Here is a 52,194-nt window from a genome sequence, read left to right as displayed (position 1 = left end):
GTCCGGGTGGTCCGGGCTGGGGGGCAGGTGGTGGTCACGGTGGTCCCGGTGGTCCGGGCCGGGGACCCGGTGGCGGCCATGGTGGCCCCGGTAGACCCGGAGGTCCGGGCTGGAGGCCAGGTGGTGGTCCGGGAGGGCGGCCGGGAGGTCCGGGCTGGGGCGGTGGCCCATATCGCGGCCCGCATGGCCGCATGTGGCGGCGGGGTGACCGGTATGACGGCGGCGGTATTTTTGTGGATAATTGGCGCGGTTATCGTGGCCTGTATGCGCCGCCACCGGGTTATCGCTGGATCAGCTATGGCGGCAGCTTTTTGCTGGCGGCAGTGGCAACGGGTATAATTTCCAATGTCATCGCGGGGAGTGCTTACCCGGTGGCAACACCTTACCCGGTATATCCGGTAGCACCCGCTCCCGTACCTTACCCACCCCCGCCGGGCTACTAGGTGGCCTGCGTGGGCCAGTAAAAAAGGGGAGCCAGACAGGCTCCCCTTTTTTGTGTCCTTTGTCCCTGCGGGCCAGATGCCGCAGGGAAGGGCGTGCCGGTGTTTACTCCGCACGGGGGGGGGTAAAATCGGCATCATCGGTTAATTCAGCCGAAGGTATGGTCTGGGGCACAACGTTAAGGGGCGTGTGGCTTGCGGCCTTCCAGCCCACAAACAGCAGGGCGGCAAGGGCGGGAATGGCCATAATGGAATAGGTGCCTGTTGGGTAGTCAAACAGCATCAGCCCCAGAATGCTGATAAAAAAGGCAATGGTCAGCCACGCGGTAACGGGTGCGCCGGGCATGGCAAAGCCCGTGGGGGCAATACGGCCTGCCCGAATGGCCTGTCGCAGTTTGATCTGGCAGAGCACGATAAAGCACCATGTGCCGACAATGCCGATAGAGGCCATGTTGAGAACAATCTCAAAAATCTGGGAAGGCAGAAGGTAGTTTAACCCCACCCCAACCAGATAAATGGCAACAGTTGTTAAAATGGCGGCGGCTGGCACGGCCTGTTTGTTCATATGGGCAAGGTAGCGCGGAGCCGTCCCGTTTACGGCCAGTGCGCGCAGAACCCGCCCGGTGGAATACAGGCCCGAGTTCAGGCTGGACAGGGCGGCGGTCAGCACCACTATGTTCATGAGCGAATCCACCCCCGGTACCCCAAGGTGGGAAAAGAAGGTGACAAACGGGCTAACCCCGGCCTGATAGGCCGACCAGGGCAGCAGCATAACCAGCAAGGTAACCGTGCCAACATAAAAGATTATGATCCGCCAGATCACGTTGTTAATGGCCGAGGGCAGCACTTCGCGGGCGTTTTTGCATTCCCCTGCGGCGGTGCCGATCATCTCTATGCCGAAATAGGCGAACACAACGCCCTGAATGAGTACAAGGGCAGGAAGCATGCCGTGCGGGAAAAGCCCGCCATGCTCGGTAATGAGCTGTATGCCCGTGATATGCCCGTCCACGGGCACGCGCAGGCCCAGAATGACGGTGCCCACAACCAGAAAGGCCAGAAGGGCGGCAACCTTGATGATGGAGAACCAGAACTCCATTTCCCCAAACCATTTGACGCCAATCAGGTTCATGCAGGTGATGACAATCAGGGCCATCAGCGCCATGACCCATTGGGGAACAATGGCAAAAACACCCCAGAAATGCATGTAAAGTGCTACGGCGGTAATATCGACAATGCCGGTCATGGCCCAGCTGAAGAACGAGAGCGCACCTGCAACGTAGGAAGCCGGACTCCCCAGAAATTCCTGCGCGTAGGAGACAAAGCTGCCACTGGTGGGGCGGTACATGACCAACTCCCCCAAGGCGCGCAGCATGAGGAAGGAAAACACGCCGCAAACCAGATAAACAATGGCAAGGGACGGCCCCACAGCCTGCAACCGGCTGCCCGCGCCCAGAAAAAGGCCGGTGCCGATGGCTCCGCCGACGGAAATCATCTGGATCTGCCGTTTACCCAGACCCTGCCGGTAACCTTCCGTCGTCAGGCCTGACGGGGCATCGGATGGCGGCGGTGCATGCGTGCTCAAAGTGGTCTGTCTCCGTGCTGGTGGCGGGAACGGGGTCGGTAGATTGTTCCGGTACAGAAACCTGATGAAGTGGCGGGTCTGCAACCGTTTCTTTTGTGCAACAAACCGGGGTGATGTGTAAGTCCTTTTGCAACTTATATAAAATTAAACAAAATCCGTCCTGTGCGGCAAATAATTTTATTGTTTTCTCATGGACAGCCCAGAATGGGAGGCCCCATTTTTGCTCTTGTGCACCCGGATGTGATTATGAAATGGTGAGGAGCAGGGTCAGACAGTTTTAATTCAGAAAGTAGAACTGCAGTGACGGAAAATTTCGCTTTTAATAAAAAACAGATAACAAAATTTCATATATTTAGGTAATTGGAGGGCCGGAGCCATGGAAAATTGTCTGGACAAGACGGACCGGCAGATTCTGCGCCTGTTGCAAAATAACGGACGCATCCACAATACCGATCTGGCGGACAAGGTGCAGGTCAGCCCCGCCACCTGCCACCGCCGGGTGCAGCGGCTGTTTGACGAAGGGTATATTTCCGCCGTGCAGGCCAGAGTGAACGCCAGCAGGGTCGGGCTGGGCATGGTGGTGCTGGTCGGGGTTGTGCTGGAGCGTGCGGCAGACAGTTTTCCCATGTTCGAGGCCGCCATGGCTGCCCAGCCCGCAGTGCTGGACTGCTACCTTGTGGCGGGAGATTTTGACTATTTTTTAAAAATCCGTGTTGGGGATATGGAAGGTTTTGACCGCTTCCATGCCGAGGTGCTGAGCGTTCTGCCCCATGTGCGCCAGACCCGCACGTTTTTTGTGCTCAGGGCCGTGGCCGACGCAAGGGGATACGCGTTTTAGGCCCCGGTGGCCCGGTCATTTTGGCCCTGTCTGATCTTCCAGATCAAAAAAGTCCTGCTCTGGCTGGCGGTTTGTCCATTTGCGGCAGGCCGTGCGCAGCACACCGGCAAAGCGGGTGACCAGCGGCATGTTCTGGCCCGCACGTATGGCCACGGCTAGTGTGGCGCGTGGGGCGGGCTCGCTAATGGTATGGAAGGTGACCCCCCCGGCATGAATCTGGCTGAGTGAGCGCGGCACAACCGAAACCCCAAGCCCTGCGGCCACCAGCGGAATGGTGCCTGCAATCTGCGGTGCCTGCTGCCCCATAACGGGTGTCACTCCGGCCACCTGATAGGCTGAGAGAATGGCATCATGAAAACCCGGCCCCAACTCCCGCGGAAAGATAATCAGCGGGTCCTGCGCCACCATGTCCAGACTGATCACGGGGGTATCGGCCAGCTTGTGCCCACGCGGCAGGGCAATAACCGTGGGTTCGTCCAGCAGATGAAAAACCGAAAGCCGCACAGGGTCGGGCACAGGGGGGCGCACAATGGCAATGTCCACGCTATGTTCATGCAACGCGGTGCACAGCGAGGGCGTGTTGCTCTCCTCCAGAAAAATGGTGACATCGGGTGCCATTTCCCGGAACCGGCGGATAGTGAACGGGATAACCGGCAAAAGCGAGACCGCCCCTGCAAGACCCAGACGGATATGCCCCATTTCCCCCCGTGCCAGACCTTGCGCGGTGGAAAGAAACTGGGCCTGCAGGTCCAGAATGGTTCTGGCGCGCGGGAGGAGCACAGCCCCGATGTCGGTTAGTTTGACGCCGCGCGTCAGGCGCTCGAACAGCACCACGCCAAGGTTTTTTTCAAGCTGGCGGATCTGCTGGCTCAGGGGGGGCTGTTCCATGCCCAGCGCTTCGGCCGCACGGGTAATGGAGCCATGTTCGGCCACGGTTACAAAATAGCGCAGGTGTCGGATATCCATAACCCATATATAACTGATATGGATAACACCGCCAAGATATATTGGAAGACTACTTCAAGCCGTTATAACATCTGCGTCAGATGCGTATGGGCCGTTAAGTGTTTGAAGGAGTGTTGAGCATGGTAAAGCAGCCGGTAGCGGATATCGATCTGCGGTCCGCGGCGTTGGGGAGCGGGGTTGTGGGCAAACCACCAGTGAACCGCCTTTACCAGACCTCCACCATGGCTGCCCTGCTGGATGCGGTGTACGACGGGGAAACCACGCTGGATGAGCTGCTCCAGCACGGTAACTTTGGTCTGGGCACCTTTAACTCCCTTGATGGGGAAATGATTGTAACGGACGGTGTTGTGCGCCAGTTCCGTGCGGAAGGGCTGGCAGCGGAGGTGCCCGGCTCGCTCAAAACTCCCTTTGCCTGCGTGACGTATTTCGAACCCGAAAAAAACGTGATGATCGACACGCCCAAGGACAAGGAAAGCTTTGAGGAACTGGTGGACCACCTGCTTGGCAACCCCAACCTGTTTGGTGCGGTGCGTTTTACCGGCCTGTTCGAGCGGGTGGATACGCGCACGGTGTTCTGCCAGTGCAAGCCGTACCCGCATATGCTCGAAGTGGTTAAAAAGCAGCCGACCTTTACCTTGGAATCGGTTACCGGAACCATGATCGGCTTCCGCAGCCCGGTTTACATGCAGGGCGTGAATGTTGCTGGCTACCACCTGCACTTTCTGTCCGAGGACCATAAGCGCGGCGGGCATGTGACCGAATACAGAATTGTTAAGGGTCTGCTTGAGGTCGCCACGATTTCCGACCTTCAGGTGCAGTTGCCGCGCACAAAGCAGTTTGCGCAGGCCAACCTGAACCCCGAAAGCCTGAGTGAAGCCATTCGCATTGCCGAAGGTGGCTGACACCTTACCGGCCTGATCTGTTTGTTTTTTTGAACTGTACGGGGTTGTCGCGCGACTTTTTCTCCCGCAACCCCGCCTGACCTGAGGGTTTTTACAACAATGACCAAAATGGCAGAGACCACTGCACAATGCGGTGCGGAGCTTATTGTCAAAAATCTGGAAGCGCATGGCATTACCCATGTGTTTGGTATTCCCGGTGCCAAGGTGGACCGGCTGTTTGACGCGCTGGTTGATTCCCCGATCGAAACCGTTGTGACCCGGCATGAGCAGAATGCCGCCTTTATTGCCGGTGGCCTTGGCCGCATGACTGGCAAGGCCGGGGTGTGCATTGCAACATCCGGCCCCGGTGCCTCCAATTTTATTACCGGGCTGGCCACCGCCAATTCGGAAGGGGACCCCATTCTGGCCATTGGTGGCGCGGTCAAGCTGGCAGACCGGCTTAAGCTGACACACCAGACCATGGATACGGTCAGCCTGTTCCGCCCCGTAACCAAATACAGCGTGGAACTGACCACCCCCACCGCCATTTCGGAAGTTATGGCCAACGCCTTCCGCTTTGCAGAAAGTGGGCGGCCGGGTGCGGCATTTGTCAGCACGCCCATGGATGTGCTGTCCATGCCTGCCCATGCGCCGGTTCTGGCCGACCGTCTGGCTCCGCGCATGGGGGGCGCTCCGGCGGATGTAGTGGCCGAGGCCGCAATGCTGCTTAAAAAAGCCAGGCGTCCCGTCATGCTTTTGGGCATGCTGGCCAGCCGCCCGGATGTGGCAGATGCCGTGCGCGCTTTTGTCAAACAGACAGGCGTGCCGGTTGTGGGTACGTATCAGGCTGCTGGTGCCGTATCGGAGGAGCTGGTGGACCGCTTTGGCGGGCGGATCGGCCTGTTCCGCAACCAGCATGGGGACCAACTCCTGCACGAGGCCGATGTGGTGGTGGCCGTGGGCTACAACCCGGTGGAATATGACCCGTGGCTGTGGAACGTGAATGACGCCCGCCAGATCATCAATGTTGATATTGTGGCCGCTGAACTCGACAACGCCTTTGTGCCCGCCATTGAACTGATCGGTGACATTGCCCTGACCCTTGCGGGGCTGGGCGGCAAAGCCGGTGGCCTTGCCCGCGCGCCGGAGCTGGAAGCAGTGCTGGAGGGGTACAAAAAAGCCCGCAGCACCGCGTTGCTTACGGCACGCAGCAGCAGCAACTCCGCCGTGCACCCGCTCCAGATCGTGCGTGAGCTGGAGCAGTTTGTAACCCCGGACATGACCCTGTGCCTGGATATGGGGACATTCCATATCTGGCTGGCCCGTTATCTGCTCTCCTTCCGTGCGCGTCAGGTGCTTATCAGCAACGGCCAGCAGACCATGGGTGTGGGCCTGCCGTGGGGGATTGCGGCCAGCCTTGTTAACCCATCGCAAAAAGTTGTTTCAATTTCGGGCGATGGTGGATTCATGATGTCGAGCATGGAACTGGAAACAGCCGTGCGCCTGAAGTGCAACCTGATCCATATGGTCTGGATTGATCAGGCTTACAACATGGTCGAAATTCAGGAGCAGAAGAAGTACGGCCGTGGCTCCGGCGTGCATTTTGGCCCGATTGATTTTGCAAAATATGCAGAAGCCTGCGGGGCAAAAGGTATGACCGCCACAACGGAAGATGGCGTGCGGCAGGCCCTGCGCGTGGCCATGGATGTGGAAGGTCCGGTGGTTATTGCCGTGCCGGTTGACTACTCGCACAACCACCTGCTCATGCAGCCTCTGGCGCAGCTGGGGGAAACCACGGCAGCAGCCTGAACAAAGCGCTGCGCTTGACGCAGAACAGGTTCTATTGCTGTCATCCGCTCTGTCCATTTCATTGGTGCGATAATGTTGTTATAACACCGCGCACGGCGCCACTGACGGACGGAGCAAAGGAGGCAGGCAGACTGCCTTTTTTCTTCCATGACGCGGCAACGCAGTATGAAAGAGAACAAGAATGCAGATGCCCGAACCCAACCAGACCATTATAAGCCAGCGTGACGCCCTGGCGCAGGGTCTACGCCAGATTGTAGGAAAAGACTGGGTTATTTCCGACGATGCGCAGCGCAGGCCTTACCAGTGCGATGGCATTACCGCCTACATGGCCATGCCGCTGCTGGTCGTGCTGCCGGGGTCTGCGCAGGAGGTGCAGGCTGTTCTGCGTTTCTGCAACGAAAAAGGCGTCAAGATTGTCCCCCGTGGTTCCGGCACGTCGCTCTCGGGTGGCGCCCTGCCGCTGGAAGATGGCGTGCTGCTGGTGACGTCCCGCCTGTGCAACGTGCTGGCGGTGGACGAGCGCAACCGCGTAGCCCGCGTGCAGCCGGGTGTGCCCAATATTAAAATTACCGAGGCCGTCAGCCATCTTGGTCTGTGCTATATGCCCGACCCGTCCAGCCAGTTGATTTCCACCATCGGCGGCAACGTGGCGGAAAATGCCGGGGGCGTGCACTGCCTTAAATACGGCGTGACCGCCAACCATATTCTGGGCATGCAGGCCGTGCTGATGACCGGCGAAATGCTGGAACTGGGCGGTGCCTATCTTGGTGCGGCCGAGGGTGATCTGGACCTTATGGGGGTGCTGACCGGCTCTGAAGGGCTGTTGGCGGTGGTGACCGAAATTGCCGTGCGGCTGGAGCCCATACCCGAGGTCGCGCGCGTTATTTCCATGAGCTTCGCATCCGTGGAGGAAGCGTGCGAATGTGTGGGCGCCATTATTGGCGTGGGCGTTATTCCTGCGGGTCTGGAGTTCATGGACCGCAAGGTGCTTGATGCGGTTTCGGTTCTGATCAAGGAAAAGTTTGATGACCGCACGGCCGCACTCCTGCTGTGCGAGCTTGATGGCACGGCGGTTGAGGTGGACGCACTGGTTGGCGTGGTCAGCGATGTGGCGCGTGAGCAGGGGGCTATTGAGCTCAAGGTCAGCAGCACGGAGGAAGAACGCCAGCGCATATGGAGCAGCCGCAAGCTGGCGTTTTCCGCCATTGGCAAGCTCTGCCCGGATTATTACTGCACGGACGGCACCATCCCGCGCAACAAGCTGCCCGAGGTGCTGAACAAGATGGCGGACATGTCCAGAAAATACGGGCTGGATTACGCCAACTGTTTCCATGCGGGGGATGGCAACCTGCACCCCATTATCATGTATGATGCGGCCAAGCCGGGTGATCTGGAAAAAGCCGAGGCGTTCGGAGCCGATGTGCTGATCGCCTGCGTGGATGCGGGCGGGGTGCTCAGTGGCGAACACGGTATTGGCGTTGAAAAACGTGACCTGATGACCCATCAGTTCACCGATGTGGATTTGCAGCAGCAGCAGATGGTCAAATGTGCGTTTGACCCCAAGGATCTGCTGAACCCGGGCAAGATGTTCCCCACCCTGTGCCGCTGTGCGGAGTTCGGGCGCATGCATGTGAACAACGGCAACCTGCGTTTTGCGGATATTCCGCGTTTCTGATTCCGGTAGGGCATAACAAGCATGACAGACACACAAACCACTGCATCCATGCGTCCTGCCACAACACAGGACGTTGCGGATATTCTTATGGACGCGGCCAGCCGGGGCGAGCCTCTGGTGGTGCGGGGCAATGGCACCCGTGCCGGGCTGGGTAACCCGGTTGCCGCTACCCGCGTGCTGGAACTGGGTGCGCTGGACCAGATTGATTTTTATGACCCCGATGATCTGGTGATTCGCGCAGGTGTTGGCGCTACGCTGGATGAGGTCGAACAGGTTCTGGCGCAAAAAGGGCAATACCTGCCGTTTGAACCCCCACGCTATGCGGGGCTGTACGGTACCAGTGGCGCACGCAGCACGCTGGGCGGGGCGGTTTCCACCGCCCTGTCTGGTCCGCGCCGGATTCTGACCGGGGCTGCAAGGGACTTCGTTCTGGGTGTGGAAGGCGTGAACGGTCAGGGCGACGTGTTCAAGGCAGGTGGCCGGACCATGAAGAACGTAACCGGCTACGACATCAGCAAACTGGTGACAGGGGCCAACGGCACGCTGGCGGCGCTGACAACCGTTACACTCAAGGTTCTGCCTGCCCCACGGGCGGAGGTAACGCTGGTGCTGCCCGCCGCCACACTGGAGGAGGACGTCGCCCTGTTTGCCAGAATGCGCGCCCTTCCGCTGGGGCTTGGCGGGCTGGCCCGCCGGGTCAATGCCGCAGGGGTGTGCGAACTGCTGGTGCGCGTGGAAGGCACAGTCCCCGGCGTTGCGGGCAACCAGCAGGTGCTCAATGGCATGCTGGCCACCCGTGGTAACATGGCGGTGCTGGAGCAGGAGCAGAGCCGCACCCTGTGGGCCGGTGTGCGCGAACTGGACTGCCTGAACGCCAAACCGGAGGAACTGGTCTGGCGTGTGAACCTGCCCGCTACAACCATGCCCACTTTTGTGGAGCAGGCGCGCAGCGCAGGTTGCATCAACCGCTTTTTTGTGGACTGGGCAGGGGGTGTGGTGTTCTCCACTATGCGCGGCGTGCAGCCCGAGGTGGATATCCTGCGTTACCGTAAAATGGCGGAAAAGGCCGGCGCGCGTGCAACCCTGCTGCGTGCGCCCGATGCGGTGCGTGCCCAGTTTGGCGCGTTCCCGCCCGTCAGTGCGGGGGTTGCGGCTCTGGCCGCGCGCACCCGCACAGCCTTTGACCCGGCAGGTATTCTCAACCCCGGCCGCATGACCGTTCAGGCATAGGAGACGCCCCAATGCTCAGCCATATCCCTCAGGCCGCGCTGGATGCGGACCCGAACGTGCAGTTGGCCAAGGACATTATTGGTAACTGTGTCCATTGTGGCGTGTGCCTTTCGCGCTGCCCCACATACGCTGTCAGGCATGAGGAAAACGATAGCCCACGCGGTCGTATTTTCCTGATGAAGGACATGTACGAAAAAGGTGGCGTGCCCGATGCCAGAACGGTCGAACATCTGGACCGCTGTCTGACCTGCCTTGCGTGTGAGGCCATTTGCCCGTCAGGCGTGGAATACTCCAAACTGATCGCCCATGGCCGCGAATATGTGGAGGAGCATTACAAACGCCCGCTCTTCCAGCGTGCCGTGCGCGAACTGCTGATCCGGCTTATCCCTAATGCCCGCCTGTTCCGCCTTGCCATTTTTGGCGGGCGTCTGGGCAGGCCCTTCCGGGGTCTGTTCTCTGGCACCCTGCGGGCCATGCTGGATATGGTGCCAACCAGACCGTTGCCTGCTCCCAGCCCTGTGGACCGGCCGCAAACGTTTTTGCCCGCACCGCAGGCGGGTAAGGCGGTCAAACCGCGCAAGCGTGTGGCGCTGCTTAACGGCTGCGTGCAGACCGTGCTGGACACCGCCATTAACGAGGCCACAATCCGCCTGCTACAGCGCCACGGGGTAGAGGTGGTGGTCGCCGCAGGCTCAGGCTGCTGTGGTGCCCCCGCCGAACATATGGGGGACGAGGCGCAGGCCCTGCCACTGGTCAAGGCCAATATTGACGCCTGGTTGCGTGAGGCCGATGGCCCGGACGGGCTGGATGCCATTGTCATCAACACATCCGGCTGCGGCACATCCATCAAGGCCTATGGCCACACACTGAGGCTGGACCCGGAATGGGCGGACAAGGCCGCGCGCGTATCCGCCATGGCGCGGGACATTACCGAGTTTATGGTCGAGATCGGGCTGGAAAAACCCACCACCCCCACGGGGCTGCGGGTGGTGTACCATTCCGCGTGTTCCATGCAGCACGGCCAGCGGATTGTGAACCAGCCCAAGGACCTGCTGCGTGAGGCCGGGTTTACCGTGCTGGATGTGCCCGAAGGCTACCTGTGCTGCGGGTCGGCAGGTACCTATAACCTGCTCCAGCCAGACATCGCCAATGAGCTGAAGGCGCGCAAGCTGCGCAACATCCGCTCCGTGCATGCCCAGATTGCCGCCAGCGGCAACATCGGGTGCATGACCCAGCTTGCAGGGGAGGTCGGGCTGCCCTTCGTACATACGGTGGAACTGCTGGACTGGGCCACTGGTGGGCCGGAACCTGCTGCCCTTAAAGGGCAGAAACTGGCTGCGGAATAGCCAGCACAGGGCCATGCCGCAGGCTGCGTGCGTGGTCCTGTGCCGGTGGGTGCGGCGGATACAGGTGCAAGGCGCGCAACAGCGCAGGGGAGCATAAGGCATGTCAGGCATAACAGGGGTGGATACAGCCGGGGGGCAGTTGCGCCGTGGGGCTGCCGTATTGCTGGAGGTGTTACGGAGCGAGAGGGTTGATTACATTTTTGGCAACCCCGGCACCACCGAACTCCCGCTGATAGACGCGCTGCTGGAAATACCCGACGTGCATTACGTACTGGGCCTGCAGGAGGCCAGTGTTGTGGCCATGGCCGATGGCTATGCGCAGGCTGCCCGCAAGCCGGGTTTTTTAAACCTGCATACGGCGGGCGGGCTGGGGCATGGGCTGGGGAACCTGCTGAACGCCAGTGTCTCGCAAACACCGCTGGTGGTGACTGCGGGGCAGCAGGATTCGCGCCATACCATTTCCGACCCGCTGCTGTTCGGGGATCTGGTGCAGATTGCCCGCCCCGCCGTTAAATGGGCGCAGGAAGTCGCCCACGCGGACCAGTTGCCCGTGCTGCTGCGCCGCGCCTTCCATGATTCCACGGCAGCCCCCGCCGGGCCTGTGTTCCTCTCGCTTCCCATGGATGTCATGGAGGAGCTGAGTGCGGTGGATATTGGTGCGCCATCGCAGATCAACCGGCAGGCTGTGGCCGGTGGCCTGCCCGAGCTGGCCCGTGCGCTGGCGGGTATAGCGCCGGGGCGGCTGGCCATTATTGCGGGGGACGAGGTGTATGGCTCCGATGCCGCGGCCGAGGTCGCCGCCGTGGCCCAATGCCTGGGTGCCCCGGTTTATGGTTCTTCCTGGCCGTCGCGCATTCCCTTTGCCACGGCACATCCGTTGTGGTGCGGCAACCTGCCCACACAGGCAACCGCCATTGCGCAGACACTGGGCGCGTATGACGCCATTTTTGCCCTTGGTGGCAAATCGCTCATTACCATTCTCTACACCGAAGGCCCGGCCCTGCCGCCAAGCTGTGCGGTGTATCAGATGTCGTCCGATGTGCGGGACCTTGGGCGCACGTTCTGGACCCCGCTCTCGGTCGTGGGGGATGTGCGGGCATCACTTCAGGCCCTGCTGTCGGAGTTGCAGGTGCTCACACAGGGCAGAGCCGCTGCCTATCATGCGGCAGGCGAGCATGTGGCCGCCCAGCGCATGCAGCATAAGGCGCAGGCCAGACTGGCCATGCAGGCCCACCGCAGCGATGCGGTCATCCACCCCAGCGTTGCCGCGTGGGAAGTGGTGCGGGCCGTGGGGCCGGATATTGCCATTGTGGATGAGGCCATAGCCACATCCTCCGATGTACGTCTGTTTCTGGAAAGTGCGTGGTCCGCGCAGTATTCGTTCCTGCGTGGTGGTGCGCTGGGCTGGGGCATGCCCGCAGCGGTTGGGGCCTCACTCGGCCTTGGGCGCGAGCGTGTGGTCTCCCTTGTGGGGGATGGGGCGGCCCTGTATTCGCCACAGGCACTGTGGACCGCGGCCCATGAAAAGCTGCCCGTTACTTTTGTGGTCATGAATAATCAGGAGTACAACGTGCTCAAGAACTTCATGCGGCAGCAGAAAGATTATATTTCCGCGCGGGAGGGCACATATCCGGCCATGGATATTGTTAACCCGAGCATAGACTATCAGGCGCTCGCCCGTTCCATGGGGGTACCCTCCACCAAAGTCACGCGGGCGGCAGATATTGCCCCCGCACTGGAGGCCGCCTTGGCGACTGATGGCCCATCGTTAGTGGAAATTGTGATTGCAGCGAGCTGAGGAGGCTCGCTTCTTTACCGGGGGTGCGTATGAAAATCGGGTTGTTTATTCCCTGTTATATAGACGCGTTTTATCCAAACGCGGGGATTGCCACACTGGAACTGCTGGAAAAGCTGGGGCAGGACGTGGAATACCCAATGAACCAGACCTGCTGTGGCCAGCCCATGGCCAATTCGGGCTGCAACAAGGATGCGGCCGCGGCAGAGGCCCTGTTTGTTAAAAACTTTGCCCAGTATGACGCCATTGTCATGCCGTCTGGCAGTTGCACACACCATGTGCGCGATAATTTTGACGCCATCGAGCAGACCGATGACGTACGCCATGTGCGTGAAAACACGTTTGAACTGGTCGAGTTTTTGCACGACGTGCTCAAGGTGCAGGACTTCCCCTGGGCGGAGTTCCCGCACAAGGTGGGGCTGCACAACAGTTGCGGCACCCTGCGCGCCCTGCGCACGGCCAGCATGTCCGAACTGGGCGAGCCGTTCTTTTCCAAACCCATGGATCTGCTGGGCAAGGTCAGGGGCATTTCCTTTGCTACACCCAAACGGCCTGATGAATGCTGCGGTTTTGGTGGCACCTTCTCGGTTACGGAGGAGGCTGTTTCGGCCAAAATGGGCACGGACAAGGTGCGGGACCACCATCAGGCCGGGGCCGAGTATATTGTCTCGGCCGATACGTCCTGCATGATGCACCAGCAAGGGTGTGCGGAGCGGGCCGGTGTTCCCATCCGCTTCATTCATATTGCTGAAATTCTGAATGGAGCGCGGGAATGAAAGTCAAACCTGTCAACCACGCCAAGGCGGCGGAAGCGTTTATCGAAGATACCGCCCACATGGATTTCCATGACGAGCGGCTGTGGGACCTGCGGCAAAAGCGTGACGGACAGATGCATAGTCTGCCCGAATGGCAGGAACTGCGCGCACGTGCATCCGCCATCAAGGAGCACACGCTGGCCAACCTGCCAGAATACCTCGAACAGTTTGAGGCCAACGCCAAAAAGAACGGTATTCATGTGCACTGGGCAGCCGATGGCGCGGAACATAACCGCATTGTTGGCGAAATTCTGGAAAAGCACGGCGCCAAATCGCTCATCAAGAGCAAATCCATGGTGACCGAAGAATGCTGCATGCGCGAGTATCTGGAACCACGCGGCGTTGTGGTTACGGAAACCGACCTTGGCGAGCGTATCCAGCAACTGGATAACCAGATGCCCAGCCATATTGTGGTGCCAGCCGTTCACAAGCTGATCCCTGATGTGGCCAGAATTTTTGCCGAGCATTACCACACGGACCCCAACGACAACAGCGCGCAGTCCCTTGCGTGGCAGCAGCGGCTGGCCGCCCGCCCGGTTATTCTGTCTGCCGATGCGGGCATGACCGGCGGCAATTTTGTGGTGGCCGAAACAGGCTCCTTTGTCGTCTGCACCAACGAAGGCAATGCCGACCTGAGTGCGACTGTACCCGGCCTGCACATTGCCACGATCGGGATTGAACGGCTGGTGCCGCGTATGGCGGATATGGGTGTGTTTATCCGCCTGCTTTCACGCTCGGCCCTTGGTTCGCCCATTACGCAATACACAACGCATTTCCGTGGCCCGCAAAAAGGGAGCGAGATGCATGTGGTGCTGGTGGATAACGGGCGTTCGCACCGTCTGGGTATGGAGGACTTCTGGACCTCGCTCAAATGTATCCGCTGTGGTGCATGTATGAATACCTGCCCGGTTTATCGCCGTTCGGGTGGTCTGTCCTATGGTGCGGTGTATTCCGGCCCCATTGGCGCGATTATTGACCCCACCTTTAACGAACGCAAATACAGCACGCTGCCTTTTGCCTCGACCATGAACGGGAGTTGCACCAATGTGTGCCCGGTCAAGATCAACATTCACGAACAGCTCTACAAATGGCGGCGGGTGCTGGCCGAACATCATGAACTGCCGTTTGTAAAGCGTGAGGTCATGCACATGGCGGGCAAGCTCATGGGCCAGCCCACCCTGTACCGTGCCGCCATTAACGGGACCGAGGTCGCGCTCAGCACCATGCCGCGCTTTGTGCTGTATAACTGGCTTAATCCGTGGGGCAAGCACCGCGAACTGCCACACCCGGTCAAGCAGACCTTCCATAGCTGGTACAAGCAGAACCGCCTGAAAACCAAAAAGAAGGAAGGGGAAAGCGCATGAGCACCTCGCGCGATGCCATTCTGACCCGCCTGCGGGATAACAGGCCAGACCCCAAGGCCCACCCGCTTCCCCCCGTTGCACGTCTGGGGGACATGGATAACGGGCAGGCCCGGTTTGAAAACAGCCTCCAGATTCTGGGTGGGCAGGTGCTGGAACGGCAGGAGGGGGACACACTGGCCACCGCCATTGCCCGCCGCTTCCCCGATTCCAAGGTTATCTGCTCCGCCGTGCCGGATTTTGAAGGCACGATCCGCATAGAAGAGCTGGGCACCCCCCAGAAGGCGGCCTCGGTGGATGTGCTGGTTGTGCGCTCCCCCTTTGGCATTGCGGAAATGGGGTCGATCTACCTGAGCGAAGCCCAGTTGCAGGACCTGAACTCCGCCGCCCATCTGACCCAGCATATTGTGGTGATCCTGTCGGCCAAAAACCTGACCGCCAACATGCACACAGCCTATATGGACCGTCCGGAGTTCCACACCGCCAAGTACGGTGTGCTCATGAGCGGGCCGTCCGCCACGGCGGATATTCAGGGTGTGCTGATCCGCGGTGCGCAGGGTGTGCGTACTCTGAGCGTATGGTGGGAAGACTGAGTATTGTCCTCCCATTCTGCCTGAAGGTGGAAAACGCATGAAAAAAGCCGGAGCAGTTTACGCTGCTCCGGCTTTTTGGCACTCGGGTCGGGAGGTAACGGGTGCTCAGTCTCGCACGCGCTCGATCAGTGCGCCACACCTGGCCAGCTTGTGTTCCACCGCCTCATACCCCCGGTCCAGATGGTAAATGCGGCTCAGAATGGTCTCACCATGAGCGGCAAGCCCTGCGAGAATGAGGGAGAATGAGGCCCGCAGGTCGGTCGCCATGACCGGTGCGCCAGACAGGCTGTGCACACCACGGATAATGGCGGACGACCCGTGTACGTTAATGCGCGCCCCCATGCGATTGAGTTCGGGCACGTGCATGAACCGGTTTTCAAAAATGGTTTCGGTAATCATGGAAGCCCCCTCTGCGACCGAGAGCAGCGCCATGAACTGGGCCTGCATATCGGTCGGGAAACCGGGGTAAGGCTCGGTCATGATGTCGATCCCGCGCAGGGCTCCAGTGCGGCGCACCCGCATGGTATTCCCATCCTGCGTAATCTCGGCTCCGCATTCTTCCAGTGCGCGCACAACAGCGCCCAGATGGTCCATCTGCCCGCCAACCAGCCGCAGGTCGCCACCCGTAATGGCAGCGGCACAGGCATAGGTGCCGCATTCTATCCGGTCGGGCATAATGCGGTGCTCGGCCCCGTGCAGGGCTTTTACACCATCAATCAGAATGGCGGAACTGCCTGCTCCCGTAATGCGCGCGCCCATGGCGTTCAGGCAGTTGGCCAGATCGACCATTTCCGGCTCACGCGCGGCGTTGATGATTTCGGTTTTGCCCTGCGCAAGCGTTGCCGCCATCATCAGGTTCTCGGTCGCGCCGACCGAGGCGAAGGGCAGAATAATGCGGTCGCCTACAAGCCCTTTGGGAGCGCGGGCGTTAATATAGCCGTTTTCCAGCGTAATTTCCGCGCCCAGTGTTTCCAGCCCTTTAAGGTGGAGGTCCACCGGGCGGGTGCCAATGGCGCACCCACCGGGCAGAGACACGCGCGCCTCCCGGCAGCGGGCCAGCAGAGGACCAAGCACCAGAATGGATGCCCGCATTTTGGAAACAATGTCATACGGGGCTTCGGTATTGGTAATATCCCCCCCGACCGACAGGGTGGAGCCATCGCCCGTAACATCATGCACTTCCAGCCCGTGCTGTTCCAGCAGGGCGCGCATGGTGGCAATATCGGCAATATTGGGGACGTTGGACAGCACCAGCCGTTCGGAGGTCAGCAGCCCCGCTACCAGCAGCTTGAGGCCCGCGTTCTTGGCCCCGCCAATGGTAATTTCCCCATGCAGGGGGCGGCCGCCGTGGATAACAAAATGATCCATGGTCTTTACATCCGGGGCGTGGCAACGCCACGCTGGCCCATATATTTGCCCGCGCGGTCAGCGTAACTGGTCTCGCACGGGGAATCGCCCTTGAAGAACAGGAACTGGCAGATCCCCTCATTGGCGTAAATGCGCGCGGGCAGGGGGGTGGTGTTGCTGATCTCGATCGTGACCTGCCCTTCCCATTCCGGTTCAAGCGGGGTCACGTTTACAATAATGCCGCACCGCGCATAGGTGGACTTGCCAAGGCAGACCACCAGCACATCCCGCGGGATACGGAAGTATTCAATGGTATGGGCCAGCACAAAGCTGTTGGGCGGAATAATGCATTCATCCGCCTTGCGGGACACAAAACCTTCAGGGCTGAAGTTCTTGGGGTCCACAATGGCGTTGTTCACATCCGTAAAAATACGGAAATCATCAGCCACGCGGGCATCATACCCGTAGGAGGAAAGACCGTAGGAAATAACGCCTTCGCGTTTCTGGTTTTCCACAAACGGTTCGATCATGCCGTGATCGTGCGCCATCTGGCGGATCCATGTATCGGGCATCACGGGCATGTCTTGCTCTCTCCATTACCGGGGGGCTGTGTGGTGGCGGGGGAGGGCTCCTCCGCCGTGCTATGGTCCTGTCTGGTCCGGGCCTGATCCTTGCGGCGGCGCAGGTTGGCGCGCAGTGCCGCTGCCTGACGGGCAAGCCGCTCGGCGCGGGCCGCTTCCGCTCTGGCGGAAAGGGTCTGTCCGGAGGATTGGGTTTTGTCGGGCGTGTCAGTCATGCCAGATGCAGCAAGGCCAGTCGCGTACGGGTTGAACGTTCGCCTTGCTGACTAGCAGACGTACCGCGCCATGCCTAGAGCCCGCCACAGGGGCGGGTGGCCTTTGTGCTGTTTTATGCGTGTCTGCCGGTGCGATGGGCGCACCGGCAGGAGGTGGTTTTTACAGGTTGGCAATAACCTTGAGGCCAATCAGGGCCGCATTGGGAATGTGGTGTGTTTCGCCCGGGTGGATCAGATACTGGAACTCAGGCTGGACCAGCACGCCATGTGTGGCGTCTATGCCGTAATACGCTTCCACCAGTTCGGAATCATTCTGGATTCCACGAATGGTCGATCCCAGTGAATACCCGCCATCCACGGCCAGAATTTCGCTATCGCGGCGGCGGCGGCTGACCTTGTACCACGAATACAGCACGCCAAACCGGTCGGTCAGGCGGGTGGGGATCAGCCCCACAAACGACAGGCCGCCATAAGCCTGATCCGATATGTTGACCACATGCGGGGTGGCATGCACGTAACCAGCCATCAGGTAGCCACCGGCCATCTGGTTACGCCCGCCAAGGCGGTAGATCATCTGGTCGGCCTCCAGCCACATGGCGTCGGAGGGGGCGGAGCGTGTGCCGGGCAGGGTGTCGGCAATGTGCTTGGGCAGGACCGAGCCAATCTTGTCCGCATACCGGGTGGTGTCGTGTTCATACCCCAGCACGTAGTGGCCGGGCAGGCGGTTGCGGGTCAGGAACGGTGCCCAGGTGAACTCGACCGGCAGGGACAGGCCCGTTGCGTTCTCGGACCCCCATGACCAGCCCGAAGGGTTCTCGCTCAGGGTGCTCACGGAGTAAGCGCCAACCTGTATGGCCGTATCCCGCGTGGGGCGGAAGCGCGCGCGCGCACCCCATGTGGCTTTTGGGTACACGCTCATGCCCGGTAGCTGCTTGATGGCCACAGGGGCCGAGCAGGTGACCATGAAGGAGCACAGCAGCGGAGATGTGGCGAACACATGGGTAAGCGACATACGGCCGAAAATGATGTCCAGCTTGTTGTTGAGCATCTTTTTCTCGGCGTACATGTCCACCAGATGCGCCGCCACGTTGCCCGAGAGCGTGTACACTTCCTGCAAGGCCACATAGTATTCGCCAGCGCGCACGTTCTGCGCCGCACGGCCCGCACGTTCCATGACCAGCCCATGCACCGACCAGCCGTTGAGTGCCGGGTTCATGCGACCCAGATCAAACGTGGTCTGCAGGGTCAGTTCATGCACGTAGCTGATGCCTTTCTGGCCGGGTAACCCGCCAGATGCCAGCCCCATGGCCTCCCCCTTGTAGGAGAAGGAGAACGAAAATCCCTTGTCCCTCAGCCGGTCGCGGAAGGGCATCAACTGCGGAATAAGGTGCCCCGCGCCTGCCGTGGGCACGTAGTAGGGGTCTGGCAGATCGTAATCGCGCTGTGCGTCCCAGCTTGCGGGTAGCAGGGCGGAAGGGCCTTCCCCATTTATCAGGGAGTCCAGTTCGATCTGGTGCAGCGAGTGGGGTGTTTCCGACGGCATGATCGGCATCACGCTCAGAGGTGCCAGACCGGGGGACGGCAGAATGGGCACCCCGCTCGGCGGAATGGGCGTGTTGGGCGGGCGTCGGATGGCGCTCAGATCCGGGCCAATGGTTTCCGCATCCAGCGGGCGCAGGGATTGCGCAGGCAGGGCATGGACCTTGCTGCCGGGGTTGATGATGGTGTCGGAAATGGGAGACACGCTCGGCTGGGCCGTAAGGGCGGAGGCATGGGTGGTCTGGGCCTGTGCCATGCCTGAGCCAAAAGGTGCATGCCATACTGAGGCCAGTGCAATGGCGCATGCAGCGGTTGCGCGGGTGTGCTTTGGCCCGTGTTCGGAGGTACCGGGGCGCTGGGGGCGGTGTATTTTTGCCATTGTTATTCCGCTTCCTCTCGCTCTTGCTGGAGGGAGTTGTCTTATGCGTGCAGGGGTTCGGTTTTAGGGAGCGTGCTGCTGGGCCTGCTGTTCAGACCGTGCGTACAACCGCACGTACCGGCAGGGCATGGGCGTAGCGCCAGAATGTACAGGACTGGGTGGCATAAGAACGGAGGCGGATATTCCACCGGGTAGGATGTGCGACCATGTGACAGACCGTTATTGTTTTTGTGTTGTCGGTTCGTCATCAGGAGCATGAAGGGAAATGCCCGGTCAAGAGTGGTTTTGAAATATTATTACCCAAAACCAAACAAAATAGGCATTTTAGGAAAAACGGAGTGCAAATTTTTGTTATAACGATAAATTTGCAACATACGCACGGCAGCTATGCACCGTAAGCGATGTCCTGCCAGCCGCAAAGCTGCGCCCCTGCCTGTTCCAGCCCCTTGCGAAAGCCCGGTGCGCAGAGCGCCTGAAACTCTGCCTCATGCTCATAAGTGGGCATCAGTTCTTCGAGCATGGTGTTTTTGTGGGTGGCGGGGTGGAAATAGATCTCGGACACACCATCAGGCAGATGGGCTGCCAGAGCGGCCATGCGTTCGGTGGTCATGTGCCCGCTCCAGGCCAGCCCAAAGCACCAGTCATTCGTAGCCATGCCCGCGGCATGGGCCTGATGGCGCAGCAGGGCGGTCCAGCGGCGCAGGGCGGCATCGCCCAGCGTGTCGGTATAGGTGCCTGCGGCATACAGGGGACGGGGTGGTTCCAGAGGCACGCGTACGGCATTCAGCCCATAGCCTTTGCCTATGCCAATCATCATTTTACCCACGGTAGGGTGCAGGTGCATGTGCTTGTGGGCGTTGGCGTGGTCCAGCGGCAGGCCCGTGCGGCTGAAGGCTTCAAACTGGGCGGTGATTTCCGCCTCCAGTTCCCGCCGTCCTTCGGGGCGGAAAAAGTAGTCCACTCCAAGCCCGAACTGGGAGGAAGAAAACCAGCCATTCCCGCGCGTAATCAGCGGCAGGCGGCTGTGGGGCAGAACCGATGGTCCTTCAATAACCACCAGATGCAGGCCGACATGAAGGGAGGGCAGACGTCTGGCCCGTTCCACCGCATCCTGTGCGGCAGGGCCGGAAACCATGAGACTGGCAGTGGAGAGAACGCCGTTGATGTGGGCCTGTTCGATGGCCTCGTTCACTTCAACCGACATGCCGAAATCATCGGCGGAAATAATGGCGCGTTTCATGGTTCTGGCAGCCCTTTGTAGCCTTTGCCTGTGTCTAGCACTGGCGGGCGGGGGCTGTCATGGCTGTTCTGGGTGGGGGACTTATGCGCCATCCCCCACCCAGCGCCATCAGTTATGCCAGATCAGGCAGCCTTGCGGCCTTTAAGGAACTGGAAGAATTCCACACCTTCGCGCAGGCGGCGCTTCATCATCTGGGGCGAACGCACCATTTCACCCACGATGGAGGCAATCTTGGGAGCGCGGAAGTAGAACTTCCTGTAGAATTCTTCCACGCTGTTGAAGATTTCGGTGTGCGACAGGTGCGGGTAGTGCAGCGGTGCAATCTGCACGCCGTTTTCGTCCAGCAGTTCGGCGTTGCTTTCGTCCAGCCAGCCGTTTTCCGTGGCTTCCTTGAACAGGGCCGTGCCGGGGTAAGGTGCTGCGAGGGAAACCTGCAACGTGTGCGGGTTGATTTCCTGTGCGAAGCGAATGGTTTCCTGAATGGTTTCCTTCGTTTCGCCCGGCAGACCCAGAATGAAGGTGCCGTGGATCTTGATCCCCAGTTCGTGGCAGTTCTTGGTGAACTCACGCGCCACTTCAACACGCATGCCTTTTTTGATGTTGTGCAGGATCTGCTGGTTGCCACTTTCGTAGCCGACCAGAAGCAGGCGCAGGCCGTTGTCACGCAGGACCTTGAGCGTGTCGTAGGGCACGTTGGCCTTGGCGTTGCACGACCAGGTTACACCCAGCTTGCCCAGTTCGCGGGCAATGGCTTCGGCGCGGGGCAGGTCGTCGGTAAAGGTGTCATCATCAAAGAAGAACTCCTTCACCTGCGGGAAATACTGCATGGCCAGACGGATTTCGGCCGCCACATGCTGCGGGCTGCGGGTGCGGTAGCGGTGGCCCCCCACGGTCTGCGGCCACAGGCAGAAGGTGCAGCGCGATTTGCAGCCACGGCCCGTATAGATGGAAATGTACGGGTGCATGAGGTAGCCGATGAAGTAATCTTCAATCCGCAGGTCACGCTTGTACACTTCGGTCACGAAGGGCAGGGCGTCCATGTCTTCGATCATGGCGCGGTCGCGGTTGGCGATAATTTCGCCATCCTTGTTGCGCCATGTAATGCCGTCCACGTCCTTGAAGTCCATGCCATCGGCAATGTCCTTGATCGTGTAATCAAATTCATTGCGGGCAACAAAGTCGATGGGCGCACCCTTGAGCAGGCTTTCTTCCGGCTGAACGGCCACCTTGGCGCCAACCATGCCAATCTTCAGGTTCGGGTTAACGTCCTTGAGCATCTGGGCCACCTGCACGTCCTTGGCAAAGGACGGGGTGGAGGTGTGCAGCACCACCAGATCGCGGTTTTTCACATCTTCCAGAATGGGCTCCATGCCCATGTTGGCGGGCGGGGCGTCAATCAGGCGGCTGCCGGGAACCAGAGCAGCAGGCTGGGCCAGCCATGTCGGATACCAGAAAGATTTAATTTCACGGCGGGCCTGATAGCGCGAGCCTGCGCCGCCATCAAAACCATCAAAAGTTGGCGGCTGGAGAAAAAGGGTTCTCATCGTCATCGGTTTCTATCCTGACAGGGGCGTAGAACGGTGGGGTCCAACAGTAAGCTCCGGCATAAATGCTGGCTCAGGGACTTCCGTATCTGCATTTGGTTTAGGCAAATACTCTGGCGTATAGGCAGAAAGCAAGTCTTTGCATGTGTTCACTAAGGGCCGGGGGAGAGAGTCCGCACAGGCGCGGAGGCCGTGTCCGGGTGGGGAGCAATGTGCATGGTCTGGCCCCGCCAGTGGACTTCCGTGCCACTGGCGCTCCCTACCATAATGGCGGCAGACAGCCAGTCCCGCAGGGGGAGCAGTAAAAATGGCCAGAGCGCGCGCGCACCTACAGCGCGGTCAATCAGCAGCGACGTAACCCCGCGCATGGCCCATATGCCCCAGAAGAATGGCAAACTCCATGCCGCATGTGGCTGAAAAAGCACAACCAGTGTTGCCCAGAAGAGGGGGAGCTGGATGGAGGAGGCCGCATACCCAGCTGGCGCCAGCGTACACACCGTGCGGCCCCACCGCAGTTCGTGCCGCAGCAGTTCGCCAAAGCTGGATTCGGCAATGGTGGTCCATGTCATGCATTCGGCAATGGCGATGTTCATGCCAGCCTGTCGTACCAGCCTGCCGAGCAGGGCGTCATCGGCCACATGGGGCAAAAGGGCTTCCAGCCCGCCGATTTCATCCAGTGTCTGGCGGCGCAGCGCCATGGTGGCCCCTAAACAGTCCTGCCGCCCCAGATAGCGCGAGAGCATGACACCGGGCAGAAAGTTGTGGTTGATCTGGCAGGCCGCCAGCATCTGCACAAGGGAGCCTCTTGCAGGCAGGCCCGCGTACAGGGTGGTGACCAGCCCGGTATTGGGCTGGTGCAGGGCCGATACGATGTGTTGCAGGTAATCGGGCCGCACATGGATGTCGGAATCGGAAATTACCAGAATATCGTGCCGTGCTCTGGGCAGAATATTCATCAGGTTGCTGATCTTGCGGTTCAGCCCATGCAGGGCGGGGTCCACCACAAGTTCCATGTCCAGCGATGGGTGGCGTTCCTGCAGGCGGCGGACAACGGCAATGGCGGGGTCATCCGCATCGCGCACGCCAAACAGGATCTGCATATGGGGGTAATCCTGCGTGCAAAAGCTTTCCAGAGCTTCTTCCAGCAGGGGTTCGGAGCCGTACAGGGGTTTCAGTACGGTTACCGGCGGGGGGTTACCCAGCACGACAGGCAGTCGTTCATTGCGGCGGAAACGCGCCAGCAGTCCAGCCCCCAGCGAGGACTGGATACAGCCAGTAACAGAAAGAAGCGCGCTGGCGGCGGCCAGAACAGGAAAAACTGCTACCATGCCCCGACCATCATGCGCCCCATAAGGGAGGAGTGTGTCTGTTTGCGTTGCCGCACGCGCCTGCTCCCTTAGTTCTGGGCGTAGGCCTGAGCCTTGCGCTCAAGAACGCTGATAAGGCCAGAAACGCCACCCGAGGTCAGCGTGGAGCTGAAGTCCGAACGCTGGGCCGCGGCCTGGCTGATGCGGGCATCGCTGAGCAGCACGTCCACAATTCTCCATGACCCGTCGGCATTGTTCATGATGTAGCTGATCTCGGTCGGGGTTGAGCCATCGCTCGCGCCAAGGTCGGTGACCACCAGCTTGTTACCGCCAACGGCCGTGTCGGTCACGGTAGGCTGGATGGTGAACTTGATGTCCGCACCCGGCTTGAAGTTACTTACGTAGCGCGAGACAGTGTACGCTCTGAACGCGGCCAGCAGTTTCTGCTTTTCGTCAGGATTCAGCCCGTTGTAACGCAGGCCGATGGAGGCTTTGAGCACCGCTTCCAGATTATAGGACTTGTCCACGGCGGTGGCAACGATCTGGCTGCGTTCGGCAAAGCTGCCGTGGGACTGCACGATCTGGTCAAGCGCTGTGTACAGCGTCTGCACGGGGGCAATAACGGCATCGGACGGAGCGGACTGGGCAAACGCAGCCGGGGCGGATACGCCAGCCCCAGCTACGGGAAGAAGCGCCATGCTCATGCCAAGCACGAGCCCTGCGCGGAAGGAAATACGTTTCATGCTTACGATTTTGTCCCGGTTGCACGGTTTGACAAGGTTGCTTCGAGCATGTCTCCGATGCCCGTAGCGCTCACACCCAGTGCATTAAGAGCGGTTGCGACGATGTGAGGTGCGGAGAGCCCGGCCTCGTCATACTGCGCGTCCTGCGTGTTGTGGTCGATAAAGCGGTCGGGCAGGGTCATGGGGCGGAAGCGCACCCGGTCAAGCAGCCCGGTGCGGGCCAGATGGTGGCAGACCTGTGTACCAAACCCCCCTTCGGACCCTTCCTCAATGGTGATCAGCACCGCATGGTTGCGGGCAAGGTTTTCCACCAGAGCCGTATCAATCGGCTTGGCGAAGCGGGCATCGGCCACGGTCGGGGGCAGGCCCTGTGCCGCCAGCATGTCGGCGGCCTGCAGGCACGCTCCAAGCCTTGGCCCGAGCGAGAGAATGGCGATGCCACCCGTCTGTGCACCGGACTGGCGGCCCATCTCGCGGATCATGCGGCCCCTGCCAATTTCCAGCACCTGCCCCTCGGCGGGCAGGTCCAGTCCAAGCCCGTTGCCACGCGGGTAACGCAGGGCAATCGGGCCTTCATCAAACTCAGCGGCCGTGGCTGTCATGTGCAGCAGTTCCAGCTCGTCCGAAGGGGCCATGATGGTCATGCCCGGCAGGCAGCCCAGATAGGCGATGTCAAACGACCCGGCATGTGTTGCGCCATCGGCCCCGACCAGCCCCGCGCGGTCAATGGCAAAGCGGACCGGCAGGTTCTGGAGCACCACATCGTGCATGACCTGATCATACGCACGCTGGAGGAAGGTGGAGTAAATGGCGCAGAACGGGCGCAGGCCCTCGGTGGCCATGCCCGCGGCAAAGGTAACCGCGTGCTGCTCGGCAATGCCGACGTCAAAAAAGCGGTCGGGGTAGTTTTTGGCAAACGCATCCAGGCCCGTGCCGGACGGCATGGCGGCGGTCACCGCGGTCAGGCGTTTGTCGGTCTGGGCGCGGCGGACAAGTTCACGCGCAAAAACCGAGGTGTAGCTGGGCGGGCCTGCGGGGCCTTTCTTCTGCTCACCGGTAATGACGTTGAACTTGGCTACGGCGTGGTATTTGTCGCCCGCGTTTTCTGCCGGGCGGTAGCCGTGGCCTTTTTCCGTAATCACATGCAGCAGGATGGGGCCTTTATCCGTATCACGCAGGTTGCGCAGGATCGTGACCAGCTGCGGCAGGTCGTGCCCGTCCACGGGGCCAACGTAGTAAAAGCCCAGCTCCTCGAACAGTGTGCCGCCGGTAATCATGCCGCGTGCGTATTCGTCCGCCTTGCGGGCGGTGCGTTCCACCGGGGCGGGCAGCTTCTTGACGAATTTGCCCGCCAGTTCGCGCAGTTCCATGAACTTGCGCGACGACATGAGGCGCGAGAGGTAGTTGGACATGGCCCCGACCGGCGGAGCAATGGACATCTCGTTATCATTGAGAATCACGATCAGGCGTTCGGCACCCGGCCCGGCTACTGCGGCGTTGTTCATGGCCTCATACGCCATACCGGCGGAAATGGAACCATCGCCGATCACCGCAATCACATTGCGTTCACGGTAGGAGGGATCATCCTCCGCGCGCAGGTGGTGCGCCACCGCCATCCCCAGCCCAGCGGAAATGGAGGTGGAGGAGTGGGCCGCGCCAAACGGGTCGTATTCGCTCTCGGAGCGGCGGGTAAAGCCCGACAGCCCACCCGGCTGGCGCAGGGTGCGGATGCGCTCGCGCCGTCCGGTCAGAATCTTGTGTGGGTAGGCCTGATGGCCCACATCCCAGATTACCCGGTCATCGGGCGTGTCGAACACCGCGTGCAGGGCTACGGTCAGTTCCACAACGCCAAGCGAGGCCCCAAGGTGCCCCCCGGTGGTGGAGACCGCATCCACGGTTTCGGCCCGCAGTTCGTCCGCAAGCTGCTTGAGCTGCTCAACAGACAGGTTGCGCAGGTCCGCAGGAACCCGAACACGATCCAGCGCAGGAAAACGGCCAAAAGTGGGAATCGGTGACGCGGCGTTCTGGTTTTTAGAACTGTCCATGCGATTGTTTCCATCTTCTTTTTAGCGGAAAACGGCGCATAACTGCCTGTTACAGGCGGGGTATGCTGTTCTCCGGCGTGCCTTACATCGCGTTAACATGCCGACAGACATCGCGAACCAAAGGGGTTTGGTTTAATGTTTTGTGAAAGAACGCAAGCACGGAAACAAAACTCGCTGCTGATTGTGTCTTTTTTGCAACAGGGAGTGAAAAAGACTTGAGCTTGACAAACGAGGCCACCTATATGCAGGCGAATACCTCATACACGCGTGGCTATACATGTTCCGCGCCTGTTGCTCCTTCTGACAGTCTACGGGTGGAGTAGCAGGCCAGGCAGGCAGCAGGTCTGGCCGCGCGCTTTATGGACATACTCAATACTGACTTGTCTTACTACCAGTCACGATACAGGCGTTAAGTGGATGCGCCAAAGCGGGGGTTTATGGCCGTACCGATAATGCAGGCCGTCAGGGTCGGCAGTTACGTTGTCAAACAGCATATTACGGGGCGCAAGCGCTATCCGCTGGTGCTCATGCTTGAGCCGCTTTTTCGCTGCAATCTGGCCTGTGCAGGCTGCGGAAAAATCGATTACCCGGCGGCTATTCTCAACCAGCGCATGACCGTGCAGGAATGTCTGGACGCGGATGCGGAAGCAGGCGCGCCAGTAATTGCCGTAGCTGGCGGGGAACCGCTGCTGCACAAGGAAATGCCCGAAATCATCCGTGGGCTGATCGCGCGCAAGAAGTACGTCTATCTGTGCACGAACGCCCTGCTTCTTGAAAAGAAGATGGATGATTACGAACCATCCCCCTTCTTCTCGTGGGATGTGCATCTGGATGGCGACAAGACCATGCACGATGCCTCCGTCTGTCAGGACGGGGTGTATGAGCGCGCGGTTGCCGCCATTAAAAAGGCCAAGGCGCGCGGTTTCCGCGTGTCCATCAACTGCACCGTGTTCGATGGGGCGGACCCCCAGCGTATGGCCAACTTCTTTGATGAAGTGATGGCCATGGGCGTGGACGGGATCATGACCGCACCGGGCTATGCCTATGAGCGTGCACCCGATCAGGCGCACTTCCTCAACCGGCAGAAAACCAAGCAGCTCTTCCGCGATGTGTTCCGTCTGGGCAAGGGCAAGAAGTGGCGGTTTACGCAGTCTCCGCTCTTCCTCAACTTCCTTGCCGGTAACGAGCAGTACCACTGCACGCCGTGGGGCAAGCCCCTGCGTAACGTGTTTGGCTGGCAGCGCCCGTGCTACCTGCTGGGTGAAGGCTACGCCAAGTCCTTCCGTGAGCTGATGGACGACACCAAGTGGGACGATTACGGCACCGGTAACTACGAAAAATGCGCCGACTGCATGGTGCATTCCGGTTATGAATCCACCGCTGTTATGGATGCCGTCCGCCGCCCCTGGCACATTGCCAAGGTCGCGCTGTTTGGCCCCGAAACCGAAAAGCCGATGGTGCCGGAAATCTCTCTGGCCAACCAGCGTCCGGCCCAGTACGTGTTTTCCAAGCAGGTGGAAGAGCAGATGGAAGCCATTGCGGCGCGTAAGCCCGCCAAGGCTCCCCGGGTCAAGGTCGTGCGTACCGAAGGTGCGAATGACGAGGCCCCCAAGGCTGCTGAACCCGCAGAAAGTAGTGCCGCAGACTGATTCTGCCCTGTGCGAATCGGTTAGGCGAGACAGAAAACGGCTCCTTCGGGGGCCGTTTTTTTATGGCCGCCGCAAAAAGAATACCGATTTGGTCCGCTTTATGCGGTGGGCAGGCATACACCTGCTGCATGGGCATACCCTACAGGGCGGGTCACGTGTTCGGTGCTGGTCTCCCGCGGGATCATCCCTTATCGTGTGCGTGGGGCTTCTGTTGTGCAAAGCCCGCTACAGCAGACCCGCTACAGCATAAAGGCGTGTTGGTTTTATCCATGGCACTTTCCATTCTTGTTATTTTCTTTCTGGTTTTCCTCAACGCCGTGTTCGCCATGGGTGAACTCGCCCTTATTTCCGTGCGCAAGCCGCGTCTGGCACAGTTGCAGGAGAAGGGGATGCGCGGTGCGGACCGGGCCATGCGTCTGGCCGAGGACCCGCAGATCTTCCTGCCTACGGTGCAGGTGGGCATGACGCTTGTCTCCATTCTGGAAGGCACGTTTGGCGGTGTACAGATCGAGGCGCACCTGACCCCCATTCTGGAGCGCTTTGCCCTTCTCAAACCCTTTGCCCCACAGCTTTCCATGGTTGTGGTGGTGGTTTTCATTACCGCCATCATGCTGGTGCTGGGGGAGCTGGTGCCCAAGCAGCTTGCCCTGCGTGAGCCGGAAAAAATGGCCGCCCGCCTGGCCATGCCGCTGGAACTGCTGGCCAGGGTCACTGGGCCGGTGGTCATGCTGCTGCGGGCCTCTTCCAACATGGTGCTGCGTCTGATGGGGGCGAGCGATGCGGTCAACCAGAGCCTGACGGAAGAGGAACTCAAGGCCTACATAGCCGAAGGAGCGCGTCTGGGCGTGCTGGAGCACGAGGAGCGCAGCATGATCGAGCGGCTCCTGCGGCTGGCAGACCGGCCTGTACGGGCTATTATGACGCCCAGAAACGAACTGTGCTGGATAGACCGTCACGCCGGGCGTGAGGCGCTGGTGCAGGTGCTCAAGCAGACTAGCTACGCCCGCATTGTGGTTTGCGAAGGTGGGGTAGACAACCCCGTAGGCGTTATTCTGGCCAAGGACGTGCTGGACCGGGTGCTTGAGGGCATGCCTGTTTCCATAGAGGCGGGCATGCGGCCGATGGTGGTGGTGCCGGACAGTATTTCCGCGCTGGACATGCTGGCGCGCATGCGCAGCATCAATCTGGGCATGGCCTTCGTACTGGACGAATATGGGGCGTTTGAAGGGATCGTGACCCCGGCGGACCTGTTTGACGCCATTGTGGGGGAAACCTCGCACGAGCAGCCCCAGTCCAGCCACCACGCAGCCAACGTGCCCGCGCCCGATGCGGTCATCAGCCTTGAAGGAACTGCCTCGGTGGATGAGATCAAGGACATGCTGGGCCTGCGCTCCTTGCCGGAGGAAGGCAGCTACCATACGCTGGGTGGCCTGCTGCTGGCCCTGCTGCGGCGTGTGCCAGCGGCGGGGGATAAGGTCGCCTATGATGGCTGGCTGTTTGAGGTGCTGGAAGTGGAGGGCCGCCGTGTGGCCCGCGTACGCGCCAGCCGTCAGGCACTGGCGGAAAACTGAGAGAGCGCCAGAAGGGAAGCTCTTCCCGCCACTGTCTGCTGCAAGAGACATCCATCAGGGGGGCAGGGTACGTGCCCGTATGGTGCCGGTGTGTTCTGGGGGAACAGGGGTGGTCAGGTAAGCCAAAGGGGCGCTGGTTTATGCCAGCACCCCTTTGGCTTACTGCATTCTCCACGGTGGTGTGGCGTTAGTGGACTGTGCTGGCCAGTGCGGTCTCATCCGCGAAGTCAGGCCATGTGCCATGTGCCAGAGCACTCAGGGAGGGTACTGGCAGCTTCATTTTGGCGGCGTAGCGCCACAGATAGGTCAGGGTCTGGTGAACGTAGTTCCGGGTTTCCTGATTGGGGAGCAGTTCCATGAACATCAGCGGGTCGTCCGAGGACGCCGCCATATTTTCCCAGTGGGCCAGCGCGTTGGGGCCTGCATTGTAGCTGGCCAGCAGGCGGATGATGTCCCCGCCACGCGCTTCGGTATGGTTGGCCTGCTGGGTCAGCTTGGCCAGATACTGCACGTAACGCTGCCCGATTTCCAGATTGAGGCTGGGGTCATACAGGGCGGAAGCCGAGTGCTCAAACCTGTGGTTGGGCATGGTGGTGGAGGCGCTGGTTACAAAATCGGCCGTTATGGGGCGGATCTGCATAAGCCCGTGGGCTCCAGCCCCCGATACGGCGCGGGCATCAAAATTGGATTCCACACGGGCCAGTGCGTAAACAAGGGCCGGGTCCATGGTAAAGCCATTGCGTGGCCGCAGTTGTGGCAGAGGTGTATCGTCCATGCTCTGCGCGGAGGAAGCCTGACTTTGCAGGGAATCTTCCATTTCGCGCGCAAGGTCGTGCAGCCCCGCGGCTCCGGCCACCAGTTGGAAGGACCGGGCAAGGGTGACGTCATGCAGGCCGGGCCATGCGCGGCGCATGGCGTTTTCCGCCATTTCCGGCTCCCCGACCTGAAGCAGGGCAAATATGCGACGACCGACCTCGGTATTGCCCACGGCTTCTATGTCAATTTCGGTCAGCACCGGGGCGGAGGCCGTGCTCTGGCTGGTACCCCCCGTGCTTTCCAGCGGGGCAAAGCTGGCAAGGCCGTGGTGCTCGCTCAGCTTGTGGGGGGTGCCCATCGTGCGCAGCATGGTGTTCGCCAGAAGCCCGTAGAATGTGCGGGGGAAAGTGGCGGCATGCTGGAGCCACAGATGCTGGCTGTGGGGATTATTGGCCTTTTCGTGCGTCCGCGCCGCCCAGAAGGCGTTTGCGGCCCGCATTTCCGGCGTGGCGCGCGGTGCGTGGGAGGCCCGTTCAAAAAACTGTCCGGCCTGTGCGTAATCCCGCTTCTGCCACAGGGCCAGCCCGGCCACGTAGCCCGCCAGCGCATTGCGCCCGTGGGATACGGTGTTGGCTGTGCGGCTGATGTCCAGCGCCAGATCGGTCTCACCCGCGGCCAGCATGGCCTGTGCCGTTTCGGCCTGCAACTGGGCGGCGTAGGCGGGGGTCATGCCCGGTGTGATGCTGATCAGGTGCAAAGCACTATGCACACCCTTGAGCCCCCATGTCGTGCGTTCACGCAGGGTGCGGTCCAGCAGGGGGTTGCGGGTGAACTCCTGCAACGGCCCTGCCGCAAGGGCGGCATGTTCGGGGGCCAGATGCTCGGTGGAAGGCGCTGCGGGCATGGGGCCACCCCGTTCAGGCAGGGCGGCAAGCCGCGCCCAGACTGCCGGGGCATCCGCATAGGTTGTGTATTGCCTGAGCCAGTTGCGCAGTTCGGTCGCACTGGGGTGGTAGCTGGGGTTGAGGTAGCGGTCTGCCTCAACCTCGCCCAGCAGCAGTGAGTCGGTCAGGTGGGTGGTGCTGTTGATCGCCTCGGCAAACGCCCCCATGCGCTGGAGGCGGAAAATGGTGCGGATGTTGGTTGCTACATCCTGTGGCAGTGGTCTGGGTAGAACAAGATCATCGCCTTCCGGAAAAGCCCGGCGTGGCAGAACCATCGCCAGCTCTTCACTGTGCGGTTCCACCCCGTGGTCCGGGGAACTGGCATGGGCTCTCGTCGTGCTGACGGAAGCGCTGGCCAAAAGAGCGGCTCCAGCCAAAAAGGCTTTTGCCGCGATCTGATGAGGAATTTGACCTATCGCTCGCATGGCTGGCGGGGTCTAGGCTTTTTGCGCGCAAAAAGCAAGTTTACTCTTTGTCAACATTGGTTGGCGTGCTGGAGAAACCATAGCGCGCTTTAGCGTAACGCAACGGGTTTTCGGGATGGAGTTCTTTGTTTTCCAAAGGTATCGGGTGTTATTTCATACTATAGTTCTTTGGGGTAAATGCGGGGTTATTACGGCTGTCCCCACGGTTGCTTCATGGCGTGTCCCGTAGTGTTTTCATCACCAGCATCAGCGTTTGCCAGATTTCCCGCCGGGCGGTGGGGGAGGCGCGGAGCTGGAGCGGGTGGCGCATGGCCAGAACAGGAATGTCACCCAGACCGGGCAGGGCCAGCATGCTCCATTCGCGTCGGGCGGCAGGGGTATCCTTGCCGAGCAGCATGGTTGCGGGCAGGCGACCGCACAGCACAAGGTGGCGGGGGGCAAACAGGGTGATCGCACGGTGCAGGAAAGGCAGGCAGATGCGCTGTTCCGCATCCGATGGGGGGCGGCCGCCGGGGGGGCGCCACGGCAGGGCGGTGGCAAGGGTCAACTGGCTGCGCTTCAGTGGCAGCGGGTCCAGCAATGTATCCAGCAAGGTGCCACACAGGCCGGAAAAAACATGGCCGCTCCGATCCTCATCCGCATCAGGGGCCTCCCCGATCAGCATGAGCGGGGCGTTGGCCGGTCCGGAGGGTATGAGTGTGTGCATGGCCGTGCCGCGCAGGGAGCATGCATCAAACTGCTCCATGGCCGTGCGCAGGGCATCGGGGGTGTCTGCCTGCGCGGCAACCTGCCGGGCAAGGGCTATGGCCTCGCCCAGACTGGTCATCCCCCCTTCGTTCCCCGCAGCAGGGGCGGGGTTTTGCCGTGGGGTGTGAGGCGCTACCATGGCCGGAGTCTGTACGGCAGGCGCGCTCGGGCGGAGTTTGCCGGGGTTGAGCAGGCGTGGCAGAGGGTGCGCGCCGGCACCGCTCAGGCGGTGGTCGGTGGCGTTGTCGGTTACGGCGGTATCCACCCCCCATTCGGTATAGAGGCGGAGGAGGGAAAGAGCATCGTGCATTACCTCCCCCCTATCACAGTCAGGGAGTGGAGCAGAATATGAAGCGGATGGTTTGGCGGTTTGGCATGAGCGCGGTAGAGACTAAGCCAGCCGTTCATGTCGTTCCTCATTTGCTATGCTGGCGGATGTAGGCCGCCAGCCGCGGCAACCCGGTGCTGCCGTCTCAGCCTGAATAGGGTTCTTATGCTGTTTTGTCGTCTTATGCCTACGGTTTTCCTGCTGTCTGCCACCATGCTGGTGTCGCCTGCGTTGGCGGCGGTGTCCGGTCCTGCGCATGGTTTACGCCATGAAACCGGACCCACCGTGCAGGCCGGACGCGGGTATGTCGATTCGGAAGCCTATCTGCGCGGGATCGTGGCTGTGCGTCTGGGGGATGACCTTGAGGCGGCACAGGCCTTCCGCAAGGCGTTGCAGGCAGACCCGACCGATGTGGATCTGCTGCGTCAGGCTTTTGTGCGGAGCGTGATGGTGGGAGCACCTCAGGCCGTGGAACTGGCCCGGGTTGCGGATAAAACACCCAAGGACAGGAGTGTGATCTCCGCCCTTGTGCTGGGGGATGACGCCGCGGTGCGGGGGGAATGGCCAGAGGCCGTGCAGTATTATCACCGGGCTGGAGACGACCCCATGGCCCGCCTGATCGTGCCGCTGCTGCTGGCGTGGTGCCAGCAGGCGCAGGGCCATGCGGATGAGGCGATAGAGAGCCTGCTCCATGTGCCCGGCTCTGTTCTGTCGCCGTTTTATACCCTGCATGCGGCTCTTATCGCACAGGTGGCGGGCCAGTCCGACCGGGCCGAGACCCTTTTCGTGCAGGCGCAGAAGGCCATGCCCGGCTACGACATGCTCCTGACCCGCTCTCAGGCAGCGTGGCTATGGAACCATGGCCAGCAGGACAAGGCACGGGCCATTATTCGGAAGCTGGTGGCGACAGATTCCATTCTGGGGCTGGCTGGTCCTGCCTTGCAGGCGGAGATCGCCCATTACCCTGTTACATCCGCGCGGGAGGGAATCGCCCGGGCCTATGTGCTAACGGCTTTTCTGCTCCGCCAGCAGGCACGTGAGCAGGCCCAGCAGGGAATGGAGGGGGAGGGCAATGCGCTCAACCTGTTCCAGTTTAATGAGGCCGCGCGCCTGATGCTGGGTTTTGCGCTGGCCATGGACCCAACGCTGGCTGATGCCCGCCTGATGCTGGCGGAAATTCAGGACGACGAGCACCATTTTGCCGCCGCGCGGGAAACACTGGTGCGCGTTCCCCCGCAGGACCCGCTGGCCATGGTTGCGACCCTGCGCCTTGCCGTGCTGGAAACCACCAACGACCACCCGGCCGAGGCCATACCGCTCCTCCAGCACCTCGCCCAGCAGGTGCCGGGGCAGATTATCATAGAGCGTTCGCTGGGTAACGCGTTTAGCCAGACCAAGGACTGGAAGGCCGCCATAGCCGCCTATACCCGTGCGATTGATCTGGCGAATGTGCAGAAAAGCCCGGACTGGACGCTCCTGTTCCTGCGCGGCATGGCCTACCATGAGGCCGGGGACTGGGCCGCTGCCAAAAATGATACCCGCGCTGCACTGGCCTATGCCCCGGATGAGCCGCTTTTACTCAATTTTCTGGGTTACGGCATGGTCGAACAGCATGAAGACCTGGCCGAAGCCGAGCAGCTTTTGCGCAAGGCCCATGCGCTGGATGATCAGGATGCGGCCATAACAGACAGTCTGGGCTGGGTACGTGTGGAGCAGGGCGATCTGGTCGGGGGGATTCCCCTGCTGGAAAAAGCCGCCGAGCAGACACCGGAGGACCCGGAGGTCAACTACCATCTGGGCGAGGCCTACTGGCGCGTGGGCCGCAGGACCGAAGCCGTTGACCAGTGGAATATGGCGCTGGGCCTGCATCCCAGCCCTGCGGATGAGAGCCTTATCCGTGCGGCCTTGCAAAAAGCGGGTGTTCCTCCCCTCATGGCTCCAGCCGGGCCGGGTAGCCCTGCGCCACAACCGGATGCCGCCGCGCAACCCGCTGCCGTACAATCCGTTCAGGAACAAGGAAAGCACACGCCGTGACCGTTGCAGCACTGGATGTCTCCACCTTTGCATTTACAGAGGCAGCGCCCGCCAAGGTTAACCTGTATCTGCATGTTACTGGCCGCCGGGCAGATGGGTACCACCTGTTGGATAGTCTGGTGGTGTTTGCCGGGGCGGGCGATGTACTGCATTACCAGCCCGGCCCCGAACCGCTGAGCCTGCATGTTACCGGCCGTTTTGGCCGTGTGCTGGATGCTGCCTCCACGGGGGCGGACAATCTTGTGCTTCGTGCAGCCCATGCCCTGCAGGGGTTGCGCGGCGGACAGACCCGACTGCCGGGCGGTACGCTGGTGCTGGAAAAAAAGCTGCCCGTAGCCTCTGGCATTGGTGGAGGCTCGGCCGATGCGGCTGCGGCCCTGCGCCTGCTGGACCGGGCATGGAACGTGCAGGCCAGCCGCGCAGACCTGCTTGCGCTGGCCCAGACACTGGGGGCGGATGTGCCTGTCTGCCTGCTGAGCCAGACAATGCGGATGGAGGGGATTGGTGAAAACCTGACCCCCGCCGCCCACCTGCCCGAATGCGGAATGGTTCTGGTGAATTGCGGGCAGGCTGTTTCCACTCCCGAGGTGTTCCGTCGCCGGGATGGGGATTTTCTGCCGCGCGCTTCCCTGCCCGAGAAGTGGGCCGATATTGCTGATGTTGTGGCGTTTCTCAAACAGCAGGGGAACAGTCTGGAAGAGGCTGCCTGTGCTGTCTGCCCCCCTGTTGGCCATGTTCTGGCCGATATTGGCGGGCAGGAGGGCTGCCTTATGGCGCGTATGAGCGGGTCTGGCGCAACATGCTTCGGGCTGTTTGCCACGCCGCAGGCCGCACGGCAGGCGGCAGACAGGCTGGAAGATGCGCATTCCGCATGGTGGGTATGGGGTGGTGGGCTGGTATAACTCGTCTGTGGAGTTAATTTATCGTCAACGCAGAGAGCCTATAAAAATTTATTAACCATTTTTTATAATTCGACCAGTAAGCCTTCTTCTTCGGGGTATCTTGCGAGGGAGGGGCGTTGGCGATGGTGCATTATGTCAATACCAATGGTGTAACCTGCGTCATTACGGACCATCAGGGTTTTCTGGGGGTGCGTGATGGTTATCATGTGGCCATGACCGGTCCCGATGGTGCGCGGATTTATGCCGGGGTCATTCATCCCGCCATTTTCGGCGGTCAGGCCAACGGAAATGTGTTTCTGGGCACATGCGGGCAACCCGGCGCCGTACCAGCTCCTGCGGGTGGAACCTATATTGTGCCACCGGGCGTGTACGCCTCGTTTGGCATTGGTCCCGCCACCGGGCATGCTCCATCGGGCAGCGCATTTTATATTGGTGGCAATGCCCTGCTGGGTGTGGCCCTTGGTGCGCCTGCGGGTTTGCGGATCTGTGTGGCGGGTGGGTACGCCATGTTTGTTGCCACGGAACCCAACGCGACACTGGACGGGGCGGAACTGGGCATTGCCTATGGTGGTGTGTTCTCCTGCGGGGCGGGGCTGGCCGATGTGCTGTGCGGGGCTACGGTGCGTTTTGGGGCCGGTGGCGGTACTGTGGTGGTCAATGCGGATTATGCACCGTTTGACCTGTCCGGTACCGCGATCGTGGATTACAACCCCGAACAGGCCATGATCGAGGTCCATCATATCGCCCAGCCTGTCGTCACCTGTCATATCAGCGCGGACCGCCGTTGCCGGAGTGTTGTTCTGTACGGTCGGGGGCGGGAGGAAGTCGGACGTTTTATAGTGGAACTGGCTCAGGGTGCCGTGCTGGAAGCCGGGGAATATCATGTGGCGGACACACACTGCCCGCTGCGCATTACGGCCGAAAAAGGCCAGACCCGCACCAGAGCCTGCTTTATTGAAGGCACGGACATCCACACCGCAAATGCTCCAACCGAGGTGGAAGCGTTGCAGGCCGGTAGTCTTGTGGATGTGTGGAGCAAGGGCGGCATGACAACCCAGCGGCTGCTATGGGTTGCGCATGGGCATGTGCAGGCCCGCCCCGGCCACCCGGAGGAGAAGGCGGGTTACCCCATCCGCATTTTGCGTCATGCGCTGGGGCAGAATCTGCCGGACCAGGACCTGCTGCTAACCCCCCGGCATACCGTGCTGTATAACGGGCGCTTTGTGCCCGTGCGCCTGTTGGTGAATGGTGGCAGTATTTTTTATGACCACAGTATTACCAACTACGATTACACCCTTATGCAAACAGAAACACATGCTGTTCTTGTTGCCAATGGTGTGCCAGCCGAGTTTTATCTGGCGCAGGAGGCAGGTCAGATGGAGGCATGGGCCGGTGGGGTCGTGCGCGTGGGCCATGCGGCTCCTCATGTGTGGGAGAAGGAGGTTCTGCCATCTTCACAGGTGGAGCGGGCCGCACTGGCAGCCATGTTTACCCAGTTACGCGTCCGTGCTCCCAGTGTGCCGGGGTGCAGGCCATTTGTGGCAGTGCCGGAGTTGAGCAAGGACCCCGACCTGTTTCTGGTTACGGATCAGGGTCAGCGTATCAGGCTGCTGCGGCGTGAGGAAGACAGATGTTTTTACATGCTGCCTGTCGGCGTGAAAAAAGTTTTCCTGACCTCGCGCAGCTCCCAGCCCGCAGCCGCATCGGGCTCTTACACGGATGACAGGCGCACTCTTGGGGTGAGAATAGGCAGCATAACCCTGTTTAGTGGCGGCCGCCACGTGCCACAGCTTAGCCATTTGCGGGCGGAGGGAGCAGCATGGCCCGGCTGGCATGTTCTGGAGGCCAACGGAGCAGGCCGCTGGACCACGGGTTATGCCGAACTGCCGCTCAAAGGTGTAAAAGAAGGGGTCATCGGACTGCTGACCATTCAGGTCCACATGGAGGGGGCGCTTGTCGCGCCTCCTGCGGCTGAGGTGGAGGAAAGCAGGTTACGGGCCTGAGTAAAAAAGTAAAATCTCTTATAAAGCAAATATTTTTGACAACTCAGCCTCTCACCCCCTGCGCGCTTCTGGTCCAGTGCCATGATGCGCAGGGGGGCAGGGGCTTAAAGACCCTGACGGTGTGAAATCAGGGTTTACGGCACCGGCGTATGTGGTTGAATGCCGCACTCAGCCCCATGACTGCGAGCGCACCAAACAGGCTGGCCCGCAGACCGGATGAGACAAAAACCGTAAACGGGCTGTTCAGCCTGCGGGCCTTGGCTTCAAACGGGCCTTCTGCGCCGTAAGCGCCGGGTACCGGGTTGTACAGGTCATCTGGCTGGATGCCCTCGGCCCAGTCATGGCTCATCTGGGCCTTGAAGCCGTGGCTGGCCAGCCGGGCCTCGCGGCAACTGGGGCCCGCCAGACGCCAGAGAGCGGCAAAGCTGTTGGCCCAGCCGATGGAAATGGAGCGGCTGGTGGTAAAGGCCGCGCGGCAGATGGCCTCTGCCGCAACTTCTGGCTCGTAAACCGGGCCAAAGGGTTTGAGCCGTTTGCCAGTCAGGTTGCGGGTCCAGCCATAATGCGGGGTGTTAATGGCGGGCAGGTCCACCATAACAATGCGGATATGGTCCGCGTCATGCCGCAGTTCCGTGCGCAGGCTGTTGCAAAAGCCGCGCAGGGCCGCGCGGGAGCCGTTTTCTGCCGCCTGCAGGGGCAGGTCACGCAGGGTGGGGGCCAGATCAAGGTTGATAATCGCCCCCTGTCCCCTGCGCCGCATAACGTTCAGGGCCGCCAGTGTGCCGTTAACGCTGCCAAGGTAGGTAACTTGTGTGGCCCGTGCGATGTCCTGCGCATTCAGGGCTGCAACCTGACCGACAACAGTGGCCCCCGCGCAGTTGGCCCAGACAGAAATGGGGCCGAGTTCGCTTTCAACCCGATTGGCGGCGTCCTGCACGGCCTGTGCGTCGGCTACGTCCACGCTGATGACAAGGGTGCGGACGGAATGCCGGGCCAGATTCCGGGCCGTGGCTTCCAGACGTTCCCTGTCACGCCCCAGCAGGGCGACGTCAAACCCTGCGTGCCCCAGTGCGCGGGCTGCTGCACGGCCAATGCCCGAGCCTGCTCCTGTAATGACCGCAATCTGAGTTGCCATGCCTGATGTGCCTCCCGCGTTGGTTCTGGTGGTGTGGATGGGGTGTTAAAAAAACCGGGTCTTTCTTCCTGCGCGAGCAGGGGGTGGAGCGCAAGGTGTGCCAGAGCGCGCCTGCCTTGTGCGCCACAAGAGGGGGCGTATGACCCCGTTAAGGGGCTACAGGTAGCGCAGCGCCAAAAAGCCGCCAAGCAGGGCAAGGGCGAATATGCCAGTAATCAGCGGCAGGCGGGTTTCCAGAAAATTCTGAATGGTTGGGCCAAAGCGGCGCAGCAGGCCCGCCACCAGTGCAAAACGCGCGCCACGGGTTACAAGGCTCGCGCACATAAAGGGCAGAATGGCAAAATGCGCCATGCCGCTGGCAATGGTCACAAACTTGTAAGGGATGGGGGTCAGCCCCTTGAACAGAATGATCCATACTCCCCACTGGCGGAATTTTTCCTGCAAGGAGGTCAGTGTGTGTTCGGCATGGTAAAAATGCACAATGGGTTTTGCCAGAGTATCCAGCAGCAGCGCGCCAATCAGCCAGCCCAGCAGACCACCGGCCACACTGGCTACGGTGCAGATGGCGGCGTACCGCCATGCCTTGTCTTTTTGTGCCAGCACCATGGGGGCAAGCAGTGTTTCCGGCGGGAGGGGAAAAAAGCTGGCTTCTGCAAAAGCCAGTGCCGCCAGCCATAAAGGCGCGTAGGGGCTGGCGGCATGCCGCAGAACGCGGGCGTAGAGTTTATTGAGCATTCAGGTCCGTTACAGTCGTTCTTGGCGCAGCACGGCTTCGGCCTTACTGTGGATCAGGTCGTATTCCGCCTGTGTCAGGTTGCCCCGATGCAGCATTTCGCTCGCGCGGGCAAGGGCATCCCTTGCATGGGTGGCGTCTGGTATGGGGTAACGGCGGCCGGGTAGGGCAAAGGCGCTATCGGGCAGGGCATTGCGTTCTTGCGTGGTCAGTTTGGACATGTGCGTAGTCCTGTTCCCTCGGTTAAAGGTCGGAGGCACTTTCCACTTCGTCCAGTTCCGCCATGGCGGCTTCTGCACTGGTGGTTGGCACGTCAGAAACTGGCGTGCTCCGCATATCCTGCGCCGGAGGGTGCGACGCGGGAGACGATGTGAGTGTTTGCGTGACGCGGAATGCAGTCAAGACCGCAAATGACCCAAACAGCACGGCACCCATGGCCTGCCCCACCTGTACCCCCTGCGGGCCATAATGCGCGCATAGCAGAACAAACGGAATGGTGCCCAGCGTTGCCCGCCCCCAGTTGAATGCGGTGGATTACAGGGGAAAGCCAAGGTTGTTGAACGCGGCGTTGGCGACAAACAGCATGCCAACAAACAGGTAGCTGCCAATGGTCCATGTGCAGAACAGGTGCAGAAGTGCTGCGGCATCACCCTGTGCGTTGTACATGGCAATAATCAGGTCCTGCGCAAAGTAGAGCGCGACCCATGTCAGACCCACGCTGAGCACCACCAGTTTCAGGGCGGCGGTCAGGGTCTGGCACACGCGGTCGGGGCGGCCTGCGCCCACATTCTGGCCCATGATCGGGCCGACCGAGCCGGTCAGTGCAAACACGAGCGAGAACAGCACCGGCACCATACGCTCGATCGAGGCCTGCCCCGCCACGGCCTCCAGCCCGAAACCGGACATGGCGCGCGTGACGTACACCCCCCCTGCGGGTGTGGCCAGATTGGTCAGGATGGCGGGGAGCGATATGCCAGCCACCCGGCGGGTGTCGGGCACAATGCGGTGCAGGCAGGGGCGGGCCAGCATGCTGTGCCGCAGGGCGCCACGCAGCCCGGCCCCGGCGACCACAATGCGGGAGAAGGTGGTGCTGATAGCCGCACCCATAAGCCCTTCATGCAGGCCGAAAATAAACAGCGGGTCCAGCACTGCTGCCACCACGGCCCCCATAAGGGTAATATGCATGGAGCCCTTGGCGTCTCCCACCACGCGCATAAGGGCCGAGCAGCCCATGCCAATGCAGATCAGGGGCAAGGCGACGCTGAGAATACGCAGGTAGGCTGTGGCTTCGGTCAGGGTTGGCCCCCGTGCGCCAAACAGGCTTAGGATGGGAGCGGCTTCCATGGCCGTGGCAAGGCCGAGAATCCCCGTAACCACGGTCATGACAATCATGGCGGAGGAGGCAAGGCAGCGGGCTTCCTCATGCCGTCCGGCCCCGATCTCCCGCGCGGTGGCGGCACTTATGCCAATGGTCAGGCCGATGGAAATGGCAATCTGCAGGCCAATAACAGCACTGGCAAAGCCAATGGCCGCAGTCATGGCGGTGCTGTTAAGGTGGCTGATATACACCATGTTGAGCATATCAACCGCAAACACGGCCATAAGTCCGATGGCCCCTGTCCCGGCCATGACCAGCACGTGCCGCATGATGCTGCCTGTTGTAAAACAGGCTTTATGGCGGCTTCCTGGCGGGGGTGGCCGGGTCATGCTGGCTCCGTTGGGGCTGCTCCTTGCGTATGGGCACGCTCGGGCGAATGGACGGCGTGTAGTATGTCACGTCCGGGCGGTGCTGCGAATAACCTGTTCGTGGATTAAACCGCAAGGCACGGCTGATCTGTGCCGTGGCGGCGTAAGGCCCGTGGGGCCACAGATGCGGGGGATGTGGGCATGTGCCCGGACCGGTATTTGCCAGCCTGTGAATTGCCGGGGGAATGTATGCGATTTTCGCATACAAGGTATGCTTAAAGTGGTGTGGAGGTATGCCCTGCCAGCAGGGGACCTGCGGCGGCCTGCCGGGGGCTGGCTGGCGTGGGAACACGTGCGCGCAGGCAGGGTAGGCAAGGCCCCGGTGACGGTAAACAGCCAGTAGCAGGGTGTTCTGCGTCAGACGGGTAAGGTTGCACCTGCCGGGTAAGCCCATCCGTGCGGGCTGGCTGTCTGGAACTCAGGCCAGTACCCGGGCCCGACCGCAACGCTCCCCCTTAGAGAAAAGGGCGGATTTGCGCAAGTTAAGGATCATGGACAGGCCGGAGATGCGCGGCTTTTAGGCCACGCCTGCACCCCGGATGCATCAGGCTGGCCGAAGGATGGATGACAATGGGCCGCGCGGTTGCTAAACCCCCCTCGCTGCAGTCTTCCTTCCTAATTCGTGTAACAGCTGAGGCCGGGAACCGTCCTTGTCATGAAAATTGTCGCCTGTAATAGCAACCTGCCACTGGCCCAGGCCGTTGCAGCAGAGCTGAACCTGCCCCTGTGTAACGTAACCGTGCGCCGCTTTGCGGACATGGAAGTGTTTGTTGAAATTCATGAAAACGTGCGCGGTGAGGATGTTTTTGTCATCCAGAGCACCTGCACGCCCACGAATGACAACCTGATGGAACTGCTGATCATGCTGGACGCCCTGCGTCGCGGGTCGGCCAAGCGGATCACGGCAGTTATTCCGTATTTCGGGTATGCCCGTCAGGACCGCAAGTCCGGGCCCCGTACGCCTATCAGCGCCAAGCTGGTTGCCAACCTGCTGGTGGAAGCGGGGGCCAGCCGTGTGCTGACACTGGACCTGCACGCCATGCAGATTCAGGGCTTTTTTGATATTCCGGTGGACAACCTGTACGCAGCCCCCCTGTTTGTGCGCGACATCCGCGCCCAGTACGGTGACCGCGATCTGATGATTGTCTCCCCCGATGTGGGTGGGGTGGTGCGTGCGCGCCAGCTTGCCCAGCGCCTGAACACCGATCTGGCCATTATTGACAAGCGGCGTGAGCGCGCAGGCGTGTCCGAGGTCATGAACGTGATTGGCGACGTCAAGGGACGTCACTGCCTGCTGGTGGATGATATTGTGGATAGTGGTGGTTCGCTGTGCAACGCAGCCCGCGCCATTGCCCAGCAGGGGGCGGCATCGGTTGGGGCGTACGTGACCCACGGTGTGCTGACCGGGCAGGCCGTGCCCCGTATTGCCGAGTCTCCGATTGAAATGCTGACCCTGACAGACAGCATTCAGGCAACAGCGCCGGTCATGGCGGCCAGCAATATCCGCCAGATCACCATTTCCGGCCTGCTGGCGCGTGCCATGCGTGCCGTATCGGACGAAAGCTCCGTATCCTCCCTGTTTGACTGAAGGTGCCATGACCGTGCTTCTCCCCCGTCCATACTGGTATCTGCGGCACGGTCAGACGGACTGGAACAGGGCCGGTCTCTCTCAGGGGCGTACGGATGTGCCGCTGAATGAGACCGGGATTGATCAGGCGGTGGAAGCTGGCAGGCTGATCGAGCAGGCCATACGCGCGCAAGGGGCGGGAGCCATTACGCGCATTGTGTGTTCCCCCCTCGAACGTGCCCACCGCACGGCCCAGATTGTGCGGGATGAACTGGTGGCCTACGGCCTGCCGCAACTCCCCCTGAGCGTGGATGAGGATCTGGCTGAAGTCTGCTTTGGCGAGCAGGAAGGCCAACCCATTGCCGACTGGTATGATGACTGGATCGCCGGGCAGTACACCCCCCCGGGGGCCGAACCGTTTGCCGAACTTAAAAGCCGGGCTGCCCGTGCGCTCAACCGCGCAACAGCGGCAGATGGTCTGGCGCTGGTTGTGGCTCACGGGGCTCTGTTCCGGGCCTTGCGCGCGGTTATGGCCCTGCCAGCCAATGTACGCCTGCCCAACGCCATTCCGCTCAGTGCGGTGCATGATGCACAGACGGGGTGGAATCTGAGCGAACTCCCCTGATACTACACGTCTGGCCAAGAGGTTTTTGCACCTGTTAGCTGCGCTGGACCAGAGTGCCCGCCCGGTGTGGTAAAGTAGAACCGGGCCTGATGTGGGGGCATCGTGTGCCTGCCACATCAGGTCAGGCGGGTTGGCGGCTCATTCCTGAAGCGTGGAGGGCTGCGGGAAAAGGGACGGGTCATGGATGGCCCGCAGCCTGACACATTGTGGCAGCATCTTGCGGATCATCTTCATGGTTGCCAGATCGGAAAGGCCGGTCTGTTCAGAAAACCAGTCCAGTTCTTCTTGCAAAAAGAATCCCCGCACTTCCGCTTCGGTTGCGGGTGGGCTGTGTGGCGCGCTCTGCCAGCGGCGTATGGTGCTGATCATGCCCATGGCCTGTGCGCGTTTTTCCAGCTTGCTGGGCAGGGCGGGCTGGGGGACGGGGCCGAGCACTTCGTTCAGTGCGGTCATCAGGCCCGACCTGTCGCCCGTGGCGCCGGTAATAAAATCCCCCACATGCGTGATGGCATTGGTGACGGTGTTAAGGAATGTCATGGTAGCCCCCTGTTGTTAAAAAGGAGATACAGGTGCAACGGGCCGCAACGCGGTAGAGTTGCAGGGCGGAATGTTAAATAAAAAACATCTGGCTGTCCTGTGCGCAGTCCTCTGGCAAAGGTCCTGTCCGCTCCCTACATTACGCAGGGTTCACGTGGTTGGCCCCGTTTGGGGGAAAGCCGCAAAAGCAAGGAAATACCATGTCTGATCTGATCGTGCTGGGCTTTGACCATATTGATGACGCCGCCAAGGTGCTGAGCGAATGTCGCACTCTGCAGAAGGAATACCTGCTGGACCTTGAAGATGCCGTTGTGGTCACGCGGGATGCCACAGGCAAGGCGCGTTTGCACCAGAGCGTTAATCTGGAAAAAGCGGGCGCATCCTGGGGGCTGTTCTCTGGCGGGTTCTGGGGCGCGCTGGTGGGGCTTCTGTGCCTTAATCCGCTGGCAGGCTTTGTTATTGGCAGTGCCGTTGGAGCCGGTGCAGGTGCTCTGGCGGGCAAGATGTCCGATTACGGGATTGATGACGGGTTTATTACCAAACTGAGCGACACCATTCCCCCCAACACCTCTGCCCTGTTTGTGCTGGTGCGCAAATCCCAGCCCGATAAGGTTCTGGCCGATCTGCAACAGTTCAAGGGCCATGCCCGTATTTTGCAGACGTCCCTCTCCCCCGAAGCAGAAGCCCGGCTCAAGGCCGCTCTGGGCGATACCTCTGCCCCGGCTCAGCCTGTGGCCTGAAACCAGCGTTTTGATGCGGTGCATGCAGGGGGTGGCGGGCATATGCCCGCCACCCCCTGTTTTTATGGACAGGTGTTCGGGCGTGCCGTGTATGAGTGGTGCGTTGCCTGCCCATACGGGTTTCTGCGTGGTTGTGCAGGCGCGGCTGGCATAGTAGGGGCACATCTGCCGTCTTTTCCATTCTGTCGGGTTATGCTGCCATGGTGCGTCTTGTCATGCTCTCGGTCGGGGCGTTCATATGGCTTGTAACCGAGGTCATGCCCATTGGGCTGCTGACCGATATTGCGCAGGGGCTGCATGTATCCCCCGCTCAGGTTGGGCTGCTGGTTACAGGCTATGCCTGGCTGGTGGCGTTAACTGCTATCCCGCTAACATTGCTGACTTCTGGCGTGGACCGGCGGGTCCTTGTGGCCAGCCTGCTGCTGCTGGCTGGCGGGGTGGACGTAGCCTGCGCCTTTGTCACCAACTACGCGCTCATGGCCGTGCTGCGCATTATGCTGGCATTGGGGCATGGTATTTTCTGGTCGGTTATTGCGGGGGTTGCGGTCCGTCTGGCGCCGGACATCCCCGTGGCACGGGCCACAGGCTGGGCTTTTACAGGAGTTGCGGTGGGGTTTGCCGGGGGTATTCCCCTTGTGTCCGCCATTGGGCAATGGCTGGGCTGGCGCGCGGCTTTTTTAACCTGCGGGGCAGGTGCTCTGGCGGTGTTTGCCGCGGCTGTGGTGCTGCTGCCCCCCATGCCTGCCCAGCGGCGGCGGCTGGACCTGTTGCGCCTGCTCCGCCAGCCCGTGTTCGTTTATATTGCCGTGCTGACAATGCTGGTGATTATCGCGCACTTTACGGCTTACACGTATATTATCCCGCTCCTGCAAACCATTCCGCATAGTCCTGAACGGCTTATTCCCGTTCTGCTGCTGGTGTATGGCGTTGCGGGGGTTGGCGGTAACTGGGTGGGCGGGCGGCTCCCCTGTTCTGGCGGGCGGTTGATTGGTGTGGCAACGGCGGCTCTTGTGGCCAGCCACGGCATTATGGTGGCAGCAGGCTGGTGGCCCGGTCTGGTCTGGGTGGATATGGTCGTGTGGGGGATTGTTGGCGCGGTCATGAATATGGCTCCCCAGAGTTACGCCATGGAACTGGCCCCCGATGAGCGTGAGGCGGCATGCTCCTTTAGCGTGACCGGCTTTAATGCCGGTATTGGCGGGGGCGCTTTGTGCGGTGGGGTTGTGCTGGGTGCCGCCGGTCCTTACGCGGTTCTGGCATGGAGTGCGGGCATTGCTCTGCTTGCCCTGCTGGTACTGTGGGCCGGACGGTTTGTGGTGGGGGGCAGAAAACAGGGCTGAACGGGGTGTGCCCATTCAGACCCGGTTGTTAAAACTCATGGAATATACAGCATAGTATGCTTCTGCGCAGGCTGTATTGGGGTGCGGTTACACCAGTGCCCGAACCATCACGCAGCATGTAGGTGTGGTCTCCCAGATTGATCACATCCAGTCGGAGTTGCGTATCCCTCCGCCATGCCGAGCCAAAGATGTTGTGAATGCTCTGCACGGCAGAAAAATTAACGGTAGCATAAGGCGTTAATGCAAGTCTGTTGGGGATGCTGTTTGCATTATCCTCCGCGCGCAGGCCACTGCCATAGACCAGCGTGGCGGACAGGCGCAGAGGAGCACGGGTCTTGTGGAAAATGTGTACGCAGCCCCAGCCGCTGCGGTCCAGCGCTGGTCATGGTCGAGATGGACCCGGTGGCTGCTGATATAGTCCAGCTCGTCTTGATCAAAATTGGTCTGTGCACTGGTAATTTTTTTACCAATGCCGCACGACCATGCAGACCAAACTCCTGTTGTATTTGTGCAGCGCGTGACTGACATCCCTGAAACGCTGGCCCACATAGCGCCCTGCCATACAGAAACACCTCTCCCCACAGGACGGCGGAGGAGAGGTGTTTACAAAAAATTCTGTGTGGAAAAGGGTTATTTTGTTGTGTAACCCCCATTGACCAGAATGGTCTGTCCGGTCATCCACCAGCCATCGGACACCATAAAGCGCACATGGGGCACAATATCTTCCACATCCGTCAGCCCCGTCTGGCTGAAGGGGGAAAGGGCCGCAGCGCTCTTGTGGTAGGCGACGGCTTCGGGTTCCTCCTGCCCGTAAAAGAACGACGTATCCATCGGACCCGGCCCAATGGCGTTGACCGAAATACCACGCGCACCCAGTTCCTTGGAAGCAGCACGGGTAAAGTGCTCCACGGCCGCCTTGGCCCCGGCATAGGTGCTGTAGAACGGCGTGTAAGCCCCAAGCAGGGAGGTGACAATGCTGAGCAGCTTGCCGTTGTCGTTCAGGTGTTTGCCTGCTTCGCGGATAAACTGGAACGCCACTTTTGTATTGATGGCGAACATGGCGTCATATTCTTCATCGGTCGTGTCGGCTATGGGCTTTTTGAGCACTTTGCCGACGGTGTTGATCGCTATATCCAGACCGCCTGTTACCTGCTGGGTTTTTTCAAACAGATCCGCCATGGCTCCGGGCTGGGTCAGGTCCGCCTGCATGACAAAGGCTTTAGCCCCGACGTTCCGTATGACTTGCGCGGTGGTCTTGGCTTCCTCCTCGGTTTCGGGGCTGTGATAGTGAATGACAATTGTCTGGGCACCATGCCTTGCCAGATCACGGGCGACCATTCCGCCAAGGTTCTTGGCGCCACCTGTGATCAGAACGGTCTTGCCGGTCACGCTGTGTGTTGTCATGTCGTTGCTCCTTATGACTGGTGCAAACAGGCGCAGGCCCGTCTTTATCTGTCCGGGTATAGTATCATTTGTAAAATACCAATAAAGCTTGGGAATATGATAAGACCTGTCAGCTTTTACGAACAATCCGGGATAAGGCTGGGGAGAAGCCAATGGACCGTATAGATCAGTGCCGCATGTTTACGCGGGTGGTGGAAACGGGCAGTTTTACCCGTGCGGCAGAAACACTGGGTCAGCCACGTTCCACCGTATCGACCGCCGTGCAGGCGCTGGAGGCGCGCGTGGGGGCTCGGTTGCTGGCACGTACCACCCGCTCCGTTACCCCCACTCCGGATGGGCTTGCGTTTTACGAGCACTGCGTAAGGCTTGTTGTGGATATGGATGAGGCGGAAGACCTCTTCCGCCGCAAGCGCGGGCATGTGCGCGGGGTGCTGCGGGTTAACCTGCCCGCGCGGATTGGGCGGCTCATTGTTGCTCCCGCCCTGCCGGAGTTTGTTGCCGCCCATCCGGGCATCCAGCTGGAACTGGGGGTAACGGACAAACCGGTAAACCTGATGGAGGAGGGGCTGGACTGTGTGCTCAGGGTAGGCGCATTGCATGATTCAGGGCTGATCGCGCGGCGCATGGGGCGGATGCGCCTGCTCAACGTAGCCAGCCCCATCTATCTTGCCCGCCACGGTGTCCCCCGCATTCCGGCTGATCTGGCGCGTGATGGGCATGTCGCCGTGCGGTACATGTCCCCTGCCAACGGGCGGGTGGAGGCATGGGAGTGGGAGGAAAAAGGCACCCTCCATACGCTGGACCTTCCCGGCCCCGTGACCGTGAACAGTGCTGAAACCCAGATTGCCTGCTGTCTGGCCGGACTGGGGCTTATTCAGGTGCCGCAGTATGATGTGAAGGCACTGGTGCAGAGCGGACAGTTATGTGCGGTATTGCCGCACTGGTGCGCGCCCGCCCTGCCGGTGAGCCTGCTTTACCCGCACAGGAGGCATCTTTCGTCGCGCCTGCAGGCTTTTGCCAGATGGCTGGAAGGGCTTCTGGCGTCGCATCTGGCCTGACCCGCCTTGGCTGCGGGCCGGTGCGCAGGGGTTCAGGGCATGCGGGGGACAATAACCGGATTTTTGGAACCGGGGTCAGGGTTGAGTTCAACCGTGACCGCCTGAGAGGAATAGGTGGACCCGGTGGACTGGTTGGGGCCTTTGGGTTCATGGAAGGCGGAAACAGGGCCAAACAGCAGGCTGCCGGTGTTTTTGTTCATAGTGCTTTCAGGCTGGCGGGAGCAGCCACGGGTAATAATGGAGCAGATACCGTCCGTGCCGATCAGTTCATCATTATTGCCGGTGTAATGCACATCGGACACCCGGTCATGGTCTAGCCGGATCACGGCGGAGCAGGTGGTGCCACCCCCGCCGCCAAGCTGGTTGATGGTGGTTATGATATCCCCCACGGGAATAAGCGTGGAACCCCCATAGCTGGGCTGAGGCTGTGTACCGCTATAGGTAAAAATCTGTGTTGTGTCGTTTAACTGCTTTGTGGCGGAGGGGAGCCCGGCGCAGGCCTGCAGGTCGTATGATGTCATACCGATCATGGTGATCTGCGCCTTATGCGCGGCACGTGAGTCAAAATAACCGCACCCGCTCAACTCCAGGCAGAGGGAGGAGAGGGTCAGGACGTTGAAAAGACGACAGTTCATATAAAGGCATATCCCAAGAGCCAGACCTGGCGCATGCCCGCGCATGGCACACATTCCGCCCCCAGCCTACTGTGTTCTGTGCGCCCGATGCAAGGCGCAAACCAAGTGTAAAATAAAACCATACCAGTAAAATATACCATGCCTGCTGTTATAAACAGGGCACCGGACAGTCTCGCCCTGTGGAGGGTATGGCTAATCAATGCGTCCGTCTCAATCTTGCTTTCCGTGTTATATGCTTTCATCATAAGGTTTGTAATCATTGGATGTGGTCTCTGTTGTGGATATAAAATTCACAGGGGATGTTTGTCGTTTGCGTATTGCGAACATTGTTTTTAATACTGGGTGCGCTTGCCGTCCCGCTTCTGGCCCCTGTCAGGGAGAACTGCCGGTCATGTTGTTTTTGTTCCGCCATAAGGTGGCTGCTCTCTCCCTCTTCACGCTTCTGCTGCTGGGCGGGTGCGGCTATGTTACGCCCGTCCGGCCTGTGGCTCCGCCCCTGCCTGCTCTGGCAAAGCCCGCCCCGTTCAGTGCGGCGGATGCGGTTTTTGTGCAAAAGCTCAACACCATGGCCCTTGCCCAGATTGGCATGGCCGACATCGCCAGAACCCATGCCGCCCGGAACGATATTGCCCTTGTGGGGGAGAGGGTCTCCAAGGATATGAGCGCGCTACAGGCCCGTCTGGCCAAGGTGGCCACAGCCCATGCGCTGAGCCTGCCAGCCCAGCCATCTGGCCCCGAACAAAAACAGATCGAGCGCTTGCAACACTGGCAGGGTGCGGCGTTTGACAGGCATTACATCCGCTATTTTACGGCCGCGCATGCCAGAATTAAGCCTGTACTTGCCAGCCAGATCGTCCTTTCCAAAAACCCTGATCTGGTTGCGATCGCGCGGGATGTGCAGACCCGGCTGGCGGATTATCAGGCCGTCATGCGTTAGGACCCTGCGCGGCAGGTGTACGTAGTCTTTTATGGGGTGTGAGTTGATAATGGCTTGCACAAAAACATGAAGCCCCGCAAAGGGCATGCACCATGCTGACAATCGAATTCATTCTGCTGCTTTTACTGCTGACCGCTGTGAGCAGCCTGATAACCCTGCGGTTCAGACAGAAGGTGCCGCAGCCCGTTATTCTGATCGCTCTGGGCGTGTGCGCCGGGCTTGCGGGCATGCATGTGCAGTTGCACCCCGAACTGTTCATGTTCGTGTTTCTGCCGCCTCTTCTGTTCGCGGATGCGTTTCGTATGCCCCTGCGCGAGTTTGGGGAGCTGCGTGGGCCAATCCTGTTTCTGGCCTTTGGGCTGGTGGTGCTCAGCACCCTGCTGTGTGGCTATGCCATTCACTGGATTTTGCCGGTCATGAGCCTGCCGGTCTGTTTTACGCTCTCGGCCGCCCTGTCCCCGACCGATACGGTTGCCGTGTCCAGCCTGATCAAGGGCAGGCGGGTGCCTACCCGGCTGTTGCAGCTTTTGTCGGGCGAGGCGCTGTTTAACGATGCCTCGGGCCTTGTCTGCTTCCGTTTTGCCATGGCCGATGCGCTTACGGGCGAGTTCTCCTACCAGCAGGCGTTTGGCACGTTTCTGCTGGTGGCGTTCGGGGGGCTGGCCATTGGGGGGATTGTCGCCTGGGTTGCCGCCCGTCTGAACAAGATGCTCACCCGCTCCGGGTATGATGAAACCCAGTCCCAGATCGTGCTAGTGCTGCTGCTGCCATTTTTAATGTATGCTCTGGCCGAAGCTATGGGGTGCTCGGGTATTCTGGCCGCAGTGGCGGGCTGCATGGTGGTCAAGCTTTCAGGGATTGTGGAGGACGCTTCCACCAGCACCCGCCTGCAATCCGCCACGGTATGGACCATGGTCAGCTATGTGTTTAACGCGCTGATCTTTCTGTTCCTCGGCTTGCAGCTCCCCAGTCTTCTGCAAAGTGCGCATACACTGGTACTGGCCCAGCATGTGGGGATGTGGCGTCTGGGCCTGCTTGTGGTGCAGATCTACGGCATCATGCTGGTCATGCGGTTTATGGGGGTGTGGCTGTCCATTGCCTGCCGCTGGGCTTCGGCGCGGATCAACCATGTTCCATTCGAGGCTACAGGCTTTGCCGCCAGCCTGCTGCTGAGTTTTGCCGGGGTGCGTGGTGCGGTTACGCTGGCGGCGGTGCTGTCCCTGCCAACGGGGGAGGATGGCACAATGGCCTTCCCCACGCGTGAAGCGGTGGTGGTTATTGCTACGGGGGTTATTATTCTCTCCCTTCTGGCTGCCAGCGTGATCATTCCCTTGTGCCTGAAGTTTATCCCGGCCGAACTGGTGGATAAAAGTGCACAGGAGGAAAACATGGCCCGCCAGCGGCTGCTGCGTGCCGCACTGGACCTGCTGCGCAAGGCCGAAACCATGCCTGCCATAGAAACCCCGCCTGAAACGGAGGAGGACAGGGCGGCCATAGAGGCCGCCCGGAAGGAGGTCATTGCCCGCCTGACCAAGCTCTACCAGACCCGGCTGGAGCAGGAGGACGCCACCCCGCGCATTGCCCTGGCCGACAGGCGCAACGCCATAAGGCATGCCCGTATGGAACTGGCCCTGCGCCTGCAAATCCTGCGCGCGGAGCGCCAGACCATGCGTGAACTGGTGGCCCAGCAGGATATTAATGACCAGACGGAGTGGAAGCTACAGCAGGAGCTGGATTACGAGGAGGAAGTGATTCACGCCCTCGCCCAGCGCCTGCCAAAGGAAGTCTGATCCGGCAGGCCATGCCTGGTGCAGCAGGGCTGCCTAGTTGTTTAGTCTGGTGGTGATGGGTTAAATTGATGATGAATCTTTCTGGCTCTGAAGTCCATATTGCAAACATATTCGTAAGGGGTGAGGCCAGTTAAGGTCTTGAGCCTTCGCCCGAAGTTATAGGCCACCATGAAGTCGTTGAGGTGTGTCCTCAACTGCTCATGGCTGCCCTCAGCAGTCTGGACTTCGGCAATATCGATATGAAAAAAGCCTATGGGATAGCGTTTGAAGCGCTGTCGTTTTGGCTTGCCTCTCTCTATGTCCGCAAGCCGTGAGAT

Annotated in this window: 43 protein-coding genes and 4 pseudogenes; 24 read left to right on the top strand and 23 right to left on the bottom strand. The window is 60.5% G+C overall.

Annotation, left to right across the window (positions count from 1 at the left end; genetic code table 11):
- Positions 1–339 (top strand): hypothetical protein (locus AB2L51_RS11920; RefSeq protein ID WP_400922080.1); only part of this gene is annotated, 339 nt, incomplete at its 5' end.
- On the top strand, positions 261–443 hold the full coding sequence (locus AB2L51_RS11915) for an RcnB family protein (RefSeq protein ID WP_395582821.1): 183 nt from the start codon (positions 261–263) through the stop codon (positions 441–443). The genes AB2L51_RS11920 and AB2L51_RS11915, both read left to right, overlap by 79 nt.
- Positions 444–546: 103 nt before the next feature.
- Here AB2L51_RS11915 and AB2L51_RS11910 read toward each other — a convergent pair whose 3' ends face one another.
- A complete protein-coding gene (locus AB2L51_RS11910; protein WP_395582820.1) occupies positions 547–2,022 on the bottom strand; it encodes an amino acid permease in 1,476 nt (491 codons plus the stop codon).
- A 376-nt stretch (positions 2,023–2,398) separates the two neighbouring features.
- Here AB2L51_RS11910 and AB2L51_RS11905 point away from each other — a divergent pair, with 376 nt between their 5' ends.
- Positions 2,399–2,860 (top strand): Lrp/AsnC family transcriptional regulator, encoded by a 462-nt coding sequence (locus AB2L51_RS11905; protein WP_395582819.1) that lies wholly within the window; start codon positions 2,399–2,401, stop codon positions 2,858–2,860.
- Positions 2,861–2,875: 15 nt separating this feature from the next.
- Here AB2L51_RS11905 and AB2L51_RS11900 read toward each other — a convergent pair whose 3' ends face one another.
- The gene (locus AB2L51_RS11900) at positions 2,876–3,826 is read right to left on the bottom strand and encodes a LysR family transcriptional regulator (RefSeq protein ID WP_395582818.1); all 951 of its coding nucleotides are present in this window, start codon (positions 3,824–3,826) and stop codon (positions 2,876–2,878) included.
- A gap of 119 nt (positions 3,827–3,945) precedes the next feature.
- On the opposite strand from AB2L51_RS11900, the gene budA reads away from it, so the two are divergent.
- From budA to AB2L51_RS11855, 9 genes are all read left to right on the top strand, one after another.
- Complete coding sequence (budA, locus tag AB2L51_RS11895; protein WP_395582817.1) at positions 3,946–4,728, top strand: acetolactate decarboxylase; 783 nt, start codon at positions 3,946–3,948, stop codon at positions 4,726–4,728.
- Positions 4,729–4,827: 99 nt separating this feature from the next.
- Positions 4,828–6,516, top strand: a complete 1,689-nt coding sequence (gene alsS, locus AB2L51_RS11890) for an acetolactate synthase AlsS (RefSeq protein WP_395582816.1) — start codon at positions 4,828–4,830, stop codon at positions 6,514–6,516.
- A 181-nt stretch (positions 6,517–6,697) separates the two neighbouring features.
- Positions 6,698–8,191, top strand: a complete 1,494-nt coding sequence (locus AB2L51_RS11885) for an FAD-linked oxidase C-terminal domain-containing protein (RefSeq protein WP_395582815.1) — start codon at positions 6,698–6,700, stop codon at positions 8,189–8,191.
- Between the two features lie 21 nt (positions 8,192–8,212).
- Positions 8,213–9,421 (top strand): FAD-binding protein, encoded by a 1,209-nt coding sequence (locus AB2L51_RS11880; RefSeq protein WP_395582813.1) that lies wholly within the window; start codon positions 8,213–8,215, stop codon positions 9,419–9,421.
- Positions 9,422–9,432: 11 nt separating this feature from the next.
- Entirely contained in the window at positions 9,433–10,767 is a 1,335-nt protein-coding gene (gene glcF, locus AB2L51_RS11875; protein ID WP_395582812.1) for a glycolate oxidase subunit GlcF, read from the top strand.
- Positions 10,768–10,867: 100 nt separating this feature from the next.
- A complete protein-coding gene (locus AB2L51_RS11870) occupies positions 10,868–12,565 on the top strand; it encodes a thiamine pyrophosphate-dependent enzyme (RefSeq protein ID WP_395582811.1) in 1,698 nt (565 codons plus the stop codon).
- Between the two features lie 29 nt (positions 12,566–12,594).
- Entirely contained in the window at positions 12,595–13,338 is a 744-nt protein-coding gene (locus AB2L51_RS11865; protein WP_395582809.1) for a (Fe-S)-binding protein, read from the top strand.
- Positions 13,335–14,741, top strand: coding sequence for a lactate utilization protein B (locus tag AB2L51_RS11860; protein ID WP_395582808.1), 1,407 nt, complete (start codon positions 13,335–13,337; stop codon positions 14,739–14,741). The genes AB2L51_RS11865 and AB2L51_RS11860 overlap by 4 nt, the downstream gene beginning before the upstream one ends.
- Entirely contained in the window at positions 14,738–15,331 is a 594-nt protein-coding gene (locus AB2L51_RS11855; RefSeq protein WP_395582807.1) for a LutC/YkgG family protein, read from the top strand. Before AB2L51_RS11860 ends, AB2L51_RS11855 begins: the two co-directional genes overlap by 4 nt.
- A gap of 105 nt (positions 15,332–15,436) precedes the next feature.
- Here AB2L51_RS11855 and murA read toward each other — a convergent pair whose 3' ends face one another.
- The 9 genes from murA to dxs form a co-directional block, all read right to left on the bottom strand.
- Entirely contained in the window at positions 15,437–16,699 is a 1,263-nt protein-coding gene (gene murA, locus AB2L51_RS11850; protein ID WP_395582806.1) for a UDP-N-acetylglucosamine 1-carboxyvinyltransferase, read from the bottom strand.
- Between the two features lie 5 nt (positions 16,700–16,704).
- Positions 16,705–17,259 carry a dCTP deaminase gene (gene dcd / locus AB2L51_RS11845; protein ID WP_166116032.1) on the bottom strand — a complete coding sequence of 185 codons (555 nt, stop codon included), beginning with the start codon at positions 17,257–17,259 and terminating at the stop codon, positions 16,705–16,707.
- Positions 17,250–17,474: a hypothetical protein gene (locus AB2L51_RS11840; RefSeq protein ID WP_395582805.1), complete on the bottom strand. Its 225-nt coding sequence runs from the start codon at positions 17,472–17,474 to the stop codon at positions 17,250–17,252. The genes dcd and AB2L51_RS11840 overlap by 10 nt, the downstream gene beginning before the upstream one ends.
- A gap of 160 nt (positions 17,475–17,634) precedes the next feature.
- Positions 17,635–19,392, bottom strand: coding sequence for a carbohydrate porin (locus tag AB2L51_RS11835; protein ID WP_395582804.1), 1,758 nt, complete (start codon positions 19,390–19,392; stop codon positions 17,635–17,637).
- A gap of 385 nt (positions 19,393–19,777) precedes the next feature.
- Positions 19,778–20,632, bottom strand: coding sequence for a hopanoid biosynthesis-associated protein HpnK (hpnK, locus tag AB2L51_RS11830; protein WP_395582802.1), 855 nt, complete (start codon positions 20,630–20,632; stop codon positions 19,778–19,780).
- A gap of 122 nt (positions 20,633–20,754) precedes the next feature.
- On the bottom strand, positions 20,755–22,182 hold the full coding sequence (gene hpnJ / locus AB2L51_RS11825) for a hopanoid biosynthesis associated radical SAM protein HpnJ (RefSeq protein WP_184382724.1): 1,428 nt from the start codon (positions 22,180–22,182) through the stop codon (positions 20,755–20,757).
- A gap of 146 nt (positions 22,183–22,328) precedes the next feature.
- The gene (hpnI, locus tag AB2L51_RS11820; RefSeq protein WP_166116039.1) at positions 22,329–23,504 is read right to left on the bottom strand and encodes a bacteriohopanetetrol glucosamine biosynthesis glycosyltransferase HpnI; all 1,176 of its coding nucleotides are present in this window, start codon (positions 23,502–23,504) and stop codon (positions 22,329–22,331) included.
- Between the two features lie 68 nt (positions 23,505–23,572).
- Entirely contained in the window at positions 23,573–24,226 is a 654-nt protein-coding gene (locus tag AB2L51_RS11815) for an ABC transporter substrate-binding protein (RefSeq protein ID WP_395582801.1), read from the bottom strand.
- A gap of 2 nt (positions 24,227–24,228) precedes the next feature.
- Positions 24,229–26,271 (bottom strand): 1-deoxy-D-xylulose-5-phosphate synthase, encoded by a 2,043-nt coding sequence (dxs, locus tag AB2L51_RS11810; protein ID WP_400922062.1) that lies wholly within the window; start codon positions 26,269–26,271, stop codon positions 24,229–24,231.
- Positions 26,272–26,708: 437 nt separating this feature from the next.
- Between dxs and hpnH the strand changes: the two genes are divergently transcribed.
- Entirely contained in the window at positions 26,709–27,920 is a 1,212-nt protein-coding gene (gene hpnH, locus AB2L51_RS11805; RefSeq protein WP_086647240.1) for an adenosyl-hopene transferase HpnH, read from the top strand.
- 269 nt (positions 27,921–28,189) lie between these two features.
- Entirely contained in the window at positions 28,190–29,491 is a 1,302-nt protein-coding gene (locus AB2L51_RS11800; protein ID WP_395582671.1) for a hemolysin family protein, read from the top strand.
- A gap of 187 nt (positions 29,492–29,678) precedes the next feature.
- Here AB2L51_RS11800 and AB2L51_RS11795 read toward each other — a convergent pair whose 3' ends face one another.
- Together AB2L51_RS11795 and AB2L51_RS11790 are read right to left on the bottom strand one after the other, a co-directional pair.
- On the bottom strand, positions 29,679–31,616 hold the full coding sequence (locus tag AB2L51_RS11795) for a transglycosylase SLT domain-containing protein (protein WP_395582670.1): 1,938 nt from the start codon (positions 31,614–31,616) through the stop codon (positions 29,679–29,681).
- 211 nt (positions 31,617–31,827) lie between these two features.
- Positions 31,828–32,673: a uracil-DNA glycosylase gene (locus AB2L51_RS11790; RefSeq protein WP_395582669.1), complete on the bottom strand. Its 846-nt coding sequence runs from the start codon at positions 32,671–32,673 to the stop codon at positions 31,828–31,830.
- Between the two features lie 183 nt (positions 32,674–32,856).
- On the opposite strand from AB2L51_RS11790, the gene AB2L51_RS11785 reads away from it, so the two are divergent.
- From AB2L51_RS11785 to AB2L51_RS11775, 3 genes are all read left to right on the top strand, one after another.
- Complete coding sequence (locus AB2L51_RS11785; protein ID WP_395582668.1) at positions 32,857–34,725, top strand: tetratricopeptide repeat protein; 1,869 nt, start codon at positions 32,857–32,859, stop codon at positions 34,723–34,725.
- The gene (locus AB2L51_RS11780) at positions 34,722–35,627 is read left to right on the top strand and encodes a 4-(cytidine 5'-diphospho)-2-C-methyl-D-erythritol kinase (RefSeq protein WP_395582667.1); all 906 of its coding nucleotides are present in this window, start codon (positions 34,722–34,724) and stop codon (positions 35,625–35,627) included. The genes AB2L51_RS11785 and AB2L51_RS11780 overlap by 4 nt, the downstream gene beginning before the upstream one ends.
- A gap of 122 nt (positions 35,628–35,749) precedes the next feature.
- The gene (locus tag AB2L51_RS11775; protein WP_395582666.1) at positions 35,750–37,630 is read left to right on the top strand and encodes a Hint domain-containing protein; all 1,881 of its coding nucleotides are present in this window, start codon (positions 35,750–35,752) and stop codon (positions 37,628–37,630) included.
- 127 nt (positions 37,631–37,757) lie between these two features.
- Here AB2L51_RS11775 and AB2L51_RS11770 read toward each other — a convergent pair whose 3' ends face one another.
- From AB2L51_RS11770 to AB2L51_RS11755, 4 genes and pseudogenes are all read right to left on the bottom strand, one after another.
- A complete protein-coding gene (locus AB2L51_RS11770; protein ID WP_395582665.1) occupies positions 37,758–38,765 on the bottom strand; it encodes an SDR family oxidoreductase in 1,008 nt (335 codons plus the stop codon).
- A 156-nt stretch (positions 38,766–38,921) separates the two neighbouring features.
- Positions 38,922–39,500 carry a YqaA family protein gene (locus AB2L51_RS11765; RefSeq protein WP_395582663.1) on the bottom strand — a complete coding sequence of 193 codons (579 nt, stop codon included), beginning with the start codon at positions 39,498–39,500 and terminating at the stop codon, positions 38,922–38,924.
- Between the two features lie 9 nt (positions 39,501–39,509).
- Positions 39,510–39,719, bottom strand: a complete 210-nt coding sequence (locus AB2L51_RS11760) for a hypothetical protein (RefSeq protein ID WP_086647229.1) — start codon at positions 39,717–39,719, stop codon at positions 39,510–39,512.
- 22 nt (positions 39,720–39,741) lie between these two features.
- A pseudogene (locus AB2L51_RS11755) lies at positions 39,742–41,205 on the bottom strand (MATE family efflux transporter).
- A gap of 694 nt (positions 41,206–41,899) precedes the next feature.
- Here AB2L51_RS11755 and AB2L51_RS11750 point away from each other — a divergent pair.
- Positions 41,900–42,832 carry a ribose-phosphate pyrophosphokinase gene (locus AB2L51_RS11750; RefSeq protein ID WP_086647231.1) on the top strand — a complete coding sequence of 311 codons (933 nt, stop codon included), beginning with the start codon at positions 41,900–41,902 and terminating at the stop codon, positions 42,830–42,832.
- Between the two features lie 7 nt (positions 42,833–42,839).
- Positions 42,840–43,436, top strand: a complete 597-nt coding sequence (locus AB2L51_RS11745; protein ID WP_395582662.1) for a histidine phosphatase family protein — start codon at positions 42,840–42,842, stop codon at positions 43,434–43,436.
- 138 nt (positions 43,437–43,574) lie between these two features.
- On the opposite strand, the gene AB2L51_RS11740 is transcribed toward AB2L51_RS11745, so the two are convergent.
- Positions 43,575–43,973, bottom strand: coding sequence for a hypothetical protein (locus AB2L51_RS11740; protein WP_395582661.1), 399 nt, complete (start codon positions 43,971–43,973; stop codon positions 43,575–43,577).
- Between the two features lie 200 nt (positions 43,974–44,173).
- Here AB2L51_RS11740 and AB2L51_RS11735 point away from each other — a divergent pair, with 200 nt between their 5' ends.
- Both AB2L51_RS11735 and AB2L51_RS11730 read left to right on the top strand, forming a co-directional pair.
- On the top strand, positions 44,174–44,713 hold the full coding sequence (locus AB2L51_RS11735) for a DUF1269 domain-containing protein (protein ID WP_395582660.1): 540 nt from the start codon (positions 44,174–44,176) through the stop codon (positions 44,711–44,713).
- A gap of 200 nt (positions 44,714–44,913) precedes the next feature.
- Complete coding sequence (locus tag AB2L51_RS11730) at positions 44,914–46,053, top strand: MFS transporter (RefSeq protein WP_395582659.1); 1,140 nt, start codon at positions 44,914–44,916, stop codon at positions 46,051–46,053.
- A gap of 28 nt (positions 46,054–46,081) precedes the next feature.
- Here the strand turns inward: AB2L51_RS11730 and AB2L51_RS11725 are convergent.
- Positions 46,082–46,539: pseudogene (locus tag AB2L51_RS11725) on the bottom strand (TonB-dependent receptor); the annotation flags it as partial.
- Positions 46,540–46,683: 144 nt separating this feature from the next.
- On the bottom strand, positions 46,684–47,457 hold the full coding sequence (locus tag AB2L51_RS11720; RefSeq protein WP_395582658.1) for an SDR family oxidoreductase: 774 nt from the start codon (positions 47,455–47,457) through the stop codon (positions 46,684–46,686).
- Positions 47,458–47,609: 152 nt separating this feature from the next.
- Between AB2L51_RS11720 and AB2L51_RS11715 the strand changes: the two genes are divergently transcribed.
- Positions 47,610–48,515 (top strand): LysR family transcriptional regulator, encoded by a 906-nt coding sequence (locus AB2L51_RS11715; RefSeq protein ID WP_395582657.1) that lies wholly within the window; start codon positions 47,610–47,612, stop codon positions 48,513–48,515.
- A gap of 32 nt (positions 48,516–48,547) precedes the next feature.
- Here the strand turns inward: AB2L51_RS11715 and AB2L51_RS11710 are convergent, their stop codons facing one another.
- A complete protein-coding gene (locus AB2L51_RS11710) occupies positions 48,548–49,045 on the bottom strand; it encodes a hypothetical protein (protein WP_395582673.1) in 498 nt (165 codons plus the stop codon).
- A gap of 496 nt (positions 49,046–49,541) precedes the next feature.
- On the opposite strand from AB2L51_RS11710, the gene AB2L51_RS11705 reads away from it, so the two are divergent.
- A complete protein-coding gene (locus AB2L51_RS11705; protein ID WP_395582656.1) occupies positions 49,542–50,087 on the top strand; it encodes a DUF4142 domain-containing protein in 546 nt (181 codons plus the stop codon).
- A gap of 92 nt (positions 50,088–50,179) precedes the next feature.
- Positions 50,180–51,877, top strand: coding sequence for a Na+/H+ antiporter (locus tag AB2L51_RS11700; RefSeq protein WP_395582655.1), 1,698 nt, complete (start codon positions 50,180–50,182; stop codon positions 51,875–51,877).
- A gap of 52 nt (positions 51,878–51,929) precedes the next feature.
- Here the strand turns inward: AB2L51_RS11700 and AB2L51_RS15385 are convergent.
- A pseudogene (locus AB2L51_RS15385) lies at positions 51,930–52,083 on the bottom strand (IS481 family transposase); the annotation flags it as partial.
- A pseudogene (locus AB2L51_RS15380) lies at positions 52,084–52,194 on the bottom strand (IS481 family transposase); the annotation flags it as partial.

This window comes from Acetobacter fabarum, from assembly GCF_040702925.2.
Lineage (GTDB): Bacteria > Pseudomonadota > Alphaproteobacteria > Acetobacterales > Acetobacteraceae > Acetobacter > Acetobacter fabarum_B.
The sequence above is the reverse complement of the archived record's forward strand: the minus strand, read 5'-3'. Positions and strand labels throughout refer to the sequence as shown.

Coding starts and splice junctions, on each gene's coding strand:
- AB2L51_RS11880 (WP_395582813.1), top strand. CDS start 8,213: ATGACAGACACACAAACCACTGCATCCATGCGTCCTGCCACAACACAG.
- glcF (WP_395582812.1), top strand. CDS start 9,433: ATGCTCAGCCATATCCCTCAGGCCGCGCTGGATGCGGACCCGAACGTG.
- dxs (WP_400922062.1), bottom strand. CDS start 26,271: ATGGACAGTTCTAAAAACCAGAACGCCGCGTCACCGATTCCCACTTTT.
- dcd (WP_166116032.1), bottom strand. CDS start 17,259: ATGCCCGTGATGCCCGATACATGGATCCGCCAGATGGCGCACGATCAC.
- AB2L51_RS11840 (WP_395582805.1), bottom strand. CDS start 17,474: ATGACTGACACGCCCGACAAAACCCAATCCTCCGGACAGACCCTTTCC.
- AB2L51_RS11855 (WP_395582807.1), top strand. CDS start 14,738: ATGAGCACCTCGCGCGATGCCATTCTGACCCGCCTGCGGGATAACAGG.
- AB2L51_RS11900 (WP_395582818.1), bottom strand. CDS start 3,826: ATGGATATCCGACACCTGCGCTATTTTGTAACCGTGGCCGAACATGGC.
- AB2L51_RS11835 (WP_395582804.1), bottom strand. CDS start 19,392: ATGGCAAAAATACACCGCCCCCAGCGCCCCGGTACCTCCGAACACGGG.
- AB2L51_RS11745 (WP_395582662.1), top strand. CDS start 42,840: ATGACCGTGCTTCTCCCCCGTCCATACTGGTATCTGCGGCACGGTCAG.
- AB2L51_RS11800 (WP_395582671.1), top strand. CDS start 28,190: ATGGCACTTTCCATTCTTGTTATTTTCTTTCTGGTTTTCCTCAACGCC.
- AB2L51_RS11770 (WP_395582665.1), bottom strand. CDS start 38,765: ATGGCAACTCAGATTGCGGTCATTACAGGAGCAGGCTCGGGCATTGGC.
- AB2L51_RS11750 (WP_086647231.1), top strand. CDS start 41,900: ATGAAAATTGTCGCCTGTAATAGCAACCTGCCACTGGCCCAGGCCGTT.
- AB2L51_RS11710 (WP_395582673.1), bottom strand. CDS start 49,045: ATGATCGGTATGACATCATACGACCTGCAGGCCTGCGCCGGGCTCCCC.
- AB2L51_RS11795 (WP_395582670.1), bottom strand. CDS start 31,616: ATGCGAGCGATAGGTCAAATTCCTCATCAGATCGCGGCAAAAGCCTTT.
- alsS (WP_395582816.1), top strand. CDS start 4,828: ATGACCAAAATGGCAGAGACCACTGCACAATGCGGTGCGGAGCTTATT.
- AB2L51_RS11860 (WP_395582808.1), top strand. CDS start 13,335: ATGAAAGTCAAACCTGTCAACCACGCCAAGGCGGCGGAAGCGTTTATC.
- murA (WP_395582806.1), bottom strand. CDS start 16,699: ATGGATCATTTTGTTATCCACGGCGGCCGCCCCCTGCATGGGGAAATT.
- AB2L51_RS11885 (WP_395582815.1), top strand. CDS start 6,698: ATGCAGATGCCCGAACCCAACCAGACCATTATAAGCCAGCGTGACGCC.
- AB2L51_RS11775 (WP_395582666.1), top strand. CDS start 35,750: ATGGTGCATTATGTCAATACCAATGGTGTAACCTGCGTCATTACGGAC.
- AB2L51_RS11730 (WP_395582659.1), top strand. CDS start 44,914: ATGGTGCGTCTTGTCATGCTCTCGGTCGGGGCGTTCATATGGCTTGTA.
- AB2L51_RS11700 (WP_395582655.1), top strand. CDS start 50,180: ATGCTGACAATCGAATTCATTCTGCTGCTTTTACTGCTGACCGCTGTG.
- AB2L51_RS11865 (WP_395582809.1), top strand. CDS start 12,595: ATGAAAATCGGGTTGTTTATTCCCTGTTATATAGACGCGTTTTATCCA.
- AB2L51_RS11785 (WP_395582668.1), top strand. CDS start 32,857: ATGCTGTTTTGTCGTCTTATGCCTACGGTTTTCCTGCTGTCTGCCACC.
- AB2L51_RS11905 (WP_395582819.1), top strand. CDS start 2,399: ATGGAAAATTGTCTGGACAAGACGGACCGGCAGATTCTGCGCCTGTTG.
- hpnJ (WP_184382724.1), bottom strand. CDS start 22,182: ATGACGATGAGAACCCTTTTTCTCCAGCCGCCAACTTTTGATGGTTTT.
- AB2L51_RS11735 (WP_395582660.1), top strand. CDS start 44,174: ATGTCTGATCTGATCGTGCTGGGCTTTGACCATATTGATGACGCCGCC.
- AB2L51_RS11815 (WP_395582801.1), bottom strand. CDS start 24,226: ATGAAACGTATTTCCTTCCGCGCAGGGCTCGTGCTTGGCATGAGCATG.
- hpnI (WP_166116039.1), bottom strand. CDS start 23,504: ATGGTAGCAGTTTTTCCTGTTCTGGCCGCCGCCAGCGCGCTTCTTTCT.
- budA (WP_395582817.1), top strand. CDS start 3,946: ATGGTAAAGCAGCCGGTAGCGGATATCGATCTGCGGTCCGCGGCGTTG.
- AB2L51_RS11720 (WP_395582658.1), bottom strand. CDS start 47,457: ATGACAACACACAGCGTGACCGGCAAGACCGTTCTGATCACAGGTGGC.
- AB2L51_RS11870 (WP_395582811.1), top strand. CDS start 10,868: ATGTCAGGCATAACAGGGGTGGATACAGCCGGGGGGCAGTTGCGCCGT.
- hpnH (WP_086647240.1), top strand. CDS start 26,709: ATGGCCGTACCGATAATGCAGGCCGTCAGGGTCGGCAGTTACGTTGTC.
- AB2L51_RS11740 (WP_395582661.1), bottom strand. CDS start 43,973: ATGACATTCCTTAACACCGTCACCAATGCCATCACGCATGTGGGGGAT.
- hpnK (WP_395582802.1), bottom strand. CDS start 20,632: ATGAAACGCGCCATTATTTCCGCCGATGATTTCGGCATGTCGGTTGAA.
- AB2L51_RS11760 (WP_086647229.1), bottom strand. CDS start 39,719: ATGTCCAAACTGACCACGCAAGAACGCAATGCCCTGCCCGATAGCGCC.
- AB2L51_RS11790 (WP_395582669.1), bottom strand. CDS start 32,673: ATGCACGATGCTCTTTCCCTCCTCCGCCTCTATACCGAATGGGGGGTG.
- AB2L51_RS11765 (WP_395582663.1), bottom strand. CDS start 39,500: ATGCTCAATAAACTCTACGCCCGCGTTCTGCGGCATGCCGCCAGCCCC.
- AB2L51_RS11705 (WP_395582656.1), top strand. CDS start 49,542: ATGTTGTTTTTGTTCCGCCATAAGGTGGCTGCTCTCTCCCTCTTCACG.
- AB2L51_RS11715 (WP_395582657.1), top strand. CDS start 47,610: ATGGACCGTATAGATCAGTGCCGCATGTTTACGCGGGTGGTGGAAACG.